Origin of the sequence: Aeromonas sp. 600724, assembly GCF_049175135.1 — a bacterium.
GTDB classification, from domain to species: Bacteria; Pseudomonadota; Gammaproteobacteria; order Enterobacterales; family Aeromonadaceae; genus Aeromonas; species Aeromonas veronii_A.
Genome location: NZ_JAAKUM010000005.1, coordinates 170,556 through 227,453, shown reverse-complemented (window position 1 = coordinate 227,453; position 56,898 = coordinate 170,556). Strand labels below are relative to the sequence as shown.

At 59.6% G+C, this 56,898-nt stretch carries 53 protein-coding genes (1 of these 53 cut by a window edge); 27 read left to right on the top strand and 26 right to left on the bottom strand.

Translation table 11 applies throughout. The features are described from left to right. Positions 1-460: 460 nt before the first annotated feature. Entirely contained in the window at positions 461-2,305 is a 1,845-nt protein-coding gene (gene sppA, locus G5168_RS07020) for a signal peptide peptidase SppA (RefSeq protein ID WP_421172930.1), read from the bottom strand. Between the two features lie 318 nt (positions 2,306-2,623). On the opposite strand from sppA, the gene G5168_RS07015 reads away from it, so the two are divergent. Together G5168_RS07015 and G5168_RS07010 are read left to right on the top strand one after the other, a co-directional pair. After that, complete coding sequence (locus G5168_RS07015; protein ID WP_421231523.1) at positions 2,624-4,663, top strand: FAD-dependent oxidoreductase; 2,040 nt, start codon at positions 2,624-2,626, stop codon at positions 4,661-4,663. A 115-nt stretch (positions 4,664-4,778) separates the two neighbouring features. Further along, on the top strand, positions 4,779-5,327 hold the full coding sequence (locus G5168_RS07010; protein ID WP_421172932.1) for an NAD(P)H nitroreductase: 549 nt from the start codon (positions 4,779-4,781) through the stop codon (positions 5,325-5,327). Positions 5,328-5,709: 382 nt separating this feature from the next. Here G5168_RS07010 and G5168_RS07005 read toward each other — a convergent pair whose 3' ends face one another. The 4 genes from G5168_RS07005 to G5168_RS06990 form a co-directional block, all read right to left on the bottom strand. Further along, positions 5,710-6,264: a sugar O-acetyltransferase gene (locus tag G5168_RS07005; protein WP_421172933.1), complete on the bottom strand. Its 555-nt coding sequence runs from the start codon at positions 6,262-6,264 to the stop codon at positions 5,710-5,712. Positions 6,265-6,330: 66 nt separating this feature from the next. Continuing rightward, a complete protein-coding gene (locus G5168_RS07000; RefSeq protein WP_421252031.1) occupies positions 6,331-7,308 on the bottom strand; it encodes a D-2-hydroxyacid dehydrogenase family protein in 978 nt (325 codons plus the stop codon). A 201-nt stretch (positions 7,309-7,509) separates the two neighbouring features. Then, positions 7,510-8,388: a 50S ribosomal protein L11 methyltransferase gene (gene prmA / locus G5168_RS06995; protein WP_042080614.1), complete on the bottom strand. Its 879-nt coding sequence runs from the start codon at positions 8,386-8,388 to the stop codon at positions 7,510-7,512. Between the two features lie 537 nt (positions 8,389-8,925). Beyond that, on the bottom strand, positions 8,926-9,942 hold the full coding sequence (locus tag G5168_RS06990) for a zinc-binding alcohol dehydrogenase family protein (RefSeq protein ID WP_421172935.1): 1,017 nt from the start codon (positions 9,940-9,942) through the stop codon (positions 8,926-8,928). A gap of 100 nt (positions 9,943-10,042) precedes the next feature. On the opposite strand from G5168_RS06990, the gene G5168_RS06985 reads away from it, so the two are divergent. After that, the gene (locus tag G5168_RS06985; RefSeq protein ID WP_421172936.1) at positions 10,043-10,915 is read left to right on the top strand and encodes a LysR family transcriptional regulator; all 873 of its coding nucleotides are present in this window, start codon (positions 10,043-10,045) and stop codon (positions 10,913-10,915) included. Position 10,916: 1 nt separating this feature from the next. On the opposite strand, the gene G5168_RS06980 is transcribed toward G5168_RS06985, so the two are convergent. From G5168_RS06980 to acs, 7 genes are all read right to left on the bottom strand, one after another. After that, a complete protein-coding gene (locus tag G5168_RS06980) occupies positions 10,917-12,344 on the bottom strand; it encodes a PTS transporter subunit EIIC (protein ID WP_042080616.1) in 1,428 nt (475 codons plus the stop codon). Positions 12,345-12,433: 89 nt separating this feature from the next. Then, entirely contained in the window at positions 12,434-13,891 is a 1,458-nt protein-coding gene (gene panF / locus G5168_RS06975) for a sodium/pantothenate symporter (RefSeq protein WP_421172937.1), read from the bottom strand. Further along, a complete protein-coding gene (locus G5168_RS06970; protein WP_254204220.1) occupies positions 13,881-14,144 on the bottom strand; it encodes a DUF997 family protein in 264 nt (87 codons plus the stop codon). The genes panF and G5168_RS06970 overlap by 11 nt, the downstream gene beginning before the upstream one ends. 207 nt (positions 14,145-14,351) lie before the next feature. Then, positions 14,352-15,692, bottom strand: a complete 1,341-nt coding sequence (gene accC, locus G5168_RS06965; protein ID WP_216951972.1) for an acetyl-CoA carboxylase biotin carboxylase subunit — start codon at positions 15,690-15,692, stop codon at positions 14,352-14,354. A 15-nt stretch (positions 15,693-15,707) separates the two neighbouring features. Continuing rightward, complete coding sequence (gene accB / locus G5168_RS06960) at positions 15,708-16,163, bottom strand: acetyl-CoA carboxylase biotin carboxyl carrier protein (RefSeq protein ID WP_216979391.1); 456 nt, start codon at positions 16,161-16,163, stop codon at positions 15,708-15,710. A 36-nt stretch (positions 16,164-16,199) separates the two neighbouring features. Continuing rightward, positions 16,200-16,649 carry a type II 3-dehydroquinate dehydratase gene (gene aroQ / locus G5168_RS06955; protein WP_139743401.1) on the bottom strand — a complete coding sequence of 150 codons (450 nt, stop codon included), beginning with the start codon at positions 16,647-16,649 and terminating at the stop codon, positions 16,200-16,202. Between the two features lie 288 nt (positions 16,650-16,937). Then, positions 16,938-18,884, bottom strand: a complete 1,947-nt coding sequence (acs, locus tag G5168_RS06950) for an acetate--CoA ligase (RefSeq protein ID WP_421172938.1) — start codon at positions 18,882-18,884, stop codon at positions 16,938-16,940. Between the two features lie 169 nt (positions 18,885-19,053). Between acs and G5168_RS06945 the strand changes: the two genes are divergently transcribed. After that, positions 19,054-19,332: a hypothetical protein gene (locus G5168_RS06945; RefSeq protein ID WP_266134183.1), complete on the top strand. Its 279-nt coding sequence runs from the start codon at positions 19,054-19,056 to the stop codon at positions 19,330-19,332. A 277-nt stretch (positions 19,333-19,609) separates the two neighbouring features. Then, positions 19,610-19,843 carry a hypothetical protein gene (locus G5168_RS06940; protein ID WP_216951968.1) on the top strand — a complete coding sequence of 78 codons (234 nt, stop codon included), beginning with the start codon at positions 19,610-19,612 and terminating at the stop codon, positions 19,841-19,843. On the opposite strand, the gene G5168_RS06935 is transcribed toward G5168_RS06940, so the two are convergent. The 6 genes from G5168_RS06935 to torC all read right to left on the bottom strand — a co-directional run bounded on the left by G5168_RS06935 (position 19,833) and on the right by torC (position 26,586). After that, positions 19,833-20,456: a hypothetical protein gene (locus G5168_RS06935; RefSeq protein WP_421172939.1), complete on the bottom strand. Its 624-nt coding sequence runs from the start codon at positions 20,454-20,456 to the stop codon at positions 19,833-19,835. The genes G5168_RS06940 and G5168_RS06935 overlap by 11 nt on opposite strands. After that, entirely contained in the window at positions 20,446-21,585 is a 1,140-nt protein-coding gene (locus tag G5168_RS06930; protein ID WP_421252030.1) for a hypothetical protein, read from the bottom strand. Before G5168_RS06930 ends, G5168_RS06935 begins: the two co-directional genes overlap by 11 nt. Before the next feature lie 170 nt (positions 21,586-21,755). After that, entirely contained in the window at positions 21,756-22,124 is a 369-nt protein-coding gene (locus G5168_RS06925) for a hypothetical protein (protein ID WP_227341296.1), read from the bottom strand. 7 nt (positions 22,125-22,131) lie between these two features. Next, entirely contained in the window at positions 22,132-22,800 is a 669-nt protein-coding gene (gene torD, locus G5168_RS06920; RefSeq protein ID WP_201905699.1) for a molecular chaperone TorD, read from the bottom strand. A 99-nt stretch (positions 22,801-22,899) separates the two neighbouring features. Then, positions 22,900-25,392, bottom strand: a complete 2,493-nt coding sequence (gene torA, locus G5168_RS06915) for a trimethylamine-N-oxide reductase TorA (protein WP_421252029.1) — start codon at positions 25,390-25,392, stop codon at positions 22,900-22,902. A gap of 27 nt (positions 25,393-25,419) precedes the next feature. Further along, positions 25,420-26,586, bottom strand: a complete 1,167-nt coding sequence (gene torC / locus G5168_RS06910) for a pentaheme c-type cytochrome TorC (protein WP_421252028.1) — start codon at positions 26,584-26,586, stop codon at positions 25,420-25,422. Between the two features lie 145 nt (positions 26,587-26,731). Between torC and torR the strand changes: the two genes are divergently transcribed. Beyond that, positions 26,732-27,445: a two-component system response regulator TorR gene (gene torR / locus G5168_RS06905; protein WP_042080622.1), complete on the top strand. Its 714-nt coding sequence runs from the start codon at positions 26,732-26,734 to the stop codon at positions 27,443-27,445. Between the two features lie 36 nt (positions 27,446-27,481). Here the strand turns inward: torR and G5168_RS06900 are convergent, their stop codons facing one another. Both G5168_RS06900 and torT read right to left on the bottom strand, forming a co-directional pair. Further along, on the bottom strand, positions 27,482-27,886 hold the full coding sequence (locus tag G5168_RS06900) for a GFA family protein (protein WP_421252027.1): 405 nt from the start codon (positions 27,884-27,886) through the stop codon (positions 27,482-27,484). A gap of 37 nt (positions 27,887-27,923) precedes the next feature. Next, positions 27,924-28,970: a TMAO reductase system periplasmic protein TorT gene (gene torT, locus G5168_RS06895; protein WP_421252026.1), complete on the bottom strand. Its 1,047-nt coding sequence runs from the start codon at positions 28,968-28,970 to the stop codon at positions 27,924-27,926. 70 nt (positions 28,971-29,040) lie between these two features. On the opposite strand from torT, the gene torS reads away from it, so the two are divergent. Continuing rightward, positions 29,041-31,866 (top strand): TMAO reductase system sensor histidine kinase/response regulator TorS, encoded by a 2,826-nt coding sequence (gene torS / locus G5168_RS06890; RefSeq protein WP_421252025.1) that lies wholly within the window; start codon positions 29,041-29,043, stop codon positions 31,864-31,866. 50 nt (positions 31,867-31,916) lie between these two features. On the opposite strand, the gene G5168_RS06885 is transcribed toward torS, so the two are convergent. Further along, positions 31,917-32,201 (bottom strand): hypothetical protein, encoded by a 285-nt coding sequence (locus tag G5168_RS06885; protein WP_100646668.1) that lies wholly within the window; start codon positions 32,199-32,201, stop codon positions 31,917-31,919. Between the two features lie 324 nt (positions 32,202-32,525). Here G5168_RS06885 and glyA point away from each other — a divergent pair, with 324 nt between their 5' ends. The 13 genes from glyA (at position 32,526) to G5168_RS06820 (ending at position 46,101) form a co-directional block, all read left to right on the top strand. Beyond that, a complete protein-coding gene (gene glyA / locus G5168_RS06880) occupies positions 32,526-33,779 on the top strand; it encodes a serine hydroxymethyltransferase (protein WP_421252024.1) in 1,254 nt (417 codons plus the stop codon). Between the two features lie 150 nt (positions 33,780-33,929). After that, the gene (gene nrdR, locus G5168_RS06875; RefSeq protein ID WP_005338880.1) at positions 33,930-34,379 is read left to right on the top strand and encodes a transcriptional regulator NrdR; all 450 of its coding nucleotides are present in this window, start codon (positions 33,930-33,932) and stop codon (positions 34,377-34,379) included. Between the two features lie 105 nt (positions 34,380-34,484). Beyond that, positions 34,485-35,594 carry a bifunctional diaminohydroxyphosphoribosylaminopyrimidine deaminase/5-amino-6-(5-phosphoribosylamino)uracil reductase RibD gene (ribD, locus tag G5168_RS06870; protein ID WP_421244661.1) on the top strand — a complete coding sequence of 370 codons (1,110 nt, stop codon included), beginning with the start codon at positions 34,485-34,487 and terminating at the stop codon, positions 35,592-35,594. 55 nt (positions 35,595-35,649) lie between these two features. Then, the gene (locus G5168_RS06865) at positions 35,650-36,303 is read left to right on the top strand and encodes a riboflavin synthase (RefSeq protein WP_043823065.1); all 654 of its coding nucleotides are present in this window, start codon (positions 35,650-35,652) and stop codon (positions 36,301-36,303) included. Positions 36,304-36,452: 149 nt separating this feature from the next. After that, the gene (ribBA, locus tag G5168_RS06860) at positions 36,453-37,562 is read left to right on the top strand and encodes a bifunctional 3,4-dihydroxy-2-butanone-4-phosphate synthase/GTP cyclohydrolase II (RefSeq protein ID WP_005343511.1); all 1,110 of its coding nucleotides are present in this window, start codon (positions 36,453-36,455) and stop codon (positions 37,560-37,562) included. 276 nt (positions 37,563-37,838) lie between these two features. Further along, positions 37,839-38,309 carry a 6,7-dimethyl-8-ribityllumazine synthase gene (gene ribE, locus G5168_RS06855; protein WP_005338866.1) on the top strand — a complete coding sequence of 157 codons (471 nt, stop codon included), beginning with the start codon at positions 37,839-37,841 and terminating at the stop codon, positions 38,307-38,309. A gap of 14 nt (positions 38,310-38,323) precedes the next feature. Next, positions 38,324-38,737: a transcription antitermination factor NusB gene (nusB, locus tag G5168_RS06850; RefSeq protein ID WP_005343514.1), complete on the top strand. Its 414-nt coding sequence runs from the start codon at positions 38,324-38,326 to the stop codon at positions 38,735-38,737. 57 nt (positions 38,738-38,794) lie between these two features. Beyond that, positions 38,795-39,754, top strand: coding sequence for a thiamine-phosphate kinase (thiL, locus tag G5168_RS06845; protein ID WP_026034998.1), 960 nt, complete (start codon positions 38,795-38,797; stop codon positions 39,752-39,754). Continuing rightward, entirely contained in the window at positions 39,751-40,245 is a 495-nt protein-coding gene (locus G5168_RS06840) for a phosphatidylglycerophosphatase A (RefSeq protein WP_005349509.1), read from the top strand. The genes thiL and G5168_RS06840 overlap by 4 nt, the downstream gene beginning before the upstream one ends. A gap of 487 nt (positions 40,246-40,732) precedes the next feature. Further along, a complete protein-coding gene (locus tag G5168_RS06835; protein ID WP_421252023.1) occupies positions 40,733-42,457 on the top strand; it encodes a dipeptide ABC transporter ATP-binding protein in 1,725 nt (574 codons plus the stop codon). Between the two features lie 69 nt (positions 42,458-42,526). Next, positions 42,527-44,083, top strand: a complete 1,557-nt coding sequence (locus G5168_RS06830) for an ABC transporter substrate-binding protein (RefSeq protein WP_021230378.1) — start codon at positions 42,527-42,529, stop codon at positions 44,081-44,083. A 99-nt stretch (positions 44,084-44,182) separates the two neighbouring features. After that, entirely contained in the window at positions 44,183-45,157 is a 975-nt protein-coding gene (locus tag G5168_RS06825; protein WP_005349514.1) for an ABC transporter permease, read from the top strand. Positions 45,158-45,159: 2 nt separating this feature from the next. Next, on the top strand, positions 45,160-46,101 hold the full coding sequence (locus tag G5168_RS06820) for an ABC transporter permease (RefSeq protein ID WP_040068611.1): 942 nt from the start codon (positions 45,160-45,162) through the stop codon (positions 46,099-46,101). 209 nt (positions 46,102-46,310) lie between these two features. Here the strand turns inward: G5168_RS06820 and dxs are convergent, their stop codons facing one another. From dxs to xseB, 3 genes are read right to left on the bottom strand one after another with little or no spacing between them, the layout of a single operon-like run. Then, positions 46,311-48,179 (bottom strand): 1-deoxy-D-xylulose-5-phosphate synthase, encoded by a 1,869-nt coding sequence (gene dxs / locus G5168_RS06815; protein WP_216951957.1) that lies wholly within the window; start codon positions 48,177-48,179, stop codon positions 46,311-46,313. A 21-nt stretch (positions 48,180-48,200) separates the two neighbouring features. Next, positions 48,201-49,091 carry a (2E,6E)-farnesyl diphosphate synthase gene (gene ispA / locus G5168_RS06810; RefSeq protein WP_421172947.1) on the bottom strand — a complete coding sequence of 297 codons (891 nt, stop codon included), beginning with the start codon at positions 49,089-49,091 and terminating at the stop codon, positions 48,201-48,203. Then, positions 49,092-49,343, bottom strand: coding sequence for an exodeoxyribonuclease VII small subunit (gene xseB, locus G5168_RS06805; RefSeq protein ID WP_005338838.1), 252 nt, complete (start codon positions 49,341-49,343; stop codon positions 49,092-49,094). It lies immediately after the preceding gene. Between the two features lie 211 nt (positions 49,344-49,554). On the opposite strand from xseB, the gene pomA reads away from it, so the two are divergent. The 3 genes from pomA (at position 49,555) to greA (ending at position 51,847) form a co-directional block, all read left to right on the top strand. Next, positions 49,555-50,313 carry a flagellar motor protein PomA gene (gene pomA / locus G5168_RS06800; protein WP_216951954.1) on the top strand — a complete coding sequence of 253 codons (759 nt, stop codon included), beginning with the start codon at positions 49,555-49,557 and terminating at the stop codon, positions 50,311-50,313. A gap of 8 nt (positions 50,314-50,321) precedes the next feature. Continuing rightward, positions 50,322-51,215 carry a flagellar motor protein MotB gene (locus G5168_RS06795; protein WP_216951953.1) on the top strand — a complete coding sequence of 298 codons (894 nt, stop codon included), beginning with the start codon at positions 50,322-50,324 and terminating at the stop codon, positions 51,213-51,215. A gap of 155 nt (positions 51,216-51,370) precedes the next feature. Next, positions 51,371-51,847 (top strand): transcription elongation factor GreA, encoded by a 477-nt coding sequence (gene greA, locus G5168_RS06790; RefSeq protein ID WP_216951952.1) that lies wholly within the window; start codon positions 51,371-51,373, stop codon positions 51,845-51,847. Positions 51,848-51,901: 54 nt separating this feature from the next. Here the strand turns inward: greA and G5168_RS06785 are convergent, their stop codons facing one another. Both G5168_RS06785 and yhbY read right to left on the bottom strand, forming a co-directional pair. After that, on the bottom strand, positions 51,902-52,486 hold the full coding sequence (locus G5168_RS06785) for a PilZ domain-containing protein (RefSeq protein WP_421172949.1): 585 nt from the start codon (positions 52,484-52,486) through the stop codon (positions 51,902-51,904). Between the two features lie 103 nt (positions 52,487-52,589). After that, positions 52,590-52,886: a ribosome assembly RNA-binding protein YhbY gene (gene yhbY / locus G5168_RS06780; protein ID WP_033114153.1), complete on the bottom strand. Its 297-nt coding sequence runs from the start codon at positions 52,884-52,886 to the stop codon at positions 52,590-52,592. Positions 52,887-52,983: 97 nt separating this feature from the next. Between yhbY and rlmE the strand changes: the two genes are divergently transcribed. The 4 genes in view from rlmE to glmM are tightly spaced (at most 59 nt apart) and all read left to right on the top strand, a layout consistent with a single transcriptional unit that may run on beyond the window. Beyond that, positions 52,984-53,613 (top strand): 23S rRNA (uridine(2552)-2'-O)-methyltransferase RlmE, encoded by a 630-nt coding sequence (rlmE, locus tag G5168_RS06775; protein ID WP_421252022.1) that lies wholly within the window; start codon positions 52,984-52,986, stop codon positions 53,611-53,613. A 45-nt stretch (positions 53,614-53,658) separates the two neighbouring features. Then, positions 53,659-55,605, top strand: coding sequence for an ATP-dependent zinc metalloprotease FtsH (gene ftsH / locus G5168_RS06770; RefSeq protein WP_216951949.1), 1,947 nt, complete (start codon positions 53,659-53,661; stop codon positions 55,603-55,605). Between the two features lie 59 nt (positions 55,606-55,664). Continuing rightward, positions 55,665-56,510: a dihydropteroate synthase gene (gene folP, locus G5168_RS06765; RefSeq protein ID WP_421172950.1), complete on the top strand. Its 846-nt coding sequence runs from the start codon at positions 55,665-55,667 to the stop codon at positions 56,508-56,510. Positions 56,511-56,525: 15 nt separating this feature from the next. Next, positions 56,526-56,898: the start of a phosphoglucosamine mutase gene (glmM, locus tag G5168_RS06760; RefSeq protein WP_139434790.1), read on the top strand. The gene runs 962 nt beyond the window's last position; 373 of the gene's 1,335 nt are visible here — the first part of the coding sequence; it begins with the start codon at positions 56,526-56,528; the stop codon falls past the right edge of the window.

Sequence of the window (56,898 nt, the reverse complement as noted above, 5' to 3'; positions counted from 1 at the left end):
TCGACCAGTGCCAGTTTAAAAGTCAGTGAGTAATCGCGCTGTGTCCGTTTCACACCTTGTCCCATCGGGTTCTCCATGTATTGGGGGGGAAAGGTGTAAACCATATTCAGGACGGGACACAGGAGAAAAAAGAGGGCCGCCCATGGGGTTAATGCCGATGAGTCAATGGCTGTTCGACCATTCTCGGGCTAACAGCAGGAGTGAACCTTGTCGCGGCTGAAGTAAAAAGAGAAGTAGTTATCGATGTTGAGCAGGCGGTGCTCTTGGGGGCTGAAAGAGTCAAGGGGGTCATCTCGACGTCAAGCGGCTGGAGGCTTTGCGCAAGGCGCAGTCCGTGCATTGACCATGTCGATATGAGGTCAACCCCTTGGCTTGGGCCCAGGGGCTCTCATCACGCTGAACGGCGACCATTATGGTCGCCGTTTTTCTGGGCTCGAGTCAGCGTTTTACCCAGGCAGAATCACTGCACACAGACCGGGCAGAAGGCGTAGGTGCCTTGCGGATCGTTGAAGCGGGTGAGCGGGTCGAGACTGCGGTTCACTTCCACCAATGCCTTGCCAAATCCTGCCGGCAGCCAGCTTTGCAACTGGGGGGCCAGCACTTGGGCACTGCTGTCAAACAGCTGGCGCAGGAACTTGTCCTTGGTGGACTCCTCCTGCTCGATGGGGGTCACCTGCCACTCTTTGAGGTTGGCCAGCTCGGCGGCGGCCTTGATGGCGTCATCCAGATTGCCGAACTCGTCCACCAGACCCAGGGCCTTGGCATCTTCGCCGGTCCAGACTCGGCCTTCGGCCGCTTTCTCGGCCTCTTCCGGGCTCAGACCGCGGCCCTTGCTCACCAGACCGATGAAGCGCTGGTAGGTATCTTCCACGCTCAGCTGGATGGCCTGACCGACGTGATCCGGCAGGGCGCGGGTCGGGCCTACGCCGACGTAATCTGTGGTGCCAACCCCGTCGGTATGCACGCCGAACTGGGCCAACGCCTTGTCGATGGTGGCAAACATGCCGAATACCCCGATGGAACCGGTGAGAGTAGTTGGGGAGGCGAAGATCTTGTCCGCATCGGCGGAGATCCAGTAGCCACCGGATGCGGCATAGCTGCCCATGGAGACCACTACCGGTTTGCCTGCCTGTTTCAGGGCCAGCAGCTCGGCGCGGATCTGCTCGGCGGCGAAGGCGCTGCCGCCGGGGCTGTCAACTCGCAGGACCACGGCTTTGATCTTGTCATCGCGGCGAGCATCGGCCAGCAGGTCGGAGAGGCTGTCGCCGCCGATGGTACCGGCAGGCTGGACGCCATCCATGATGGCGCCGCTGGCGACCACCAGACCCACCTCATCCTTGCCACTCTGGGGATACTGTTCGGGCACTGCGGCCAGATACTCTTTCAGGCCGACCCCTTTCCAGCCGTGATCGTCCGCTTCACCCACCTCTTTAATAACAGCCTGGGTCATCTCATCGCGGGTGGCCAGCTGATCCACCAGCCCGTTGTCGAGGGCGTAGTTGGCGGCATTGCCACCGGCCTTGCGCAGCAGCTCGAGGAAGCGATCCTTGCCCGGCGCGACCGCCTCGGGTTCGATCTCTCGCTGCTCGGCTACGTCAGCCACATAGGATTGCCACAGCTGATCCAGCCAGCGCTGGTTCGCCTCTTTGCTCTCGGGGGACATCTCGTCGCGGGTATAGGGTTCGACGAAGGATTTGTAGGTGCCGACCTTGAACACGTGCGGGGTGATGTTGAGCTTCTCCAGCGCCGACTTGAAGTAGGTCTGGTAGACCCCAAGCCCCTCGATCACCACGGCGCCGCTCTGGTTGAGCAGCACGTGATCGGCGTGGGCCGCTAGCAGGTACTGGCCTTGAGTGTAGAAGTCGGCCATGGCGATCACCGGTTTGCCGCTCTCCCGGAAGGAGTCGATGGCACTCGCCACCTCCTGCAGTTTGGTGAAGTTGGCTCCCTGCAGCCCTTGTGGCTTGATCACCAGTGCCTTGATGCGCTCGTCATCCTTGGCACTCTTGATGGCCCACAGCAGGTCGGAGAGAACGATCTCGCTCGGCTGCTCGTCGCTGCTGTCCATCTGGCGCAGCAGTTGTACGGTGGGATCTGTCTGGGAGCGTTGCTCCACCAGCACGCCGTTGAGATTGAGGGTCAGCGCCCCTTCGATGGGCGCCTTGGGCGCCTCTTTCTGGCTGACGCTGAAGACGATGACCAGCACTACGATGAGAAACAGCAGATTGACCAGCATCAGCCGGGTGAAATTGAGCAGGCGCCACAGGCTGCGGAACAACCAACCCAGACCTTTGAAAATAGACATAGTCGCGTTATCGCCCTGTTAATGGGTAGAGAAGAGCCATTATTAACCAGTTGCGGGCGAAATTGCCATTTCCGACTGGCGGATCCCGCCTATCTTCGTTCAGGGCACGGCTGTTCGCTGAAAAATTGTCCAAACATTTGTTTGAAAAAGAATTTTCGATTCTTTACTCTAGCCTCAGTTTGATAACAAAAAATTAACTGGAGGCATCGTGAGCCGCTATCCGACCCTGCTGATCCCGCTCGATCTTGGTTTTACCCAGCTGCGCAACCGGGTGTTGGGCGTTGTTCCATGCACCCTGGCCTTAAAGAGGAAGGCATCATGAGTCGCTATCCCCATCTGCTGACGCCCCTTGACCTCGGTTTTACCCAGCTGCGCAACCGTGTGTTGATGGGCTCCATGCACACCGGCCTCGAAGAGGAGAAGGGCGGTTTTGACAAGCTGGCCGCCTTTTACGCCGAGCGTGCCCGCGGTGGCGTCGGTCTTATCGTCACCGGCGGCATTGCCCCCAATCTGCGCGGTCGGCTGGTACCTCACGGCTCCCAGCTGAGCTTCCCCTGGCAGGTGAGCAAGCACAAGAAGGTGACCAGCGCCGTGCATCAGGAGGGGGGCAAGATAGCGCTGCAGATCCTCCATGCCGGTCGTTACGCCTATCATCCGTTCAGTCTGGCGCCGAGCGCCCTCAAGGCCCCCATCTCTCCGTTCAAACCGCGCGCCATGAGCGAGCGGCAGATCCGCGGCACTATTCGCGACTTCGCGGCTACAGCAGCGCTGGCCAAGGCGGCCGGTTATGACGGCGTCGAGGTGATGGGCTCGGAAGGTTATCTCATCAACCAGTTCATTTGCGAGCGCACCAACAAGCGCACCGATGGTTGGGGCGGCAGCAGTGAAAACCGGATGCGCTTCCCGGTGGAGATTGTCCGCGCCATCCGCGAGCGGGTCGGCACCGACTTCATCATTATCTTCCGCCTCTCCATGCTGGATCTGGTGGAACAGGGTTCGACCCTGGAAGAGGTGATTGCCCTTGGCAAAGCGCTGGAAGCGGTGGGGGTGACCCTGATCAACACTGGCATCGGTTGGCACGAGGCGCGCATTCCCACCATCGCCACCAGTGTGCCGCGCGGCGCCTTCAGCTGGGTGACCGCCGAGCTGAAAAAACACCTCAAGGTGCCCCTCATTACCACCAACCGTATCAACACCCCCGAGGTGGCCGAACGCATTCTGGCGGGTGGCGAGGCGGATATGGTCTCCATGGCGCGCCCCTTCCTGGCGGATCCCGAATTTGTCATCAAGGCTGCCGAGAACCGGGCGGACGAGATCAACACCTGCATCGCCTGCAATCAAGCTTGCCTTGACCATGTGTTCAAGCAGAAGCGCGCCTCCTGTCTGGTGAATCCCCGCGCCTGCTTCGAGACCGAGCTGACCTTTGGCCGCGTGCCCCAGCCCAAGAAGCTGGCGGTCGTGGGGGCGGGCCCGGCCGGGCTGGCGTTTGCCTGCTACGCTGCCGAGCGCGGTCATCAGGTGAGCCTGTTCGATCAGGCCAGCGAAATCGGCGGCCAGTTCAACTTCGCCAAGCAGATCCCGGGCAAGGAGGAGTTTCACGAGACTCTGCGCTATTTCGCCAAACGGCTGGAGAAGTGCGGCGTAGAGCTCTATCTGGGCCAGCGCCAGAGTGCCGAGAGCCTGCTCGGCGGCGGTTTTGACGAGGTGATCCTCGCTACCGGTATTCGTCCGCGCACCCCCAATATTCCGGGCATCGAACATCCCAAGGTGATGAGTTATCTCGACGTATTGCGGGATCACAAACCGGTCGGCCAGAAGGTGGCGGTGATCGGTGCAGGCGGCATCGGCTTCGATGTGGCCGAATTCCTTGTGGAGAAAAGGGTAGAGAAGAAGGTGGAGACGGATGCCGATGGGAACCGTGATCACTGGCTCAAGGAGTGGGGCATCGACAAACAGCTTGGCGAGCGCGGTGGCCTCACGGCTCCTGAAATCGACGCCCCCGAGCGCCAGATCTGGCTGCTCCAGCGCAAGGAGAGCAAGGTGGGTGACGGACTTGGCAAGACAACCGGCTGGATCCACCGTACCGTGCTCAAGAACCGCAAGGTGCAGATGCTCTCCGGGGTGCAATATCTGGGGATCGATGACGAGGGCTTGCACATTCAGGTGGGCGAGACCAAGCAGTGTCTGCCGGTGGATCAGGTTATCGTCTGCGCCGGGCAGGAGCCCCTTAAAGAACTGCAGGCCGGGTTGCAGGCGGCAGGCAAGCCGGTGCATATCATCGGCGGAGCCGACGTGGCTACCGAACTGGATGCCAAGCGTGCTATCCGGCAAGGGGCCGAGCTGGCTGCGATCATCTAGCCAACTGTGCCCTCTTGTCCCTTTTTAGTGCGATAAACCCCTGAGCCTCAGGGGTTTTCTTCATTCGGTGCTGTGCTAAGGTAGCGCCATCATTGCCCCAGAGAAGGAATTGCCCATGGATGCCCTCACCCTGTTGCTCAATCGCCACTCCTGTGGCCGTCTCGCCGATCCCGCCCCGAGCGGTGAGGTGCTCGACAATATCCTCAAGGCGGGCCTGCGCGCGCCGGATCACGGTACCCTGACCCCTTGGCAGTTCATTCTGTTCGAAGGGGAGGGGCGCGAGCGGCTGGGCAAGCTGTTGGCGGACGCGGCCCGTGCTCGCGGTGAAGATGAAGAGAGCATCAAGAAGTGCAGCGAAGCGCCGCTGCGGGCGCCCTTGGTCGTCGCCGTGGCAACCCGTTATCAGGCTCACCCCAAGGTGCCAAAACTGGAGCAGGAGCTCTCCGCAGGTTGCGCCCTGATGGCGATGCAGATGGCGGCGCAGGCGCAGGGTTTCAACGGTATCTGGCGCTCCGGCTGGTTTATCTTCGATGAGCAGATCAACAAGGGATTGGGACTGGCGGCAGAGGATCAGCTGGTGGGTTTCCTCTATCTCGGTACCCCCATGCTGGAAGCACGCAAACTGCGCGAACTGCCGCTCGATGAGTTTGTCCGCCGTTTCTGACTTTTCGGCCACGTTGCGGTTGAGAGATGCAAAGCCTCGAGAAATCGGGGCTTTTCTGTTTAACCGTGAATAGTAACCAGAGAAATTGGGGAAAATAAATGGGTCAAAGAGGCTGCGCGCGCCATAGCAGGTAATTATTTAAATAGTGCGATGTACCTCGCAATCCTGTGGTATTTCACTATGTAAAACGTTTGCGCATTCGCTAATATCTCCCTGCCAGTTTAGAAGGGCACTCCTTCTAATTTTTCTGCGATGAGAGTCGCAATTCCGTAGCACCTTTTAACAGCCCAACGTCTTCGTGACATTGGGCTTTATTTTTTTATGGGGTGTCGGGGCTGTTGTGAACTGATGGCGGCATCAAGATGCAGCCCGGTTGGCAGCCTTATGCCCTGTTTTTGGCTGGCAGGATCCGGGCCGGGTTGCCGACTACCCGAGCACCGGCCGGTACATCTTTGGTGACTACGGCACCCGCGCCGACGATCGCCTCCCGCCCTATGGTGACGCCGGGCAGCAAGATGGCGCCGCCCCCAATCCAGACCTTGTCTTCAATGGTGACCGGCAGCGCCGTCTCTGTGCCCTGAATCCGTTCGTCGGCCTCCAGCGCATGGGCTGCGGTATAGATCTGCACGTTTGGCCCAATCATCACATGGGCGCCGATGCGAATGGGGGCATTGTCCAGCAGGGTCGCTCCCATATTGATGTAGGAGTCCTTGCCCAGGTGGATGTGGCGGCCATAGGTGCAGTAGAGGGGCGGGCAGATGAAGGCATTCTCTGCCAGTTCGCCAATCAGCTCCGCCAGTAGTGTCCGCTGCTCTGTCTCCTCTTCCGCCAGATTGAAACGGCGATAGCGCCGTGCCGCCTCCCGGCGCAACTGGGCCAGCTCGGGTGTCATGCAGTTGTACGGTTGGCTGCTAATCATCTTCTGGTATTCGCTCATGAAGGTTGCTTTCCTTTATCTGCCAGGGATTTGGATATTGGCGCCAATACGACAGAAGTAACGTGATCACCCACCCGATACGGGCAGAACCAGGTTGGCAGGTTTGCCTTCGGCAAAGGCCAGCACATTCTCGAACGCCACGCGAAAGTAGAGTTCGTAGCTGTTTTGCTCCACATAGCCGAGATGAGGCGTTGCCAATACATTGGGCAGGCGCAGCAGGGGCTCGCTTTCCTGTGTCGCCGGCTCGATGTCAAATACATCGAGCGCGGCCCGTTTTCCAGGATGGGTACTTAGCTCTGCATAGAGGGCGCCCGGCTCGATAAGTTCGGCACGGCTGGTATTGACCAGCAGAGAGTCAACTTTCATGCGGGCCAGATCTGCGCGGGTAACAGCGCCGCGGGTTGTCTCGCTCAGGCGCAGATGCAGCGTGAGGATATCGGCTTGACTGAAGAGAGCCTCCTTGCTGGAGGCGCAGGCATAGCCATCCTGCTCGGCATGCCTGCGCGAAGCCTCACTGCCCCATATCAGTACCGACATGCCAAATGCCTTGCCATAGCGGGCGATCCGCTGGCCTATCTTGCCGTAGCCCCAGATGCCGAGCGTCAGCCCATGCAGTGTGCGTCCCAAACCGAGGTCACCAGATTGCTGCCATTGGCCTTGGCTTAACGCCTGGCTGTAAGCAGGTATATGGCGGGAAGCTGCCATGATGAGCGCCCAGCAGAGCTCGGCGGGAGCAATAGGGCTGCCGACTCCTTCTGCCACGGCAACGTCGTACTGTTGGCATAGTGCCGGGTCGATATGCTGGCTGATTTTGCCGGTCTGGCTGATGAGTTTAAGGGTGGGAAGCTGTATCAGCAGCTGTTCGTCGATGCGGGTACGCTCGCGGGTCAGCACCAGTGCTTCCATTCCTTCCAGCAGGGCGGCAAGGCGCGTTGTATCGGGTTCGCTCTGGTTGAGGATGGTGACGTCATGACCCGCCAGCAGGGCAAAGCAGGGGAGGTGGCGCACCTGATCCTGATAGTCATCCAGAATGGCAATCCGCATAAGAAATCCTTCTCGGTTGCGTTGGCTCGGACCGCTATCTTACCGGAATAAAGGTGTCTGTTGTTTTCAAACGAACACAATCAGAAGGGAGGGCGATCAAGCCCATGCTCACGGACCTGGATGAGCTCGGTAGGCCAAAACAATCAGAGCCCCCGAACGGGAGCCCTGATGGCATGAGGTTGGCGTCTATGTTGCCCGCGCTTAGCCGTGCTTGCGGCCGGAGAGGCGGCACCACTCCTCCTTGACGGCGGTCGGGTCCATTTCGAACCACTGACCGTAGATGGTTTCCAGCTCCGGAGCCTGGCTCTCCAGCACGCCGGAGAGGGCCATCAGGCTGCCCGCTTTGCCGTGACCGGCGATCAGCGGTGCCAGTTCGCGCAGCGGGCCGGCCAGGATATTGGCGACCACCACATCCGCTTCGACATCTTGTGGCTGGTCGGCCGGCAGATAGAGCTCAATCTGGTCGGCGACACCGTTGCGCGTGGCGTTGTCGCGGCTGGCCTGAATGGCCTGCGGGTCGATGTCGATGCCGATAACGCGGGCAGCACCCAGTTTCAGGGCGGCGATGCCGAGAATGCCGGAGCCACAGCCAAAATCGACCACGGTTTTACCGCTCAGATCCAGCCCGTCCAGCCACTGCAGGCAGAGGGCGGTGGTGGGGTGGGTACCGGTACCGAAGGCCAGGCCCGGATCCAGCATCACGTTAACTGCATCGGGGTTCGGCACATCGCGCCAGCTCGGGCAGATCCAGAGGCGCTCGCCAAACTGCATGGGGTGGAAGTGATCCATCCACTCGCGCACCCAATCCTTGTCTTCCAGCTGCTCGACCTTGTAGCCGACATTTTCGCCGAAGATCTGCTGGAAGAAGGCGATGGTGGGGGCCGGATCGGTTTCGGCGTCAAACAGCCCCATCACTTCGGTCTCGCCCCACAGCGGGGTTTCGCCCGGCATGGGTTCATAGACGGGCACATCCTTGGCATCCATAAAGGTCACCGCCTGGGCACCACGCCCCAGCAGCATGTTGCTCACCTTGTCTGCGGTCTTGGCAGTGGCGTTGATTCGAATTTGTATCCAGGGCATGGCGTCGACTCTTCATAAATGTGAAACCGCGAGATTCTACCATCATGGGGCAGTGCTGTCGTGGTTTGCCCATGACGTGGAGGGATACGGGGGCTTTTGCCGGATTGGCACGGTTCCTGTATTGCTCTATGCAGGCGAAGACGACCGGTTTTCGCTGAACGCTTTGCTCAAGTTCCGTCATCTTTCACTGCCACCCTCGGGTGGCATTTTTTTATCTGCACTCCTTTGCCTGGTAAACAGTCTGCCAGACAAAAAAAGAGCAAGGTCGGCACCTTGCTCAAGGATGGACTGACGCCGTTTTGGCGCATTCATGCTGCAGTTGGCACGCCAGATGCAAAGACTAATATGTCCTGCATAAGGATATGTGTGTGATTGTTACCCCAATGTTCAGGTATTCAGGCCATTTCTCGCGAAATGGCCTCTTTTTTGGCTGATTGTTGGATGTTGGCCTGCCGCTGGCTGGCATTAGCGCTGCTGGTTGTGCCCGTTTGGGGCATCTCCTTGGTGAACTTATCCCATCATGGTGCGTTTGAGGGCTTAGTTGGCAAAGTCGCTCATGTCGATCACCAGCTTGCCAACCATGCGGCCCGCTTCCACCTCGGCATGGGCCTGAGCCAGCGTGATCGGGGTCAGCGACGGGATGGTTCTGGTCAGGGTGGTCTGCAATACCCCTTCATCGACCAGTGCCGCCACCCGGCCGAGCAGGCGGTGCTGTTCGATCATGTCCGGCGTCTGGAACAGGGAGCGGGTGAACATGAACTCCTGGCTGAAGGTGACGCTCTTGCTCTTGAGCAGGGAGAGATCCCACGGTTCGCTCGATTCGGCGATGGTGCAGATATGGCCAAACGGGCGGATCAGCCCGGCCATGGTGGCCCAGTGCTCGGCGGTGGCGTTGGTGCAGAAGATGGCATCGACCTGGGTGATGCCAAGGGCGGTCAGCTCCTCCTGCAACTTGTGGTGGTTTACGACCTGATGGGCGCCCATCTCGAGGCACCACTCGCGGCTCTCGGGGCGGGAGGCGGTAGCAATCACCTCCATACCGGTGAGCTGACGGGCCAGCTGGATGGCGATGGAGCCCACGCCACCGGCGCCGCCGATGATCAGCAGTTTGCCACGGCTCTCGCGGGTGAGAGCGAAGCGCTCGAACAGGGTCTCCCAGGCGGTGATGGCGGTGAGCGGCAGGGCGGCGGCCTCCACATCGCTCAAGCTGGTGGGGGCGATTGCGGAGATACGCTCATCCACCAGTTGCAGAGCGCTGTTGCTGCCCGGACGGCTGATGTCGCCGGCATACCAGACCCGGTCGCCCGCCTTGAACAGGGTCACTTCGCTGCCGGTGGCGATCACTTCCCCCACCGCATCCCAGCCCAGTACCCTGGGCGAGCTTTCAATTTTGGCCTTGGGGGAGCGCACCTTGGTATCCACCGGATTGACGGAGGTGGCGGTGACCCGCACCAGCAGATCCCGCGGGCCCGGAACCGGATCGGGCAGGTTGGCGGCGATGAAGCAGTCGGGGTGGTCGCTTGGCAGATAGTGAGTCAGGGCAATGGCTTTCATGGTTTTTCCTTTCAAATCGCTGTGTTCGGGATTGCCACTCACTCTAGTCTGGTTGATTATCAAGATTAAGATGGGTAATCGGTAAAGACTGTTTGAATATATGAACAATGTCGATCTGGAGTTGATGGGACTGTTCGCCACCGTGGTGGAGCAGGGAAGCTTTACCCGAGCCGCCGAGCTGCTTGGTATGCCCAAGTCATCGGTGAGCCAGAAGATCTCGCGGCTCGAATCCCAGCTCGGGGTGCGGCTGTTGCAGCGCACCACCCGCAGGTTGAGCCTGACCCCGCAGGGGGAGCTCTATGTGGAGCACTGTCAGGGGCTGCTGGCAATGGCCCGCAGTGCCAATCTGGCGATGGCACGGCTGCGCTCGGCCCCGGCGGGGCGGGTGCGGATCACCGCCCCTGAGGCAACCGGCACTCTGCTGCTTGGCCGGATCCTCGCCGAGTTTCGCGCCCTCTATCCCGAAGTGGTGCTGGAACTGACCCTGAGTGACGATCAGCTCGATCTGGTGGGGGAAGGTTATGATTTGGCGCTGCGGGCGGCGCCGCTGAAAGACTCCAGCCTCATCTGTCGGCGTATCGGTCAGGTGGCGCGTCATCTGGTGGCAGCGCCCGCCTATCTGGCGGCCCACGGCATGCCGCAACAGCTGAGCGAGCTGGGTCGTTATGCCTGTCTGGTGCACTCGGCCATGCCGGTGTGGCCATTGCAGGAGGGGGGCTGGCGGCCACAGGGGGCCTGTGTCAGCAATAGCTTGCTGGCGCTGCGGGAGATGGCGCTTCATGACGGGGGAATTGCCCTGTTGCCCCACCATGTCTGTGAAGGGGATTTGGCGGCGGGGCGGCTGCAGAAGGTGTTGCCGGATCAGCCCATTCCGGCCAACCCGTTCTACCTAATCTATCCGAGTCGGGAGCATCTGGCCCCCGCCCTGCGCACCCTGATGGATTTCGTGGCCGAGCGGTTGCCGTTTGCCTGAGTTACCAGCTGCTCTGGCTGGCCGACTCCTGATTGGGTTTGAGGCCGAGCGGGACCGACTGGCGCTCCGCCAGCATGCGGATCTGCCCTTCAATCAGGCTGGCGCTGGGGCCCAGCACCAGCACCAGCTGGTGGTCGTTGAGCTGGATCCAGGAGAGGCAGCCCAGGCCCAGCAGGCGAGATTCATCCACCAGTGAAATATCGCGCACCCGCAGGCTGAGGCGGGTGATACAGACACTCATCGCCACCAGATTGTCCATCCCGCCCAGTACCTTGAGATACTGGATCGCCAGCATCTGCGGGTCTGAGGGGGCAACACTGGCAAGGCGCGGATGTTCCACCGCGATGGGCTTGCTCGGCATGCTGAGGGGGGCACGCTCCAGCAGTTGGTAAAAGAGCAGGGTGTAGGCGACGAAAAACAGGATACCGACCGGAATGAGCCAGAAGCTGTGCTCCCCAGCCTGATAGCTCAGCACCAGATCCAGCAGACCGGCGGAGAAGTAACTGCCCACCTTGATCCCCAGCCCGCTACAGACCGCCAGTGACAGTCCGGTCAGTAGGGCGTGGGCGAGAAACAGCCAGGGGGCGGTAAAGGCGAACAGAAATTCGATAGGCTCTGTGATACCCACCAGTGCCGAGGTGAGCGCCAGGGTGAGCAGCAGCCCGCCCTGCGGCAGCCGCTGCATCCGCTGGCGGTGCAGCCAGATGGCAAAACAGGCGCCCGGCAGGCCGAACATGATGATGGGGTAGAGACCGGCCACATACCCTTCATGAAGGGGTTGGGCGGTGGCCAGCGCCTGCAGGTTGCTCTCGCCAAGGCCGATGACGCTGCCCAGCACCTGATGGAGCCCAAGCGGGATCAGCAAGCGGTTGAGGGTGCCGTAGCAGAAGGCGCCAAACGGCGTGGTAAGCAGCTCTGAGGTGAGCAGGGTCAGCCCGCGCTCCAGTGGCGGCCACAGCAGCGAGAGGGGGATGGCGATCAGCAGGCAGGCCAAGGCCGACACCAGCAGGCTGGGAAACTCCCCCCTGGCGATCTGCAGCCAGCGGGGCAGGGTTTGCTGGTGAACCCAGGGATAGATGATGGCAGTGGTGAGCCCCGCCAGCAGACCGCAGATCATGTCGGCGTGCAGGTTGGGGGCAAGCGTATTGAAGGCGGTGCTGAGCAGCAGGAAGTTGACCGCACCCGCCAGTGTCTGTCCGCCCAGCTCCTGCCGACTCAGGCCAAAGGCGATCGCCACCGCATAGATGAGCGGCATCTGGCTGAAGATCGCCTGACCGGTGAGGGAGAGCACCGCCAAATCGAGCACGTCGGGTTGCCCAAGCCGGTAGATCAGCGCCGCCATCGGCAGGATGGAGACGGGCAGCAGCAGGGCATAACCGAGCCGCTGCAGGGCTTGAGTAACGACTTGTCGAGTGGCTTTAACGGGCATACAGCGGCTACGTTCTGTGACTTGGCGCACAGTTTAACCGGAAAACACCTATTTGGGGATAGTTTTGGAACCCCTAATTTATATTTTTATTATTTCTGCCCGAAAAGCTCGCGCACTTCCCGCGAGGGCGGTGCCGTCAGCAGGCTGACCGTGATAAAGACCACTAGCGCCAGCGTGAGGCTTGGCACGATGGCGTGCAGACCAGCCAGCTTGATCCCCCACTGACTGAGTACCCCATAGCTTACGATGCCGCTGACCATGCTGGCCAGTGCGCCCGGGCCGTTGGCCCGCGACCAGTAGAGGCCGAGCACCAGTGGCCAGAGGAACACCGCTTGCAATCCGCCAAAGGCGAGCAGGTTGAGCCAGATGATCATCTCGGGCGGTTGCAACGCCGCCAGCAGCACCAGAGTGCCGAGGATCAGGGTACAGAGCAGGGAGAGGCGGGGGATGCGCACTTCCAGCTTCTCCTGCTTTGGACTCAGATAGTTGAGGTAGAGATCCTTCACCAGAGTGGCGGAAGCCTGGATCAGCTGGGAGTCGATGGTGGACATGATGGCCGCCATCGGCGCCGCCAGAAAGACTCCGGCCAGCCAGGGGGGTAGCACTTCCATCATCAGGGAGGGCATGATCTTGTCCGGGCTGTCCATGCCGGGCAGGATGGCGCGGCCAAGGGCGCCCGCCAGATGCATGCCGAACATCAGCAGGGCGCTGACAACGGTGCCGATCAGAATGCCGCGATGGAGCGCCTTGCTGTCGCGATAGCCAAAACAGCGCAATGCCGAGTGGGGCAGCCCCACCACCCCGACACAGACCAGGATCCAGAAGCTCAGCATAAAGGGCTGGGTCAGCATGTCGCCGGCCCCTTGCGGGCTTACCAGCTTGGGGTCGATCTCCCTGAGCTGGTGGATGAGGTTCGGCAGGCCGTCACCGGCAATCAGAATTCCTGCCAGCAGGGCGCCGGTGCCGATCAGCATGATGATCCCCTGCAGGGCATCAGTCATCACCACGGCGCGGAAGCCGCCGATGATGGTGTAGAGCAGCACACAGCTGGCAAACAGCATCAACCCCTGCTGGTAGGAGAGCCCGGTGGCGGTCTCCAGCAGGCGGGCACCGCCGATAAACTGCACCACCATGGTCGCGATAAAGGCGAGGATGATAGTAACGGAGCCGAGGATCACCACTGCCTTGCTCTGATAGCGGGCCCACAGCATGTCGTTGATGGTCACCGCATTGACCCGGCGGGCGATGATGGCGAACTTCTTGCCCAGTACTCCCAGAGTGAGCCAGACGGTGGGCAGCTGGATCATCGCCAGCAACACCCAGCCCAGACCGATCTTGTAGGCCGCGCCCGGCCCACCGATAAAGGAGGAGGCCGAGGTGTAGGTGGCCACTAGCGTCATCGCCAGCACCAGCCCGCCCATGCTGCGGTTGCCGATGAAGTACTCCTGCACGAAGTTGCCTTCAGCTCTATGACGGCTGGCCCAGAAACCCACCCCCAGCACCAGCACCAGATAGATGAAGAGCGGCAGCATCAGCTCAAGATTCATGGGATGACTCCTTGCCGGAAGGGGCTGGGGTATCGAGGGGGATATCCACAAACAGTCGATCCACCATCAGGGCACATAGTGCGATGAACAGCAGTGGCATCGCCACGCAACTGAGCAGGAACCAAAGGGGAATGTCCCAGCATTCGATCTCTTCCGGGATCAGATAAGCCGTGCCATACCAGGCAAGAAAATAGAGTAGGGTCAGCAGCAGGCAGAAAGCTGCTTCCCGGCGGGCGAGAGCAAAACGGTTCACCTTGGCCTCCGACAATTTTGAGGGGCGCAAGGATAACAAAAAAGGGCCATGTCGCCATGGCCCTTTTTCAGCAGAGGCTCCTTGCGGAGCAGACTTCCACCGGAAGTCCGGTCTCTATCAGAGATCCTTACAGACCCAACTTCTTGTGCAGATAGTGGGCGTTGGTACTGCCACCGTGCAATGTCATCGGGTCTCTATCAGCGATCCTTACAGACCTAACTTCTTGTGCAGGTAGTGGATATTGGTGCCACCGTGCTGGAAGTTTTCGTCTTTCATGATCTCTTTTTGCAGCGGTACGTTGGTCTTGATCCCTTCCACTACCAGCTCGTCCAGCGCATGGCGCATGCGGGCGATGGCAATGTCACGATTCTCGCCGTAGCAGATCAGCTTGCCGATCATCGAATCATAGTGGGGCGGTACCTTGTAACCGGCATAGATGTGGGAGTCCCAACGCACGCCCAGACCACCCGGCGCGTGGAAGCGCTGCACCAGACCCGGAGAGGGCATGAAGGTGGCCGGATCTTCCGCGTTGATCCGGCACTCGATGGCATGACCACGGATGCGGATATCCTGCTGGGTGATCGACAGGGGTTGACCGGCGGCGATGCGCAGCTGCTCCTTGATCAGATCGATACCGGTGACCATCTCGGTGACCGGATGCTCAACCTGGATACGGGTGTTCATTTCGATGAAATAGAACTCGCCGTTCTCGTACAGGAACTCGAAAGTACCCGCACCGCGGTAGCCGATCTCGATACAGGCGCGCACACAGCGCTCGCCGATGAACTTGCGCATTTCGGCGGTGATGCCGGGTGCCGGCGCCTCTTCCACCACCTTCTGGTGGCGACGCTGCATGGAGCAGTCGCGCTCGCCCAGATAGAGGGCGTTGCCCTGGCCGTCTGCCAACACCTGAATTTCGATGTGGCGCGGGTTTTCCAGGTACTTCTCCATGTAGACCATGTCGTTCTTGAAGAACTGGCCTGCTTCGGATTTGGTTAGGGCAATGGCGGAGGCTAGCTCGGCCTCGCTGCGTACCACGCGCATGCCACGACCACCGCCGCCACCGGCAGCCTTGATGATCACCGGATAGCCGATGCGCTTGGCAATAGCGGCATTGCGCTTGGTGTCGTTGTCCACCGGACCGTCAGAGCCCGGTACACACGGTACGCCTGCCTTCTTCATCGCTTCGATGGCGGAGACTTTGTCACCCATCAGGCGGATGGTCTCGGCGCGCGGGCCGATGAAGATGAAGCCGGATTTTTCGACCACTTCGGCAAAATCGGCGTTCTCGGAGAGGAAGCCGTAACCCGGGTGGATGGCCACGGCACCGGTCACCTCGGCGGCGGCGATGATAGCCGGAACGTTGAGGTAGGAGTCGGTACTGGCTGGTTTGCCGATACAGATGGATTCGTCGGCCAGCAGCACATGTTTGAGCTCCCGGTCGGCGGTGGAGTGAACGGCCACTGTCTTGATCCCGAGCTCTTTGCAGGCGCGCAGGATCCGCAGGGCAATTTCACCGCGGTTGGCGATGACTACTTTGTCCAACATGGGTGGCGATTTCCCTTATTCGATGATGAACAGCGGCTCGTCAAATTCGACGGCCTGACCATTTTCAACCAGGATCGCTTTGATCACACCGGCCTTGTCAGACTCGATTTGGTTCATCATTTTCATGGCTTCGACGATGCACAGGGTATCGCCGACATTGACTTGCTGACCCACTTCCACGAACGGCTTGGCTTCCGGGCTGGAGGAGCGGTAGAAGGAGCCAACCATGGGAGAGCGCATCAGGTGACCGCTCGGTGCGGCATCTGCGGCCGGCGCAGCGGAAACCGGGGCGGCGGCTGGAGCGGCAACCGGAGCGGCTGCTTGCTGCATGATCATCTGCGGTGCGGCAGTGACCTGGCCTGCGAAGTTGCGGCTGATGCGAACGGACTCTTCACCTTCGGAGATCTCCAGTTCGGCGATGCCGGACTCTTCAACCAGTTCAATCAGCTTCTTGATTTTGCGGATATCCATTAGCATTCTCTTTCTTCTTTATCTGATCAGTGATTATCAAGCCGCGTGCAGATGGCGCACGGCCGCGGTTAAAGCGAATTGATAGCCATCGGCCCCCAGACCACAAATGACCCCTTTGGCGACATCAGACAGATAGGAGTGATGACGAAACGGCTCCCTGGCATGAACGTTTGACAGGTGAACCTCGATAAAGGGTATGGCGACACCCAGCAGCGCATCGCGGATGGCGACGCTGGTGTGGGTGAAGGCGGCCGGATTGATGATGATGAAATCCACCTGACCCATGGCCTGATGGATGCGGCTGACCAACTCATGTTCGGCGTTGGATTGCAGATGTTCCAGAGTGACACCGAGTTCGCTGGCGTTGAGCTTCAGATCGGCGACGATCTCATCGAGCGTCTTGCTGCCGTAGATACCCGGTTCCCGTTTGCCCAGCAGATTCAGGTTTGGACCGTTGAGCAGGAGAATTCGGCGATGTTGCGACATATTGAGTGCATCCTCGATGATCATGCTGCTATCTGTCAGCTATCTTGTGGACTACCTGAAATCTAGCCATTTTCTGCGCAAATCGGTGTGCCCTGGCACACAGATTTCGCAATTATATTGATTTCGTGAAAATTAGCAGCATTTTACTGGTCTAATCTCTACATCTGGCTATTTATTGAGCGTCACCTCCCTGTGCACCCAGTTTCAGCCGCTCAGGCCGTTTGTACCGCTGTAGAAACAGCAAAGCCGGCACAGGGCCGGCTTTGTCGAGCAACAAACGAAGCGGGATCAGGCTGCTTCCGACTTCTCGCGGATGAGTTTGTCTACTACGCCCGGATCCGCCAAGGTGGAGATATCCCCCAGGCTGTCGGTCTCGCCGGTGGCGATCTTGCGCAGAATTCGCCGCATGATCTTGCCGGAACGGGTCTTCGGCAGCCCCTCCGCCCAGTGAATGACATCTGGCGTGGCGATGGCACCGATCTCCTTGCGCACCCACTCCTTCACCTCTTTGTGCAGCTCACGGCTCGGCTCTTCCCCGGCGATCAGGGTGACATAGGCATAGATGCCCTGACCCTTGATCTCGTGAGGAACCCCCACCACCGCGGCTTCGGCGATCTTGGGATGGGCCACCAGCGCCGATTCAATTTCGGCGGTACCCATGCGGTGGCCGGAGACGTTCAGTACATCATCCACCCGTCCGGTGATCCAGTAGTAGCCATCGGCATCGCGACGGGCACCGTCGCCAGTGAAGTAGCGGCCGGGGAAGGTGGAGAAGTAGGTCTGCTCGAACCGCTCGTGATCGCCGAATACGGTGCGCATCTGACCCGGCCAGGAGTCGGTGATCACCAGATTGCCCTCGGTGGCCCCCTCCAGCGGTTCGCCCATGTTGTCGACCAGCGCAGGTTGCACCCCGAAGAAGGGTTTGGTGGCTGAGCCCGGTTTCAGGTCGGTGACGCCGGGCAGCGGCGTAATCAGGATGCCGCCGGTTTCGGTCTGCCACCAGGTATCGACAATGGGGCAGCGCTCATCGCCAATGGTGCGGTAGTACCACTCCCAGGCTTCCGGGTTGATCGGTTCACCCACCGAGCCCATGATGCGCAGGCTCTGGCGCGAGGTGCCGGTGACAGCTTCGTTGCCCTTGGCCATCAGGGCGCGGATGGCAGTGGGGGCGGTATAGAGGATGGTGACCTGGTGCTTGTCCACCACCTGACTCATGCGGTTGGTGGCCGGGTAGTTGGGCACCCCTTCGAACATGATGGTGGTGGCGCCGTTGGCGAGCGGCCCGTAGACCAGATAGGAGTGACCAGTGACCCAGCCCACATCGGCGGTACACCAGTAGATGTCCTCTTCGTGGTAGTCGAACACATATTTGAAGGTGAGGGTGGCATAGACCAGATAGCCGCCGGTGGTGTGCAGCACCCCCTTGGGTTTGCCGGTGGAGCCGGAGGTATAGAGGATAAAGAGCGGATCTTCGGCGTTCATCGCCTCGGGCGGGCAGTCGCTGCTGACGGTGGCGGTCGCTTCATGCCACCAGATGTCGCGGTGGTTGTGCCAGGCGACATTGCCGCCGGTGCGCTTGAGCACGATCACCTTGTTAACCTGGGTATCCGGGTTGGTGAGCGCTTCATCCACGTTTTTCTTGAGTGGCACCGGACGGCCACCGCGCAGTCCCTCGTCGGCGGTGATCACGATGCGCGAGCCCGAGTCGATGATGCGACCGGCCAGTGCTTCCGGCGAGAAGCCGCCAAAGACGATGCTGTGCACCGCGCCGATGCGGGTACAGGCCAGCATGGCGATGGCGGCTTCGGGCACCATGGGCATATAGAGGCAGACCACGTCGCCGCGATGAACCCCCTGAGCTTTCAAGACGTTGGCAAACTTGCACACTTCGCTGTGCAGCTCGCGGTAGGTGAGTTTGCGATCTTCGGCGGGGTTGTCCCCTTCCCAGATGATGGCGACCTTGTCACCCCGTTCGGCGAGATGGCGATCGAGGCAGTTGGCGGAGACGTTGAGCTGGCCATCTTCAAACCACTTGATGTAGACATGGCCCGGATCGTAGGAGGTGTTTTTTACCTTGGTGTAGGGCTTTATCCAGTCGAGGATTTTGCCCTGTTCACCCCAGAAGGTATCGGGATCCTCGACGGAGGCCTGGTACATGGCGGCGTAGTCGCCCTTGTCGAGCAGGGCGCTGTTGCTGATATGGGGTTTGACCGGATAGACCTTGCTCTCGCTCATCACTCACTCCTTTGAATACATACTTTTAATAATTAAGTAACAACTTATACCTTTGGCTGATGGGGGCAATTAGACTTTTGGATAGACAGCAACATTTGGTTACAGGGTAATGGGTGACACTCAGGTGGTGAGTGGGTAAAAAGGAGGACTTTGATGGATGGAGGTAGTTATGTTCTCTCTATTGCTCTGTGCATCCCTCTGGCAGTTTGATGTGCCTGTTCTGGCAGACAAGCCCCCCAAAGAGTTTGTGATTACGCATCAGGAGCCGTCACAGACAGTGCGGGATCGGGTTGCCGATGAGCTTGGCAACGCATGGCAGGCAAAAAAACCGGGGGCCAAATTTTCCCTCAGTGAGCCTGGATCCCGTTATTCGGGCGACTCCCCGCTCACACGCATGCTCAATGAGCGGGATGATGGTGGTGTTCCCACCCTGACGTTTGGCAGATAGTCATATCTATCGCCAGGGGATTTTCCCCTGCGGCACCAATGACATCATCATCCTTTGATGAACGCAGTCGACCTGACGTTGCGTACCAATAGATAATCCCTTCTTCCCCTGTTAAGGGCTTGTGGGCACAGATGTTCAGCCTGAGTTGCAAGCCCTTGCTACCGTGGTCCTTTTGACATCCCGAGAGAGCGTTATGTCGCTAACAGAGGATGTTTATCATGCGCGATCAGAGCGTTAGTGCTTGAGCTGTGCGGCTTGCTGGCAAAGAGGGCTGACGATGATTGACTCTGTTGTAATGGAATTTGGCAACATGGTTGGCATGTTGCCATTTGGTCAGGAAACCTGGAGTGCGCAGCAACAGGATATCCCCCTGATTGCAGGAAGCAGTTGCATTGTAGAGCCTAATGATGCGATGGGTTTGACTGTCTGTGCGTTTTCATTTGGCTGGACCCAAGATAGGTGGGCGCTGGTAAACGTGGAAGTTGCCTGTGGTGTGAGTGTTACCAGCTGAAGCGATAGCTCAGGGTCAGGTTCACGACTGGTTGCCAATCGCAACCCTGGATGAGCCACTGCTTGGCACCCGCTTCTGCGTCGAGTTGCCACTTTTGCCAAGCCCAGCTGTGCTCCAGGGTTAGCCCCCAGTCTCGCCAACCTTCATGAGCATCATAAGCAGCCATGTGGGCCTGACTGCCCCGGGTCAGCCAGAGGTTGAGGGAGAGCCCGGCCGGCAGCGGCAGGCTGTGCTCCATGTACCAGAGCTGGCCATAACGGCCAGTGAGGTCGACGAGCTGGGACAACGTCAATTGATGGTCATCATCCAGCTGCCATCCCAGGCGCCACATAGCACTGAAACGGGTACTATCAACCACTGGCATGGATCCAACTCCCAAGGCGATAAAACTCTTTTCATAGAGAGGTAGTGCCAGCCCGGCACTGCTTCCGTTAGTGAAAAGGAGCCCAACCTGGGTCTCCCGTTCATAACCCCACCAGAGTTGGCTGTGCTGGGTTGCGTTACTACTGGCCTGGTTACTATCCAGTTGCCAGCTGCTGCCCAGTAACAACTCCTTTGCTTGCAATGGTAGCGTCACCAGTATTAGCAGCGACAGCCAATACTTATTTGCCATATAGCCGCGCCCAGTCCCGATCCTGATGCATTCCCATCAGATGACAGATGATGCCGGAGCGCTGGAAAGCATAAATAAGCAGTATGCTGGCGGTGCAGAGCAACATGATAAGGCCAAAACTGTTGGGCAGTATGGTGCCCTGACGGGCGGTCCACCACAGTAGCAAGGGGCCCCATAGGTGCACGAAGATGCTCTTGTGGAAGATGAAGACGGTCAGCGAGTACATGCCGATCCAGTTGAGTGGTCGCCAGCAGAGACGGATATTGTGTTGGTGTAGCCAGAGCACGGTACCGATCACCAGAAACTCCATACCCCAGATCCCGGCTCGGCCGATCATGTCCAGCGCCAGTTCGTGTTCGTTGGCGTAGATGTCGTTGAGCTCGACCGTGCTTGTCTCGCCGAACATGAGATAGATGGCCAGCGCCACCAGCGACAGCGTCAGTACCAGACGGTTGAGGCGATCTCGCCATTGTGGGCGCTGATGCCAGCACCAGCCATAGAGAAAGCCGAAACAGCCACTGGCCATGAAGAGGTCGAGACGGGCATCCAGCTCATAGTCGGGGTGAACGTGCAGCTTCATCCAGCTGTCGATATGGCCGAGCAGATCCTGTACGCCGAATTGATCCAGTAGCAGGCTTAGAAGGGTCAGCAGGAGCATGCCGCGGATGCCGAACCTGGCATACACCATGGAGAAGAGCGCCAGCAGGCACATCCAGAGCATGACCGGGTAGAACGAGATGGCCTCGCCGAAGTTGGGGGCGATGACCAACCCTTCGACATAGAGCATCAGTATGATGCTGGCAAACAGGGCCAGCTTGCTGCCCAGCTGCGGCTTGAAGCTGGCCTGATCGCGGCGGCTCAGGTTGAATGCGGCCAAGGCCAGGTAGATCTGGCTGACCCAGGGGATTAACCAGGCTGATGCGTGTGCTGTCAGCTGATCCATGGGGAGCAGGTGTCCCGCCATTGCCTTGTGTGATACATAGAAGCTGTCCCACAAGGCATGTTCCCGATTGAAGAAATCGATGTACCAGTAGTTGAGGTAACCGGTGTAGTGCTCGAAGACGGCCATGAAGATGACAAGCCCGCGCAACAGATCGAGGCCTGTGATGCGCGCATCCTGTGGAGGCATATGATTGCTCCTGTGTAGTGTGGCGAAAGGAGCGGCACTATATCGGCTTTTGTAAAACTGAACGGGAGCTGAATGTAAGCAAATATTACGGGGAGCTGTACCGATGTGCTTGTAATGACTGGGAAGTGCCTGACCTGGCTGTCATGATTTGCAATATTGTTGGCTATTTTTTAGCCTTTCTCTCGGCCAAATGCCTGAATACCGCGCACAAATACCAGCCAGCCGAGCAGGTGGAACGGGAGGGCGAGTAGGTAGAGCAGCAGGAAGTGCGACTCGCTGCCGCTGCTGTTGATGAAGTCGATCCAGGCGGCCAGCAGCGCCAGCATGCCGGCAATCTGGAAGCGGCGGCGCAACACCACCTCGACGCCGAGATTGGCAAGGTAGAGGGTGAGCAGGATGCCAGCAAAGCCGGTGAGCTGAGCGGTGCCGTAGAGCTCGCGATCCGGGTTGAACAGCAGCGCGATCAGCGGAGTAATGCCCTGATCCAGCGGGATCAGGGCCAGCAGCCAGCATGCAATCAGAAGCAGGGCTGTCTTCATCGCGGCCTCAGTCGGCGGACGGTGCCGGTTTGACCAGAGAGAGGTAGTTGGCATCCATCTTGAGGAAGACCCCCAGCAGACGGGCACTGGCGCCGTAGAAGCCAAACCGGTCGGCGGCGCGACAGGCGCTTTCGAACTTGTCAAACCAGCCCAGCAGATGACCGTGCAGCAGCGCTTCCTGCTCGTCGAGCCAGCGTTCCCGCTCGGCCGCGCTCTTGGCTTCCGCCCCACGGATGATGAGATTGCCCATCAGATCCAGCTCGATTGCCAGATGGTCGGCAGGCTCTTTGTATTTATCGCTGACATTGATACCGAGGCGATCGAGGCGGGCCTGCATCTCGGCCATCGGGGCCTGCATCAGCAGCTTGGCCTCGCCGCGGTAGAGCGATTCGTAGGGCAGGGCGCCCTGTTTGGGATCCACCAGAAACAGGCCGGCGAAGTCGGCGGCCAGTTCCAGCTGGCGATCCGGGCGCACCAGCAGGCGGGCGATGGCATCGTTGAGCTCGGCCACGGCTTCGCGCATCGGATCCAGGGTGGAGAGGCTTTTCAGGAAGCTTCGCACGTCATAGGTGTCATATTCGGCGATCTGCTCATCACTGAGTTCGGCGGCGAACAGGGTGGAGAACCACCAGTAGAGTTCGGCCCGGCGTTCGCTGGTAGCCATAAATTCCTGCATTTTTCCTCCGTGGATGGCAATCGGGAGCCTTGATGGCTCCCGATTCTAACGACTTTAAAAATAAAGGAAACTCAAGGGGGCGCTTTCGTCCCCCCGGGGTCAGAGTGCCGGGAACATGGGGTCGATGCCCTTGGCCGATTCCGGCGCGCCGAAGGCAGTGACGGCAGGTGCCTGCCCGCGGAACTTCTCGATCTCCACCAGCGCGGTATGGGCCGTGGTGGCCTGCGCCAGGCTGGAGGAGCCGATGTCGGCGGTCAGCACGTTGGGATCGCCGTAGGTACAGATCGTACCCACCTTGCCGCCCTCTTGCGGGCCATACCAGGCACCTTCCTGTATCCGGACTACGCCAGGGGCGTAATCATCGCTCACCACCAGACCAGCCAATACCTGACCGCGACCGTTGAACACCCGCACCAGATCGCCGTCCTTGAGGCCGCGGGATTTGGCATCCTGCGGATTCATATAGACAGGTTCGCGACCCTGCACCGTGTAGGTGGCTCGGTAGTTGTCGGACGAGCAGAGCTGGCTGTGCAGCCGCTTGTCCGGGTGGCAGGATTGCAGGTGCAGCGGGTACTGTTTGCTGCCCGGTCCGCCGTGGGAGCGCTCGTAGGGCTCGATCCAGACCGGATGGCCCGGGCAATCCCCATAGCCGTAGTCGGCGATGGTCTTGGAGTAGATCTCGATAAGGCCAGACGGGGTACCGAGGGGTTCCAGATCCGGCTCCTGACGGAACGACTCGTGGCGCACCCAGGGCTGGCCCGCCGGGAAGGTGACGAAGCCCTCGCCGTGCCAGAACTGGCTGAAACGGGGCAGACGAATGCCGATGCCGCGGCCCTGCAGGCGGGCGTCGTCATAGATGCTCTGGATCCACTCCAGCTTGCTCTTGCCGCCGGTGAACTCGGCCTCGCGACCGAAGCGACGGCAGAGATCGGCGAAGATGTCGTAGTCATCGCGCGCCTCGAACAGCGGCTCTACCACCTTGTACATGGCCAGAATGCCCGCGTTGGAGTGGGAGCCCCACTGCTCGATGTCATCGCGCTCATAGGTGGTGGTGGCGGGCAGCACGATATCGGCGAAGCGGCAGCTGGCGGTCCACTGGTGATCGATGCTGACCACGGTTTCCAGCTTGCGCCAGGCCGCGACCATCTTGTTGCGATCCTGCTGGTGGTGGAACGGGTTGTTGCCGCAGAACACCGCCATCTTCATGTGGGGGTAGGTGATGGTCTGGCCGTTGAAGGCGATCTGCTTGCCCGGATTGAGGATGCAGTCGACGAAACGGGCTACCGGAATGTACTTGGAGTAGCCCTTCCAGTCGCCGTCATGGAGCGGCTTGACCCCGGGAATTACCGAGCTGAAACCGGACATGATGGGGCCGCTGGAGGTGATGGTGCCCGCTCCGTTGTAGTGCCAGCCAAAGCCGTAACCGCCCCCCGGCAGGCCGATCTGGCCAATCATCGAGGCCAGTACCACCAGCATCCAGGCGTACTGCTCGCCGTGGTGCATGCGTTGCACACACCAGCCGCCGATAAGCTGGGTACGACCACTGCTCATGGCGCGGGCCAGCTCGCGGATGGTCTCGGCTGGTACGCCACAGATGGCGGCGGCCCACTCGGCATCCTTCACCTGACCATCGCTGGTGCCCAGCAGGTAGGGCAGGAACTTGTCAAAGCCGGTGGTGTAGTTCTTCAGGAACGCCTCGTCGTGGCGCTTCTCGCTGTAGAGGGTGTGGGCGATGCCCAGCATCAGCGGTACGTCGGTCTGCGGATTCAGGGTCACCTGATCGCAATTGAGGTACTTCTGGGTCTTGGATTTGACCGGATCGACACTGATCACCCGGATCTCGCCTTTGGCCACCTTCTCTTTCAACTGCGCCCAGTAGTCGTAGACGCTGTGATCCGGCACCAGCCAGCCCACCTGCAGGTTCTTGATGGGATCGGAGCCCCAGATAACGATGGTCTTGCTGTGTTCCAGCACCAGCGGCCAGGAGGTCTGCTGCTCGTATACCTCCATGGCGCCCGCCACGTGGGGCAGGATCACCTGGGCGGCACCGGTGGAGTAGTCACCAGCCTTGGCCAGATAGGTGCCGTGCAGGTTCATGGCGCGCCCCAGCATGGCACCAGCGGAATGCAGTTTGCCCACCGACTGCCAGCCGGAGTGGCCGGCATAGAGGGCGCTCGGGCCATAGATCTTCTGCACCCGCTCCAGCTCGTGATAGAAGAAGTCCAGCGCCTGGGACCAGGTCACCCGCACGAAGCGGTTCTGGCCACGTTCGCTGGTGTCGGACTGGTGCCCCTTGCGCAGCCAGTCCAGCCGCACCATGGGGTAGCGGATGCGGGAGGGGTTGTAGACCACCTCACTCAAGGCCTTGAGCATGTCGGTGGGGTGCTTGTCATGCTCGAACGGCTGGGTCTCGACCCAGCGCCCATCGACCACCCGGGCACGGAAGGCGCCCCAGTGGGAGCCGGACTGCACCAGCTTGTCGCCAGACTCGGCGGCCATCACGGCGCGACCGAGCAGGGAGGGGCCGATCAGGGCAGAGGCACCGCTGGCCAGCAAGCCACCCAGAAAACCACGACGGGAAATATTGATCATCTTGTTATTCCTCTTTCGAATCCGGACTTAGTGGCTGCCCTGACCACCGGTATCGGCGGCATGGTTTTGCAGGTATTTGAGCAGGGTGCGCTCCTCTTCCTTGCTCAGGCGATAGTAGGCAGACATCGCCTTGAGCCCCGAGATCCAGCCGTTGGCAGTGAAGTGAGCGGGATCCGGCGCGCCGTGGCAGGAGTTGCAGGTGGATTTGTACATCTCGCCGGCGTAATCCCAGATCGGCTTGAGCGAGGACTCAAAGCCCTTGCCATCGACCCAGGCCTGCACCTGAACCTGCTCCCACTTGATATGAGTGGCGCTGTCGGTCTCCTGTTTGAGCACTTTCTCGCTCGCTTTCAGTTCGTCACGGATGGTGGCGACGAAGACCCGCTTGCCCATGTATTCGCTCAGCACCCGGCCCTTGCCGTCGCTCTCGCGCCACCCTTCGATGGTCACCTTGAGGCGATCGCCGCTGCGGTCTACGACATCGATGCGGGAGGCAGGCAGCAGTTTGCCGACCGGGTCGGTGCTCTGTTCGCTGGCGTAGAGATCTTTTTCACCCAGGTTGTAGAGGGTCTCGGCGGCTGGCGCCTCTTGCGCGTCGTTGACCAGGGTGGCGTAAGTGGCCCGGAAGCCCCCCGCCATGTTGGGCAGTTCGTGGGCGATGCCCTTGTGGCACTCGATGCAGTTCATGTTCTTCGCCGCCGCATCTTTCATCGCCTGCGCTGCCGCCGGGGACTGCTTGGCGTGATCCATGTTGTCGTAGCTGTGGCAGGACTTGCAGGTCTTGGAGTTCTGGCTGCTCATCCGTGCCCACACCTTCTCGGCCAGATGCAGGCGCCGGTCCTCGAACTTCTCCTGGGTGTCGATGCTGTGGCCTATGTACTCCTGATAGAGGTCGTTGGCCGCCTCCATCTTGCGGGCCACCTTGCCGACAAAGTCCTTCGGCTGGTGACAGTCGGTACAGACCGCCTGTACCCCGGAGGCATTCTTGAAGTGGATGGACTCCTTGTACTCCGGATAGACGGTGTCTTTCATGGAGTGGCAGGAGATACAGAATTCGAGGCTGCTGGTTTTCTCAAAGCCGTAGTGCAGGCCGACGGTGCCCGCGAGGGTGACGCCGACGCCCACCAGAAGCAGCGCCAGTACCGACCAGCGACGGCTGGGGGTGCGCAGGAAGTGCCACAGTTTTTTCATCATGCTCTCTCACATCACTTTTTTGATGGGAGCCATGATAGGGATGCGTTGTGAACAGGGCTGCCGCCACAAATTAATGAAATAGGGGTATTTATGACAAAATGTGAATAGAATAATCCTCCCTTGTCGACCATCGTGAACCCTGCCCATGAGCTACCACATTCTGGTTGTTGAAGATGATGCGGTTACCCGCGAGAAGCTGACCGGCTATTTCGAGCGGGAGGGCTATCGGGTGACGGCGGTCGAAAACGGCCAGGAGATGCGCGCCGTGCTGGCGGAACAAACAGTCGATCTGGTGATGCTGGATATCAACCTGCCGGGGGAAGATGGTCTGCTGCTGACCCGTGAACTGCGGGCGCGCAGCACGGTGGGGATCATTCTGGTCACCGGCCGCAGCGATGCGGTGGACCGGATTGTCGGCCTCGAGATGGGGGCCGACGACTATGTCACCAAGCCGTTCGAGCTCAGGGAACTGCTGGTGCGGGTCAAGAATCTGCTGTGGCGGATCTCGCTGGCGGCCGCCGCGCCGAGCGAGCCTGCGGTGGCTGACGATGCGGTGCGCTTTGGCCCCTGGCGTTTTGACATCCCCCGTCGCCAGCTCAGCAAGGACGGAGTGCCGGTGCGCCTGACCAAGGCCGAATATGAAGTGCTGGTGGCCTTTGTCGCCCATGCCGGGCGGGTGCTCAGTCGGGAGCGGATCCTGACCCTTATCAGCCATCGCGGCGATGGCCCGAGCGATCGCACCATAGATGTGTTGATCCGGCGGCTGCGTGGCAAGATGGAAGCGGATCCGCGGGATCCCCAGCTGTTTGTCACCGTCCATGGTGAAGGCTATCTGTTTGCCGGCGAGATAGCCTCCTGACTCCGTTGCGGTGGCCCTGGCCTGTTTGACCGGGTATCAGACCGGCGGGCGGGTATCAAATTGCGGGCAGTCGTCGCCAATCTGGTGCCAGGGCGCCTTGGAGCCGACGAAGATGTGAAATGCGGGTCGCTGGCTCGGCACATCGTCCAGTACCCGCAACCGCAGATTGATCTTGCCGCTGCTGCTCTTCTGGCTGAACAGGCTGGAGCCGCAGTGACGACAGAATGCCAGGGTGGTCTCTGCCGATTTCCGGTAGCGGCCGATGGCCTCTTCCCCCTTCACTATGGTGACCTTGTTGCCATCCAGTCCGCCGACCGAGGCGTAATCTCCCCCTGAAAACTTGCGGCATTCGCTGCAGTGGCAGTTACCCATGTAGTCGAACTGATCCGGCAGGGTCAGGGCGACGGCGCCGCACAGGCAGCTGGCATGTAACTCTTTCATCTCTTCTCCTTGAGTGTGCTGATCGGATTTGGAACGGCTATTCGACCCGATAGACGGGACGAAAAGCGCCATCCGAGAGGGAATCGGCGGGGTCGGCCAGCGGCGCAGACAGCGTCAGAATGGGTGGCCCCATCACCCGAGGGCACTGCTCGGCATTGGCATCAGGGTGTTGCAGCAGGCAGACCGCCTGAGCGACCGCAAGGCGCCCCTGCAGCCGCATCTGATCGCTGTTGGCGGCCAGGATCTTGCCCCGGCGCAGGCCCCGCTGTACCCCGTGGCTGAAGTAGGTGCTCAGCACCTGAGGCCTGTCGAGATGGCGCTGTGACAGTTCGTTGACGGCCACTTCAGCTGCGATGGCGCCCCCCACCAGATAGTCGAGGCCGGGATAGCGGGCCAGCGTCTGCTGCACCAGCGTGCGCTGGATTTCCCGGCTGTTGTCGCCGCGCTCGGTGGTGACCAGCTTGATGGCGCTCCCCTTGATGGCATCGGCAAAGCCCGGCTCTACGAAGTTGTTGCCGCCGCTCGCCTGCGGGCCGGGGAAGAGGGCAACCGAGACCGGTTTGCTACCGGCGGGGTGGCGCTGCGCCAGCCAGTGGCCGATTTGCCAGCCCATCTGGTACCAGGAGACCCCCACCTTGGCCTGCACCAGACCGCTGGGCAGATCGTTGACCAACCCAAAGAGCGGCAGCGGTGTGACCTTGATGGCCTCGCGCAAGCCCTGATAGCTCACCGCGCCGAGCAAGATGGCGTCGCTCCCTTCCTGCACGCAGCGCAGCAACTGCTGGCGCTGCTCGGCGAGGGCGCCATAGCCCCCCGCTTCGTGGATCTGCAACTTGACTCCCAGCCGCTTCGCTTCGTCTACCATGCCCTGATTGACCGAAAGCCAGTAGGCGTCGCGCAGATGGGGGTAGAGGGCACAGAGGGTCAGCGATTTGGTTGCCGCAGCGGGTTCCGGCCACTGCTGGCGCAGCGGCTGGCCGCTGAATTCGCCGCCGGGCCAGATATCGACCGTAAAGGCGAGGGCGGCGCGGGGAAGCATTAGCAACCAGATCAGCAACAACGGGGAGAGATAGACGCTTCGCATGGTCAGGGGTTTTGTTAAAGTGTTGGGCCATATTATCCGGTCAAAGCCGACCACAACCAAGGGACTTCCCGTGAGAATCTTTTCCGGCCTGGGTGGCAAGTTGCTGCTGGCCTTCTCCTTGATGGCATTACTCACACTGAGTGCTTCCCTGCTGGGTTGGGTGGGGCTTAGCCATCTGCGCCAGCTGGAGCAAGGGGTGCAGCAGACTCTGGCCGATCAGGAGCTGGCGCGCACGCTCTCTCGCCTCAGCGGCGAGATCCAGAGCGCGTCACGGCTGCTGGCCACCGCAACCAGCGAGCAGGAGCGGGAGCATCAGGGACGCTTGCTCACCCTGCAGGGGCAACAACTGCAACAGGTGCTGGCGCAACTTGGCCGTGGGCAGGGTTCAACAAGCCTCGATCAGCTCAGTCAGAGCATCATCGGCAATCTGGGCCAGCAGGGCTGGCTGGTGGGGGAGCGGTTGACCCTGATGGCGCAGGGTGAAGCGCAGCGGGCCCGTCTGGTGGCGGCAGCCGGGCAGATCGCCGAGCTGGCGAGAAGCCAGATGGAGAATGCCGAAACCGTGATGGTGGCGGGGTTGGGTTCCCTCTACCAACAGCAAGGTGCGCAGGCGGCCCGGACGCTGGACCGCCTGCTGGAGCAGGATCTCGACTGGCTGGAGCAGATGACCGAGCTGCGTCATCGCACCCTGATGCAGCAGCAGCGTATCGAGGAGATGTGGCGCAGCGAACGGCAGGAACAGTTGCAAACGCTATTGCAAGAGGGGCAGCGGGAGCTGGCCATCTTGCAACTGCGGGCCGGGGCAGTGACCGATCCGGCCCGCAGGCAGGCGGTGGAGCAGGCGCTGACCGTGCTGGCGCAGAGCGACAAGCTGGTGCAACTGCGCAGCGACTGGCTCGGCAAGGGGGAGGCGCTGCGGGTGCTGGCCAATGCCAACGAAGCCCTGATGAGCAGCCTCAACCAGCAGGTCGGAGAGCTGGTTAGCCTTGCCCGCGATTCGTTGGGGCAGAGCCAGCAGGCGCTAAGCCAGCGCCTCAGGCTGCTGGAGCAGGCGTTGATGGCCATTGGCCTGCTCACCCTGCTACTGCTGATGCTGTTGATGTGGCGCATGGTCTATGGCCGGATCGTCTGGCCGCTGCAACGGGCGGTGGCGGGGATGAGCCGGTTGGCGCGCGGGGATCTGGCTCCCCTTGAGCCGATCGCCAGCACCGGGCGCGATGAGCTGGCGGAGCTGGGGCGGGCCCTGCAGGTGTTTCGTGACAATGCGGTTGAGCTGGGCCGTTATCAGCGCGAGCTGGAGTCGCGGGTCGAGGAGCGCACCGGCCAGCTCAGCCACGCCAACGAGCGGCTCAATGAGGAGGTGGAGAAGCAGCGGCAGGCCCGCGCCGAGGCAGAACAGGCCAACCGCGCCAAGTCGGTGTTTCTCGCCACCATGAGCCACGAGATCCGCACCCCCATGAACGGCATTCTCGGGGGCCTGACGCTGCTGGAAGATACCCATCTCAGCGAGACCCAGCAGCGCTATCTGGCCGCCATCGAGCACAGTGGCGAATCCCTGCTGGAGATCCTCAACGACATTCTCGACTACTCCAAGATAGAAGCGGGCCATGTGGAGGCGCGCCGCGAGCCCTTCCCCCTGTTCCAGCTGGTGGATGAGCTCAGCGCGTTGTTTCGGCCAAAGGCAGCGGCCAAGGGGGTCACCCTGGCGCTGGAATATGCGCCCGGGCTGGCGCCTGTGGTCGAGGGGGATCTGGGCAAGCTGCGCCAGGTGCTCGGCAACTTGCTCGGCAATGCGGTCAAGTTTACCGCCCGTGGCCAGATTACCCTGACGGTGGCGCCTCTTGCCTGCCAAGGCCCTTGCGCCGAGCCCTGCATCCGGTTTGTGGTGCGCGATACCGGCCCCGGCATTCCGGCCGATGAGCAGGCGGCGGTGTTCGAGGCGTTTCGCCAGCGCAAGCGCGATATAGGCCATCAGGGCGGCACCGGGCTGGGGTTGGCGATCAGTCGCAAGCTGGTGGCCGCCATGGGGGGCGAGCTTATCCTTGCCAGCGAACCGGGCAAGGGGTGTGAATTCAGCTTCAGTCTGCCGTTGCAACGCTCGAGTGCCCAGCTGCCTGCCGAGGCGCAACCGCTGCACCTTGGCCAGTCCCGTGACATCCTGCTGGTGGAGGATAACGAGATCAACCGGTTGGTGGCGCACGGCATGCTGACCCGCCTCGGCCATCGCGTCACCCTGGCGGAGGATGGTCGCAGCGCGCTGGCGCTGGTGACCGAGCGCCCCTTCGAGCTGGCGCTGCTCGATATCAATCTGCCCGATATGGACGGTATGACCCTGCGCGAGGATCTGGCAGCCATCAGCGAGGAGATGCATGAGCGGCCGCTGCCCGCCATCGCCATCTCGGCCCAGATGTATCCGGAGGATATCCGCCACTGCCTTGCCGCCGGGTTTGTCGATTTTGTCGGCAAGCCGGTGCGGCTGGCGGTGCTGGCGAACGCCATCGATCAGCTGTTTCGGCAAGAGGGCGCCGCTATTGAGCCGCGGGTGCAATTATCAGCAGCCGCGCCCCCAACTAACCAGCCTGAGTGGGCCAATCCGGTGCTGGACGCCGATCTGCCCCTGCTCGGCATGGCGCGGATCCGCCAGCTGGTCGCGCTGTTTGAGTCGCAAGGGCGGGTGTTGGTGGATAAGTTGGCTCAGGGTGAGGGGAAAGAGCAACGTCAGCTGGCGCACAAGCTCAAGGGGAGTGCGCTGGCGCTGGGGTTGACCGAATTTGCCAGCCACTGTGCGGCTCTTGAGGTGGGAGGCGGGGAGCCTGCGACAATCGGGGCGCAATTTGACGCGGCGGTGAGCGGGTTGCAGCAGTGGCTGACGGCCAACAGGGATGCGCAGTTCTGATCCCTGCTGGCGATGCACAACGTTTAGGGAGGGGGCCAGCCCCTGCGCTGTTATTCGATCTCCCGAAACAGCACCTGCTTGCACTTGGCACAGACCCATTCCCGGCGAAAATCGGTCAGGTGCACCATTCCTACCTCCAGCAACTCGTGGTGGCCGCAGTGATAACAGAAGATGATATCGCCATCGACTGATTCAGGGTGGGCCGCCAGATATTCGGCTTTGGTGGGGAGTTGCTCCCACGAGGTGGTGGGGAGATGTTTGCGTTGGCTGGTGTAGTAGACCCAGTAGAACAGAAAAAAGACAGCCAGGATCACGAATGTCAGCAGATGGTCCATCTTGAACTCCTCCGGTTAGGTGCAGCCCCTCGGATGCATGGCTGCAATCAGCTCCATCATCATTAAATTTGTTTCGAATGAATATGTTACAGGATGGATAAAGAGGGCGTTGTGATCCCCTTCGGGTTTTGCCCGCCCGCAGCGGGATGAAAAATGAGTCGTTTGGCGGAGCGGCCAGGGTATTGAACGGGGAGGGAATCTTGCTTTTTACAACATAAATTCAACATTTTTTTAGGTGGTTGGACTGTCTCTTTGATCCAGCTCACGTTACAATGCCCGCGCCCACTTCACCTAACGCGCAAACGATTTTCAGGAGAGAAACGGATGTTGAAACGTGACATGACCATCGCCAATTATGATCCGCAATTGTGGCAGGCCATCACAGACGAAACCCGTCGTCAGGAAGAGCATATCGAGCTGATTGCGTCTGAGAACTACACCAGCCCCCGTGTCATGGAAGCCCAGGGCTCCCAGCTGACCAACAAGTACGCCGAAGGTTACCCCTCCAAGCGTTACTACGGTGGTTGCGAGTATGTGGATGTGGTCGAAACCCTGGCTATCGAGCGCGCCAAAGAGCTGTTCGGTGCCACTTACGCCAACGTGCAGCCGCACTCCGGCTCTCAGGCCAACAGCGCCGTTTACATGGCTCTGCTGCAGCCGGGCGACACCGTACTGGGCATGAACCTGGCCCACGGCGGTCACCTGACCCACGGCTCTCCGGTCAACTTCTCCGGCAAGCTTTACAACATCGTGCCTTACGGTATCGATGAGTCCGGCAAGATCGACTACGACGACATGGAACGTCAGGCTGTCGAGCACAAGCCGAAGATGATGATCGGTGGCTTCTCTGCCTACTCCGGCATCGTTGACTGGGCCCGCATGCGCGAAATCGCCGACAAGGTCGGTGCCTACCTGTTCGTCGACATGGCTCACGTGGCTGGTCTGATTGCCGCTGGCGTCTACCCGAACCCGGTTCCCCACGCTCACGTGGTCACCTCTACCACTCACAAGACCCTGGCAGGTCCGCGCGGTGGTCTGATCCTCTCCGCCGCTGACGACGAAGAGCTCTACAAGAAGCTCAACTCTGCCGTCTTCCCGGGTGGTCAGGGCGGCCCGCTGATGCACGTCATCGCCGGTAAAGCTGTTGCCTTCAAAGAGGCGCTGGAGCCGGAGTTCAAGACCTATCAGGCTCAGGTCGTGAAAAACGCCAAGGCGATGGCTGCCACCTTTATCGAGCGCGGTTACAAGATCGTCTCCGGCGGTACCGACAACCACCTGATGCTGGTTGATCTGATCGGCCGCGAGCTGACCGGTAAGGATGCTGACGCTGCGCTGGGCAAAGCCAACATCACCGTCAACAAGAACTCCGTGCCCAACGACCCGCGTTCCCCGTTCGTCACCTCCGGTGTGCGGATCGGTACCCCGGCCATCACCCGCCGTGGTTTCAAGGAAGCCGAGTCCATCGAGCTGACCCACTGGATCTGCGACGTACTGGACAACCACGACAACGATGCCGTGCTGGCCATCGTGCGCGAGAAGGTGCTGGATATCTGCCGCCGCTTCCCGGTTTATGGCTGATAAGCCAGACCGTTCGGTTTGAGACCAATGCCACCTGCGGGTGGCATTGTTTTTTCTGGCTTTTACCGGTTTTGGATGGCCGTGCTACACTGGCCGACCTAGATCCTGGCCCGCCGGGCCGGTCCCTGTTCCATTAACGCCGGAGGTCCGATGCATTGCCCATTCTGTAGTGCGGTTGATACCAAGGTGATCGATTCCCGCTTGGTGGCAGAAGGCCATCAGGTGCGCCGCCGTCGTGAGTGTCTGCTCTGTCACGAGCGTTTTACCACCTTCGAGATGGCCGAACTGGTGATGCCCCGCGTCATCAAGTCCAACGGTTCCCGCGAGCCGTTCAACGAAGACAAGCTGCGCGCCGGCATCCTGCGGGCGCTGGAGAAGCGGCCGGTGAGCATGGAGGCCATCGAAAAGGCGGTCAACCATATCAAATCCCGCCTGCGTGCCACCGGCGAGCGTGAAGTCGCCTCCGAGCTGGTAGGCAATCTGGTGATGGATGAGCTCAAGAGTCTGGACAAGGTGGCCTATATCCGCTTTGCCTCCGTCTATCGCAGCTTCGAAGATATTCGCGAGTTCGGCGAAGAGATTGCCAAGCTGGAAAAATAAATCGTCCCTGAAGCAGGCTCGATTCACGAAGTGTCATCGGATGCGGTAACGAAGCCAGTTACCTGATGCGATACGGCTTGGATGTTGTTGAAAACAGGAGCCCGAATGTTTAGTCAAGATGATTACCAATGGATGAGTCGGGCCCTCGAACTGGCCCGCCGCGGCCGCTACACCACGGCCCCCAACCCCTGCGTCGGTGCCGTGCTGGTCAAAGATGGTGTGGTGGTTGGCGAAGGGTGGCATCAGAAGGCGGGCGAGCCCCATGCCGAGGTTTACGCCCTGCGCGCCGCCGGTGACAACGCCCGTGGCGCTACCGCCTATGTAACCCTCGAACCCTGCTCCCATCACGGTCGTACTCCCCCCTGCGCCGAGGCGCTGATCAATGCTGGCGTAGCCCGGGTGGTGGCGGCCATGGTCGATCCCAATCCCCAGGTGGGTGGGCGTGGCCTGCGTATGCTCTCCGAAGCGGGCATCAAGACCGATTTCGGCCTGCTGGCGAGTGAAGCGGAAGCACTCAACCCGGGCTTTTTCAAGCGGATGCGTACCGCCTTCCCGCGAGTGACCGTCAAGTTGGGAGCCAGCCTCGATGGCCGCACCGCCATGGCGAGCGGTGAGAGCCAGTGGATCACCTCCCCGGATGCGCGCCGCGATGTGCAACGACTGCGGGCCCGTCACGATGCGGTGCTCTCCAGCGCTGAAACCGTGCTGGCCGATGGTGCCTCCCTGACCGTGCGCTGGGACGAGCTGCCCCCCTCGGTGAAGGCGAGCTATCCCAAGGAGACCCTGCGCCAGCCGCTGCGGGTCATCGTCGATTCGCAAAACCGGCTTACCCCAGATCTGCCGTTATTCCAGAGCGAGAGCCCGGTGCTGCTGGCCCGCCACAAGGCAGCTGGCGAGTGGCCTTCGTGGGTGCAGCAGCTGGAGCTGCCGCTGCTGGATGGCAAGCTGGATCTGGTCAGCCTGTTCATGCTGCTGGCCAAGCAGAACGTCAACTCGGTTCTGGTCGAGGCGGGCCCGCGGCTCTGCGGCGCTCTGCTGGAAAAAGGGCTGGTGGATGAGCTGGTGCTCTATCAGGCGCCCAAACTGATGGGCGACGAGGGGCGCGGCCTGTTCCATCTGCCCGGCCTGACCCGGCTGTTCCAGGCGCCCAAGCTCGCCATCAAGGATGTGCGCATGGTGGGGCCGGATATTCGCATTACCGCCAAAATAGCCTGATCTTTCAATGTTCAAGGGGGCATCTGTTGCCCCCGTCATCAGCAAGGTGATCTGCATGTTTACCGGAATTATCGAAGCGGTGGGTACCCTGGCCGAACTGCGTCGTCAGGGGGAGGACATGGCCCTCACCGTGCACGCCCCGGGTCTGGATTTTAGCGACGTCAAACTGGGCGACTCCATCGCTACCAACGGCGTCTGCCTCACCGTGGTGGCGCTGGGCGACAAGAGCTATACCGCCGATGTGTCGCTGGAAACTCTCTCCCGTACCGGCTTTGCCGCCGCCAGAGTGGGCGATCGGGTCAACCTCGAGAAGGCGCTGATGCCCACCTCCCGTCTCGGCGGCCATCTGGTCTCCGGCCATGTGGACGGGGTAGGGGAAGTGAAAAGCGTCTCCAGCAGCGGCCGCGCCATCGAGTACTGGATCAAGGCGCCGGGGGAACTCTCCCGCTATATCGCCGAGAAGGGCTCCATTGCGGTGGATGGCATCAGCCTCACGGTCAACGCGGTGCAGGGCGACCTGTTTCGCCTGACGATCGTGCCCCACACTGCGCAGGAGACCACCATCGCCAGCTGGAAGCCGGGTCACAAGGTCAACCTCGAGGTCGATCAGATCGCCCGCTATCTGGAGCGACTGATGATGGGGAAAAGTCAGGAGAGCAGCGCCTCGACCCTGACTATGGAGACCCTGGCCAAGGCCGGTTTTCTCTGACGGTGTGCGCTGAATCTGGCCACCAAAACGATTTTCTGTGATCCCGCTCTGATTGAAATGGGGCCGCTAGCCCCAATCTAGAGCAACATACACTCGCATTTGCGTTGAGCCTGCGGGCTCAACCCCCAAGCACACTGATGGAGTAGCCCATGGCGCTGAGCACAACCCAGGAAATCATTGCCGATATCAAGGCTGGCAAGATGGTGATCCTGATGGATGACGAAGACAGGGAGAACGAAGGGGACCTCATCATGGCCGCTTCCTGCGTCCGTCCGGAGGATATCAACTTCATGGCCCGCTACGGCCGTGGCCTCATCTGCCTGACCCTGACCCGGGATCGCTGCAAGCAATTGGCGCTGCCGCTGATGGTGGATCGCAACAATGCCCAGTTCTCCACCGCCTTCACCGTCTCCATCGAGGCGGCCGAAGGGGTGACCACAGGTATCTCAGCCGCCGATCGCGCGGTGACCGTGCAGGCGGCTGTGGCGGCCAATGCCAAGGCGGCTGATCTGGTGCAGCCGGGCCACATCTTCCCGCTGATGGCGCAGGATGGCGGCGTGCTGACCCGTGCCGGTCACACCGAAGCGGGCTGCGATCTGGCTCGTCTAGCCGGTTTCGAGCCTGCCGCCGTCATCGTCGAGATCCTCAACGAAGATGGCACCATGGCGCGCCGTCCTGACCTGGAGATCTTTGCCGAGGAGCACGGCATCAAGCTCGGCACCATCGCCGACCTTATCGAGTACCGCAACCAGCACGAGACCACGGTCGAGAAGGTGGCCGAGTGCAAGCTGCCCACCGAGTTTGGCGAGTTCGACCTCATCACCTTCCGTGACACCATCGACAATCAGGTTCACTTCGCCCTGAAAAAGGGTGAGGTACAGGCTGACCAGCCGACTCTGGTGCGCGTCCATCTGCACGATGTGCTGAGCGATCTGCTGCTGACCGACCGCCATGCTGCCCGCAGCTGGCCGCTGCCCAAATCCATGGCCCGCATTGCTGACGAGGGCGGCGTGCTGGTGATTTTGGGGGCGGAATCCCATGGCGCCGAGCTGCTGGCTAGGGTCAAGGGTTTTGAAGCCGCCGACAAGGGGTTGGCACCGGAAGGAGCCAAGTGGCAGGGCACCTCGCGCCGGGTGGGTGTCGGTTCCCAGATCCTCAAGGCGCTCGGCGTGAGCAAGATGCGCCTGTTGAGCTCGCCGAAGAAGTACCATGCCCTCGGTGGTTTCGGTCTGGAAGTGGTTGAGTACGTCGGCGAGTAAAGCTCCACCAGAGAAGTACCATCCCCTTCCGGGTGGTTTCGGTTTGGAAGTGGTTGAGTACGTTGGCGAGTAACGTTCTACCAGAGAAGTACCATCCCCTTCCGGGCGGTTTCGGTCTGGAAGTCGTGGAATTTACCGGCGAGTAAGCGCGCCGGACTGGTTAAATCGCGATCATGGCCGTCTATTGCGGCCATGGTTTTTGTCGTGGGTCTGTTGTGCTAGAATGTGCGCACTTTTGACTCCGGCCCTTTTGATTGCACAGATACAGGATTTCCAATGAAGGTTATCGAAGGAAATATCGCCGCTCCTGAGGCGCGCGTTGCTATTGTTGTTGCCCGTTTCAACAGCTTCATCAACGACAGTCTGGTGAACGGCGCGGTGGACGTACTGAAGCGTCAAGGTCAAGTGCAGGACAGCAACCTGACACTGGTAAAAGTGCCGGGCGCGGTTGAAATGCCATTGGTCATCAAGAAGCTGGCCAAGAGTGGTCAATACGATGCCATCGTGGCGGTCGGTACTGTCATCCGTGGCGGCACCTACCACTTCGACCTGGTGGCAAACGAGAACAGCAAGGGCATGGCCCAGGTAATGATGGAATATGAAATTCCCGTTGCCTTCGGTGTGCTGACCACTGAAAACATTGAACAAGCCATCGAGCGTGCAGGTACCAAGGCGGGTAACAAGGGTGCAGAGGCTGCACTGGCAGCGCTCGAAATGATCAACGTCCTGAAAGAACTGGACGTGTAACGAGGAGAAGTACATTGAAACCGTCTGAGCGCCGTAAAGCCCGCCATTGCGCCACCCAGGCCATCTACCAGTGGCAGATGACCAAGGCTAACGTGGGTGACATCGAAGAGCAGTTCAAGATCGATCAGGACACCAAGGGTGTAGACCTGAACTATTTCCGCGATCTGCTGTTCGGGGTAGCCCTCCACTGCAGCGAGCTGGACAAGGTGTTTGCACCTTTCCTCTCCCGTCCGCTGGAAGAAGTGGACATGGTGGACAAGGCGATCCTGCGTCTGGCGACCTACGAGCTGACCCGTCGTGATGATGTACCGCCGCGCGTGGTCATCAACGAAGCGATCGAGCTGGCCAAAGCTTTTGCTGCCGATGACAGCCACAAGTTTGTCAACGGTGTACTGGACAAGGTGATCAAGTCGCTGAACAAGCGTTGATCCTGCTGTCCGTCAGCATCTAAGAGAGGAGCCAGCTTATTGCTGGCTTTTTACTGTATGGGTGAATTTGAGCTGATTGATAAGTACTTCAAGGTCCCCCACGCCCGCAAGGACGTGGTGATGGGCCCTGGAGATGACTGTGCCCTGCTGACCCTGCCCCCCGATACCCAGCTGGCGGTGAGCACCGACACGCTGGTGAGCGGCGTACACTTCTTTCCCGACATGGATCCGGTGGATCTCGGCTACAAGGCGCTGGCGGTCAATCTCTCCGATCTCGCCGCCATGGGGGCCGAGCCGCGCTGGGTATCGCTGGCGCTGACCTTGCCTGCCATCAACGAAGGTTGGGTCGCCGGTTTTGCCGAAGGGTTTCTGGAGCTGGCCGAGTACTACAATGTGGCGCTGGTGGGCGGAGACATGACCCGCGGGCCGCTCTCCATCACCATCTCGGTGAAGGGGTCGGTGCCTGCCGGGCGCGCCCTGATGCGCAGCGGTGCCAAAGCCGGTGACGGCATCTATGTGACCGGCACTCTGGGTGATGCCGCGCTGGCGCTCTCCCACCTGCTGGGCAAACGCACCCTCAACGAGAACCAGCTGGCTGCGGTGCTGCCACGGCTCGACCATCCCCATCCCCGCATTCTGGCCGGTCAGGCGCTGCGCGGGCTGGCGGGCAGTGCGCTGGATCTCTCCGACGGGCTGGCATCGGATCTCGGCCATATCCTCAAGGCCTCCGGCGTGCGGGCCCAGATCGATCTCGATCTGCTGCCGCTCTCGCCGGTGCTGCAGGATGCGGTGAGCGAGCAGGAGGCGTGGCAACTGGCGCTGGCCGGTGGCGATGACTACGAGCTCTGCTTCACCGTACCGGAGGAGCACCGCGGCGCGCTCGATACGGCGCTGGCCCACAGCGGGGTCAAGTTCAGCCGTATCGGCCGCATCGTGGCGGGCGAGCCGGGCATCGACTACCTGCGTGGCGACCAAGCGGTCGAGCTGCAACTGAAAGGGTGGGATCACTTCGCATGAGTTTGTTCAGGATAAAGCCCGAGCTGACACGACTGGATCTGAAAAATCCGCTTCACTTTTTGGCGGTGGGGTTTGGTTCCGGTCTCAGCCCCAAAGCGCCGGGCACCATGGGCACCCTGGCGGCCATTCCGCTCTACCTGCTGGTGAGCGGGCTGCCGACCCACTGGTTTATCGCCTTGCTGGCGGTGGGTTTTGTTGTGGGGATCCGTATCTGCCAGAGCGCCACCGATGCCATCGGTATGCCGGATCACGGCGCCATCGTCTGGGACGAGGTGATCGGTTTTGGCGTCACCATGATCGCCGCGCCTGCCGGCTGGGAGTGGGTGGTGGCGGGCTTCGCGCTGTTCCGGTTGTTTGATGTGCTCAAGCCCTGGCCCATCTCCTGGTTTGATCGCCGGATCCACGGTGGCCTGGGCATCATGCTGGACGATCTGATCGCCGGCCTGTTCGCCCTGTTTTGTATGCAATTACTGGCATTCTGGCTCGGTTGAGAGCCATCTTCCGGGGGATGACCGTTCTGGCATCCCCCGATTTATATCTGCTTAATTTTCATTCATCGGCATATGCTGCCGTTTATCATCCATTTCACATAAATATTCACTACTCATTCGGGGCTTGTGATTGTTTTGGAAATAGTGATAAATGCTGCTTGTTGCGTTGTTGTTGAAATTAAAGTAATGATACCAATAGATGTACGGACGCACCGGCCATTTGTGTGATGAAAATCATCATTTATCTCTGCCGAATTGGTGGTTATCTGCACAAAACATTGCGGAATTGTATAACTCAATCATTTACACCCGTGGTCAAACCGTCTAAGTTACTCGCGGGTTATTCCAAAAAAATGCAAAAAACCCGCCCGGATCGCTGGTTTCGCTGCCTCATGGATTGAGCAAATATTGCCCAAGGTAACAACCGGCATCTGCGGCTGATTTACGGACGAATTATTTGGGACGGATGTCCCCCGCAGAGGTAAACATGTCCTTGCTCGAAGTAAAGAACTTGCGGATCGAGTACCCCTCCCGCTACGGGGTGCTGGCCGCGGTGAAGGATCTCTCTTTCTCTATCGAAAAGGGTGAGATTGTCGGGGTGGTCGGTGAATCCGGCGCCGGCAAGTCCACCATCGGCAACGCCGTTATCGATCTCCTGAGCCCGCCGGGCCGTATCGCTCGTGGCGATATCTATCTCAATGGCGAGCTTATCTCCGGCAAGAGCCAGAACGAGATGCGGGCCATCCGTGGCTCCCGTATCGGGTTCATCTTCCAGGACCCCATGACCTCCCTCAACCCGCTGTTCACCGTTGAGCATCAGCTGGTGGAGACCATTCTGGCCAATACCGACCTCTCTCGCGAAGCTGCTTTTGCCAAGGCATTGGAGCTGATGGGGGCAGTGGGGATTCCGCAGCCGGAGCTGCGCATCAAGCAGTATCCACACCAGTTCTCCGGTGGCATGCGTCAGCGGGTGGTTATCGCCATCGCGCTCTCCTGCGATCCGGAGCTGATCATCGCCGACGAGCCGACCACGGCGCTCGACGTCTCCATTCAGGATCAGATCCTCCAGCTTATCCGCGCCCTCTGCAAAGAGCGTCAGGTGGGCTGCATGCTGGTGACCCACGACATGGGGGTGGTCTCCAACGTTACCGACAAGGTGGCGGTGATGTATCGCGGCGATCTGGTGGAGTTCGGCCTGACCGAACAGGTGCTGGGCAGCCCCAATCACCCCTATACCCGCAGCCTCATCTCGGCGGTACCCCGCTCCGATGTGAAGCTGGTGCGTTTCCCGCTGGTCTCCTATATCGAGGATGCCAGCGCGCCGGATACCAATATCGACCTCAAGACCCACTGGCTCGGTCAGAGTCAGGACGAGCGTGCCTATGAAGGGGCGCTGCTGCGGGTGGAGAATGTCGATCTGAAGTTTGTCACCAAGGACTCCATCTTCCCGAGCCGCCGCCAGTATGTGCGTGCCTGCAACAACATCAGCTTCGAGATCTTCGAAGGGGAGACCTTCGGTCTGGTGGGGGAGTCGGGCTCCGGCAAATCGACCATTGCCCGCGCCATCACCGGTCTCTATCCGCCTGATACCGGCAAAATCGTCTTTGAGGGGATCGATCTGACCGCTCTCAAGAGCGAGCGCGAGCGCCGCCCGTTGCGTCGCCAGATGCAGATGGTATTCCAGAACCCGTACTCTTCGATGAACCCGCGGATGAAGGTACGTGACATCATTGCCGAGCCGATCCGCTTTCACCAGCTGGCGAGCAGCGAGAGCCAGATCGAGGGGATTGTCGGGGATCTGCTGGATCATGTCGGTCTTGGCCGCGGTGCCGGGGTCAAGTATCCCCACGAGTTCTCCGGCGGTCAGCGCCAGCGCATCTCCATTGCCCGCGCCCTGGCCACTCGCCCGCGCTTCCTTATCTGCGACGAGCCCACCTCGGCGCTGGATGTCTCGGTGCAGGCCCAGATCCTCAACCTGCTCAAGGATCTGCAGCAGGAGCTCAAGCTCACCATGCTGTTTATCAGCCACGATCTGCCGGTGATCCGCCAGATGTGCGACCGCATCGGGGTGATGCAGCACGGTCATCTGGTGGAAGTGGCCGAGACCGAGAAACTCTTTACCAATGCCGAGCATGACTACAGCCGCAAGCTGATCTCCCTCATGCCGGAGTTCAAGGGAATGTCCCGCGAGGGGCTGGAAATCGCAAGCTAGGAGAGCGCCGATGCGCCGGTCTGCTTGTCAAAAAAGTGTCATAAGAAAGCCAAAAGCATGGAGAACAAGATGAAGAAAGGATTGTCCAAGATTGCCCTGGCGCTGTTTGCCGCCGGTTTCGCCTTCAGTGTCTCAGCCGCTGATATCAAGGTGGGTGTCGCTTCTGACGCCACTTCGCTGGATCCGCAGGAGCAGCTCTCCGGTCAGACCCTGGAGATGTCGCACCTGGTATTCGATCCCCTGATGCGTTACACCCAGGACCTGCAGTTCGAGCCCCGTCTGGCCGAGAAGTTCGAGCGTGTCGATGACAAGACCGTCCGCTTTCACCTGCGCAAAGGGGTCAAGTTCCACTCCGGTAACGACTTCACCGCAGACGACGTGGTGTGGACCGTCAACCGCCTGAAATCCTCCGTCGACTTCAAGGCGATCTTCGATCCCATCAGCGAAGTGAAGAAGGTCGATGACTACACTGTGGATCTTGTCACCGCCAAGCCGTTCCCGCTGGTGCTGCAGACCGTCACCTACATCTTCCCGATGGACTCCAAGTTCTACACCGGCAAGACCGAAGCGGGCAAAGACAAGGCCGAGATCGTCAAAAACGGCGACTCCTATGCCTCTACCCACGTCTCCGGTACTGGCCCGTTCACCGTCAAGTTCCGCGAGCAGGGTGTGAAGCTGGATTATGCCCGCAACGCCAACTACTGGGATAAAGCCTCCAAGGGTAACGTCGAGAACCTGACCGTAGTGCCGATCAAGGAAGATGCGACCCGTGTTGCAGCCCTGCTGGGTGGCGACGTGGACATGATCTATCCGGTTGCGCCGAACGATCTGGAGCGGGTGAAGAATGGCAAGGACTCCCAGCTGGTTACCCTGTCCGGTACCCGTGCCATCATCATCGAGCTGAACCAGAACACCAATCCGGCGCTGAAAGACAAGCGCGTGCGTCAGGCGATCAACTACGCCATCAACCAGGTGGGCATCGTCGAGAAGATCAACAAGGGCTTCGGTACCCCTGCTGGTCAGCTGAGCCCGAAAGGCTATGCCGGTCACAACGAGGCGCTGGTACCCCAGTATGATCTGGCCAAGGCCAAGGAGCTGATGAAAGAGGCCGGTTACGAGAAAGGCTTCAAGATGACCTTCATCTCCCCGGCAGCCCGCTACGTCAACGACGTCAAGATTGCCCAGGCTGTCTCCGCCATGCTGGCCAAGATCAACATCAAGGTGGATCTGAAGACCATGCCGGTGGCCCAGTACTGGCCCGAGTTTGACAAGTGCGCCGCGGACATGCAGCTGATCGGCTGGCACTCCGACACCGAAGATACCGCGAACTTCTTCGAGTTCCTGACCTTCACCAAGGACGCCAAGACCGGTATGGGTCAGTACAACTGCGCCGGTTATGCCAACGCCGAAGCTGACAAGCTGGTGATGGATGCCAACGCCGAGACCGATCCGGCCAAGCGTGCCGAGATGCTGAAGAAGGTCGAAGCCATGCTGATCGAAGATGCTGCCTACGTGCCGTTGCACTGGGAAGATCTGGCCTATGGCGCCAAGAAGAACGTCGACATCAAGCCGGTGGTCAACGTGATGAACTTCCCTTACCTGGGTGACCTGGTGGTCAGCAAGTAAGAGAACGTCGCAAGGAAGGACGGGGCGGGGTGGTCAGCTGGTCACTCCGCCCACTAACAGAAGCCTGTGCCACGACACAGGCCACGTAGAAGGACAAGCATGTTTACATTCCTGCTGAAACGGTTCTATCAGGCCGTGATAGTGATGTTCGTCATCAGCCTGGTCGCCTTCTCCATCCAGGATAACCTGGGTGACCCGTTGCGCGAGCTGGTGGGACAATCCGTCTCCGAAGCCCAGCGTCACGAGTTGCGCGAGAAGATGGGCCTTAACGATCCCTTCCTCATCAAATACAGCCGCTTTTTGAAAAATGCGGTGCATGGTGATTTGGGCACCTCCTATTTCTTCAAGCGACCCGCTCTCGAGGTGATCCTCGACAAGCTGGTGGCTACCCTTGAACTGGTGTTTGCTGCCGCGCTCATCATCGTGGTGGTCTCCATTCCACTCGGTGTCTATTCGGCGATCCGCCCGCGCAGCATTCCCACCAAGATCATCATGGCGGGGAGCAGTATCGGTATCTCGATCCCGGTATTTTTGACCGCCATCATGCTGATGTACCTCTTCTCCATCCAGCTGGGCTGGCTGCCTGCCTATGGCCGCGGCGAGACCCGTAACCTGCTGGGCTGGGAGTCGGGCTTCTTCACCTGGGATGGTATCCTGCACCTGATCCTGCCCGCGGTGTCGCTCTCTTCCATCATGCTGCCGCTGTTTATCCGGTTGGTGCGTTCCGAGATGCTGGAGCAGCTCTCTTCCGAGTACGTCAAATTCGCCCGCGCCAAAGGGCTGGATAACAACAAGGTCTACTATCAGCACGCTCTCAAAAACACCATGCTGCCGGTCATTACCGTCGGCGGGGTGCAGATCGGCACCATGGTGGCCTACACCATTCTGACCGAGAGCGTGTTCCAGTGGCCGGGCACCGGCTTCCTGTTCCTTGAGGCGATCCACCGGGTCGATACGCCCCTCATCACCGCCTACGTCATCTTCGTGGGACTGATCTTCGTGGTGACCAATACCCTGGTCGACCTGCTCTACGGGTTGATTAACCCGACCGTTAACCTGACTGCCAAGGGGTAAGCATGAGTAACGCTGTAACTGCAAGCCCAAGCCGTTGGGCACGATTCAAGAACTCTGACATCGTCTACTACTTCCTGCGGGACAAGGTAGCCATGTTCAGCTTTGCGGTGTTCGTGGTATTTGTGCTGGCGGCGCTGCTGGCGCCCTGGCTCGCCCCGCACAACGTCTATGACCAGACCAGTTTTGATCTGATGGATGCCGAGTTGCCCCCCTCCTGGCTCGAAGGCGGCGAGGAGCGTTTCTGGCTTGGTACCGACAACCAAGGGCGGGATATCTGGAGCACCATCCTCTATGGCGCCCGTATCTCCCTCACCATCGGCCTGTTTGCGGTGGCGCTGCAGTTGGTGCTCGGTATCGTCATCGGTCTGATTGCCGGTTATTTCGGTGGTCGCATTGACAACCTGTTGATGCGCTTTGCCGATGTGCAGCTGTCGTTCTCCACCATGATGGTGGCGATCATCATCTCCGCCATCTTTCAGGCAACCTTTGGCTCCGAGTTCTACTCGAAGTTTGCCATTATGATGCTGGTGGTGATCATCGGTATCGCCGAGTGGCCGCAGTATGCCCGTACTGTGCGCGCCTCTGTGTTGGCGGAGAAGAAGAAGGAGTATGTGGAAGCAGCCAAGGTGATGGGGTTCCGCGCCCCGCGCATCATGTTCCGCCACATTCTGCCCAACTGTTTGTCGCCCATTCTGGTTATCTCCACCGTGCAGGTGGCCAACGCCATCATGAGCGAGGCGGCGCTCTCCTTCCTCGGTCTGGGGATGCCGGTTGATCAGCCCTCGCTCGGTTCGCTTATCAGCGTCGGCTTCAACTACATCTTCTCCGGCTCCTGGTGGATCACCGCCTTCCCGGGAATCTGTCTGGTGGTGCTGGTGCTGGTCATCAACCTGCTGGGCGACTGGCTGCGGGATGTGTTTAACCCCAAGATCTACAAAGGTTGATAACCTGCGCAAGAACTTACTGCGAGGCCGTGATCAAGGCTCATGTGCTGCTCGGAATCCTCATGTATTCACATATACTCCGGTTCCTGCGCTGCTCTTTACCTTGTTGACGGACTTCTCGCAACAGTTCTTGAACAGGTTCTAGATTATGAAGAACAAGAAGGGCGCCAATGAGGCGCCCTTCTTTTGTTTGATAGCTTCAAGCGTTATCAGGCTTGCAGCCAGCTTTCGATGCTGCGCTGGATGCCTGCATCGTCCAGACCGAGCAGGGCATAGATCTCCTGCTGGGTGCCCTGTTCGACGAAGCGATCCGGCAGGCCGAGGTTGAGCACCGGCTTGCACTGTTTATTGCGCATCAGCAACTCGTTCACCGCCGAACCGGCGCCACCCATGATGGCATTATCTTCGATGGTGACGAAGTGATCGTGGCTGGCCGCCAGCGACAGCACCAGCGCCTCATCCATCGGTTTGACGAAGCGCATGTCCACCAAGGTGGCATCGAGCGCTTCGGCCGCCGCTTTCGCGTGGTGCAGCAAGGTGCCAAACGCCAGAATGGCAGTGCCCTTGCCCTCTCGCAGGATTCGTCCCTTGCCGAGCTCCAGTGCCTGCATTTCTGACGAGATGGGGGCGTCGCTCAGGCTGCTGCCGCGCGGATAGCGCACTGCGGCAGGGCCCTGATGGAGATAGCCGGTATAGAGCATCTGGCGGCACTCGTTCTCGTCAGATGGCGTCATCACCACCATGTTGGGCACGGTGCGCAGGAAGCTGATGTCGAACGCCCCCTGATGGGTCGGACCATCGGCCCCCACCAGACCGGCCCGGTCGATGGCGAACAGCACCGGCAGATCTTGCAGCGCCACATCGTGGATCACCTGATCGTAGGCACGCTGCAGGAAGCTCGAATAGATGGCGACCACCGGCTTCTTGTCGGCGATGGCGAGACCTGCGGCGAACGTGACCGCATGTTGCTCGGCAATCGCCACGTCGAAGTAACGATCAGGATATTGCTGGCTGAATTTCACCAGCCCCGAGCCTTCACGCATGGCGGGGGTGATACCGACCAGCTTCTCGTCTTTGGCGGCCATGTCGCACAGCCATTGGCCAAAGATGGCGGAGAAGGTTGGTTTGGCGGCGCTCGCTTTCGGCAGGGAACACTCGTCAGGATTGAACTTGGGCACAGCGTGATAACCGATGGGGTCTTTCTCCGCCGGCTCGTAACCCTTGCCCTTCTTGGTCTTGACATGCAGCAGCTGTGGGCCCTTGAGATTGCGCATGTTGCGCAGGGTCTCGACCAGCGCCTCGATATCGTGACCGTCGATGGGGCCGATATAGTTGAAGCCGAACTCCTCGAACAGGGTGCCGGGCACCACCATCCCCTTGAGGTGCTCTTCGGCCCGCTTGGCCAGCTCCTTGACCGGTGGCAGACCGGCCAGCACCTTCTTGCCACCTTCGCGGATGGTGGTGTAGAGCTTGCCGGACATGACCCGGGCCAGATGGTTGTTGAGCGCCCCGACATTCTCGGAGATGGACATCTCGTTGTCGTTGAGGATCACCAGCATGTCTTTATGGACATCGCCGGCGTGGTTGAGCGCTTCAAAGGCCATCCCTGCGGTAATGGCACCATCACCAATTACCGCTACCACCTTGCGACCCAGCCCTTCACTCTCGGCGGCGACCGCCATACCGAGCGCCGCACCAATGGAGGTGCTGGAGTGGCCGACGGAGAGCACGTCGTACTCGCTCTCGCCGCGCCAGGGGAAGGGGTGCAGGCCATCTTTCTGCCGGATGGTGTGGATCTGGTCACGGCGCCCGGTCAGGATCTTGTGGGGATAGGCCTGATGGCCCACATCCCAGATCAGCCGATCGAACGGGGTGTTGTAGACGTAGTGCAGGGCCACGGTCAGTTCGACCGTGCCGAGACCGGAGGCAAAGTGTCCGCTGGAGCGGCTGACAGAGCGCAGCAGATATTCGCGCAGCTCGTTGCACAGCACCGGCAGCCGATCTTTGGGCAAGGAACGCAGCTCGACCGGAGTGTCCGCGAGGGCCAGGTTGGGGAAATTGCTAATATCAACGCTCATATTGTTACTGTTATCCAGCGTTTAGTGGGTTCGCTCGATGATGTAATCGGCAAACGCTTCCAGAATGTCGGTATTGTAGGGCAAGGATTGCAGGGCTGTTAAGGCTTTCCCATGCAGTTCGCGAGCCAGCTCACGGGCATTTTCGAGTCCGAGCAGGGCCGGATAGGTACTCTTCTCCAGCGCCAGGTCAGAACCTTGTGGCTTGCCCAAGGTGGCGGTATCACCTGTGATGTCAAGGATGTCATCCTGCACCTGAAAGGCGAGGCCAATTGCGGCGGCATAGGTTTGCAGGGCAGCCAGCGTGGCGTCATCGACATCGGCTTTGCACAGGGCGCCGAGCGCCACGGCACATTCAATCAGTGCACCGGTCTTGTGGCGGTGTACCTGTTCCAGCTCGGCCAGTGAGATCTGGCGACCTTCGGCCTGCAGATCCAGCGCTTGACCGCCACACATACCAAGATAGCCGGAGGCGCGGGCGAGGGTACTCAGCATCCGCACCCGGTTGGCCATCAAAGTATCGGGCATGGGGTGATCGGCCAGAATGGAGAACGCCAGGGTCTGCAGCGCATCACCGGCCAGAATGGCGGTGCCCTCATCAAACGCCTTGTGGACGGTTGGTTGGCCGCGACGCAGATCGTCGTCATCCATGGCTGGCAGGTCATCGTGCAGCAGGGAGTAGGCGTGGATGCACTCCACCGCTGCGGCTGGGCCATCCAGCAGCTCGCTCTTTACGCCCAGCATCTCGCCGACGGCGTAGACCAGGAAGGGGCGCACCCGCTTGCCGCCCAGCAGCAGGCCGTAACTCATGGCATCGCGCAGGCGTGGCGCCATGGCGGGCAAGGATTCAAGTTGTGCTGACAGACAGTCGTCAATTCGCTGACGATGCAGACGGGAAAAATGGTCCAGCGCCACTCACTCCTCTCCTTGTTCTGGCTGGAAGGGGGCGAGCTGGTCGCTGCCATCGGCTTGACTGAGCAGGATCTGGATCTTCTGTTCGGCCAGTTCCAGCTTCTGCTGACCGGCCCGTACCAGATGAACGCCTTGCTCGAACTGTTTGAGCGCCTCTTCCAGGGGTAGGGAACCTTGTTCCAGCTGATGAACGATGGTTTCCAGCTCTTCGAGAGTGGCATCAAAACTCAGGCGGTCGATTTTTTTACTGGCCATGTCCATCCTCGGGGATTGAAAAAAACGGCTTATATTAACATCGACCGTCCACAGGGGGGAGGCAGAAAAACGCTGCCTCCTCAAACTCTCGATAAACTGGCCGATAATGAACCATGATTCTCAGTGGATGCATGCTTGCCGCTTGGGTCGCAATAGCAGAAAATTCAACAAACTATAATTGGGAATAAGAACCGGTGACAGGAGTAGGGACGTGGATCTAGGCAGTCTGATAGGGATAGTGCTGGGTTTCGGGGTGGTGGTGTACGGCATGCTGCTGGGGGGCCCCATGAGCATGTACGTCGACATGCCATCGGTCTACATCACCGTATTGGGCTCCATCTTCATCGCCATGATGAAGTTCAACCTAGGCCAGTTTCTGATGGCATTTAAGGTCGCTGGAAAAGCTTTTATGTACAAGGGCGACAAGCTGGAAGACCTCATAGTTAAAGCCGTTGAGCTTGCCGATGCCGCCCGTAAAGGCGGATTTCTGGCGCTTGAAGCGGCCGAGATTCCCAATCCCTTCATGAAAAAAGGGATCGATATGCTGGTGGATGGCCATGATGCCGATGTAGTGCGCGCAGTTATGGAAAAGGATATCGAGTTGACTGCCGAACGTCACGTCATTGCGATCAAGGTGTTCCGTACCCTTGGGGATCTTGGCCCGGCGATGGGGATGATCGGTACGCTGGTGGGTCTGGTGGCCATGTTGGCCAATATGAGTGATCCCAAATCTATCGGTCCTGCCATGGCTGTAGCCCTCTTGACCACTCTGTATGGTGCGATCGAAGCCAACATGCTGGCCATCCCGATAGCCGACAAGCTGGAACTGCGCAGCGGCGAAGAGCGCCTTAGCCGTTCGCTGATCCTCGATGCCATCATGGGGATCCAGGATGGCCAAAACCCGCGGGTGATCCAGTCCATGCTGCAGAACTATCTGAACCAGTCCAAACGCAACAACGGCAGTGAGTAGGGAGCCCTATGTCTGATTGCAAATGCCCGCCTCCCGGCCTGCCCGGTTATATGGGGACCTTCGCCGACCTCATGTCTCTGCTGATGTGCTTTTTCGTGTTGTTGCTCTCCTTTGCCGAGATGGATGTGCAGAAGTTCAAGCAGATTGCGGGGTCCATGGAGAAGGCATTCGGGGTCCAGAATATCCTTGAGGTGAAAGATATTCCGAAGGGAACTTCTGTCATTGCCCAGGAGTTCCGTCCTGGCCGCCCAGAGCCAACCCCGATTGATACCGTGATGCAGCAGACCATGGACATGACCCAGACCGAGCTGGATTTTTTGCCCGGTGAGGCCGAGCAGGCAGGTGGTCAGGACAAGAGTGATGGCAAGCAGACGGGGGGGGACACAGCTCAGGATGCTCAGAAGGCGCAGCAGCAGTCCAATACCCTGGCAAAGGCGCTGGCCGAGCAGATGAAAGATCAGATCCAGGATGGTGCCATCGAAATCGAGGCGTTGGGACAGCAGATCATCATCCGGATCAGGGAAAAAGCCTCCTTCCCGGCTGGCTCGGCGTTTCTGCAACCCCAGTTCTGGCCGGTTATTCGCAAGGTCGCGACCCTGCTCAAGGATGTACCGGGTGAAATCACCATATCCGGTCACACCGACAACGTGGCGACCGAAGATGAACTGTTCCAGTCCAACTGGGAGTTGTCGTCGCAACGGGCGGTGGCGGTGGCACACCAGATGATCAAGGTCCCAGGATTTGATCAGGGACGCTTGATCGTGCAGGGGATGGCCGATTCCCAACCATTGGTGCCCAACAATACTCCCGAGAATCGCCGGATGAACCGACGGGTAGAGATCGCTATCATGCAGGGCAAACCGACCATTTCCTCTCCTATTTCGGTACCGGAAGGAAAGTAATATTTCTTGGAGCAACAGATAAAGCGGGATCTGCATCAGGGGGCCGACATGGATTTTGTGTTGGCTTCATATTAAGATGCGCCATCCGAACCGAGTGCTGCGGCGTCCTGACAGATAGCCGCAGCTTCTATTTTCAAGCAACCCAGGTTTCGACTATGAATCATACTCCGATGACTGTTCGCGGCGCTGAGAAGCTGCGCGAAGAGCTCGAATATCTCAAGACCGAGCTTCGTCCCCAGATTATCGAAGCGATTGCTGAAGCCCGTGAGCACGGCGATCTGAAGGAAAACGCCGAATACCATGCCGCCCGTGAGCAGCAGGGGTTCTGTGAAGGCCGCATTCAGGAAATTGAAGCCAAGCTCTCCAATGCCCAGGTGATCGATGTCACCAAGATGACCAACAATGGTCGCATCATCTTTGGTGCCACCGTGACCCTGCTCAAGAGCGAAACAGAGGAAGAGGTTATCTACCGCATCGTGGGTGACGATGAGGCTGACATCAAGCAGAACCTTATCTCTGTCAACTCTCCGATTGCCCGCGCTCTGATTGGCAAGGAAGTGGACGATGTGGCGCTCGTCAAGACGCCCGCAGGTGATGTGGAGTACGAAATCTTGGACGTTGCCTACATCTGATGTAGTTAATGCGGGATGAGACGGGGGAGCACTTGCTCCCCTGTTTGTTGCGCTTCAGGCTGGTTGGTAAGCGTCGTTGAAGGTGTCCTGATGGCGCTGAAACAGCCAGTGACGAAGTCGCTCTATGTTTGCCTCGCTCATCTGGAAACTGAGTGCCCAGGTTGCACGGTCTGCATTAGATTTGACCCGTCTCACCAGCCTGGCCTGCAAGGGAAATGGCGCCTCTGGGGCGATCTGCAGAGTTCCCTGCAAGGTAGTATCCGCCATCATATCTGTGGGCAGATCTTCCACGATGAGGCCATTGAGCGAAAGGCTCAGCACTTGGAGTACTCCATGAGCTGTTTGCAGTGTCGCTTTCTGGGCAAGTCTCCAAGCTCTTGGCTGGGCAAACCCCAGCTCCCGGATCACTGGCGCAGCGAGCCGAGGCTCGACAAAGCCATCTTCTCTCTGGATAAAGGTGAGGGGGAATCGCAACTGATGGCCTGCATAGCGGGCTTCCAATACCAGCTGTTCGGCTTTTTGCAGCAAGCCAAGCATGGGGTTGTCGAGATGTCCGCTCAGAAGGTGGGTCGCCTCCGAGCATCCCAGCTCCCGCAACATGGTCAGTTCATCGTCGGTCAGAATAGGATGGTGAGCCATGGCGCGTGTCCGAAACTATTCATCGCAGGTTAAGGGCTTGGCGACTACTGTGGCAAGCGACTTGGGAAGAAGTGAAATAAGGAAAGAGCAATGCTCTTTCCTTTTACTTGCGAGGCAGCTGGATTTTGGGTTCGTTGGCCTGACGATAGATGGTCAGCACATGACCCATGCTCTGTACTTTTACAGAGCCTGTTTCACGGACGATGGCATCCATAACCAGTTGTTTCATCTCGCGATCTTCAGAGGCAACCTTAACCTTGATCAGCTCGTGATGGTTCAGCGCCAGATCGATCTCCGCCAGTACACCTTCGGTCAGACCGTGCTGACCCAGCAGGACGACAGGCTTGAGGCTGTGGGCAAGGCCCTTGAGGTACTGTTTCTGTTTATTGTTGAGAATCATCGCAATTTCTTCATAAGTCAGGGTTGAAAGGGGCGTATTCTACCCCCACTTAGCCCTTAATACTAATAACCCTTGTGGTTTTTTAAAGCCGATTATCATGACCCAGAAAAAACGTTCCGCCAGCTCCACCCGCTGGTTAAAAGAACATTTCGACGATCAATACGTCAAAAAAGCCCAGAAATTGGGGCTGCGTTCCCGTGCTGTTTTCAAGATCGACGAGATCCAGGGCAAAGACCGCCTGTTGAAAAATGGTATGACGGTAGTGGATTTGGGGGCTGCCCCCGGCGGCTGGTCCCAATTCGCGGTCGAGCAGGTTGGCGAATCGGGTCGGGTCATCGCCTGCGATATTCTGCCTATGGATCCCATTGCCGGTGTCGATTTCCTGCAGGGGGACTTTCGGGAGGAAACTGTACTCGGTACCTTGCTGGAGCGAGTCGGACCCGACAAGGTCGATGTCGTGATGTCCGACATGGCCCCCAACATGAGCGGCACCCAGCAGGTGGATCAGGCTCGTGCCATGTATCTGGTCGAGTTGGCTCTGGACATGTGTCATCAGGTATTGCGCAGTGACGGCAGTTTTGTGGTGAAGGTGTTTCAGGGGGAGGGCTTTGATGCCTATCTGAATGAAATTCGGAAACTTTTCTCCGCCGTTAAAATTCGTAAACCAGACTCATCCCGCGCCAGATCACGGGAAGTCTACATTGTGGCTACCGGTTTTAAACTGTAGTACCCTAACCTTCATCGTTAACTGTCAGTCTGCGAGGTTACTGATTTGAGTGACATGGCGAAAAACTTAATCCTGTGGCTGGTCATCGCCGTCGTATTGATGTCGGTGTTCAATAGCTTCAGCCCCAGCGATACCACCAGTCGCCAGCTGGACTATTCCAGCTTCGTTAAAGAGGTGACCCAAGATCAGATCCGTGAAGTGCGGATGGACGGTAAGGTCATTAATGGCGTCAAGCGTACTGGTGAACGATTCACCACCATCATCCCGGCGCCGGATCCCCAGCTGCTCAACGATATGCTCAATCACAACGTCAAGGTGATGGGCGAGAAGCCGGAAGAGCCGTCTTTGCTGACCTCTATCTTCATCTCCTGGTTCCCGATGTTGCTGCTGATCGGTGTCTGGGTCTTCTTCATGCGTCAGATGCAGGGCGGCGGTGGCAAAGGCGCCATGTCGTTTGGCAAGAGCAAGGCTCGCCTGATGAGTGAAGATCAGATCAAGACTACCTTTGCCGATGTAGCTGGTTGCGATGAAGCCAAGGAAGAGGTGAAGGAGCTGGTCGACTATCTGCGCGACCCGAGCAAATTCCAGAAACTGGGTGGCAAGATCCCGACTGGCGTACTGCTGGTAGGTCCTCCCGGTACCGGTAAAACCCTGCTGGCCAAGGCCATTGCGGGTGAGGCCAAGGTGCCCTTCTTCACCATCTCAGGTTCTGATTTCGTGGAGATGTTCGTGGGTGTCGGTGCCTCCCGGGTACGTGACATGTTCGAGCAGGCCAAGAAATCCTCCCCCTGCATCATCTTCATCGATGAAATTGATGCGGTCGGTCGCCAGCGTGGCGCCGGTCTGGGCGGTGGTCACGATGAGCGTGAGCAGACCCTTAACCAGATGCTGGTCGAGATGGATGGCTTTGAAGGCAATGAAGGGATCATCGTCATCGCTGCCACCAACCGTCCTGATGTACTGGATCCGGCACTACTGCGTCCGGGCCGTTTCGACCGTCAGGTTGTGGTCGGTCTGCCGGATGTCCGTGGTCGCGAGCAGATCCTGAAAGTGCACATGCGCAAAGTTCCGTTGGCGGATGACGTCAATCCGGCGCTGATTGCCCGTGGTACACCCGGTTTCTCCGGTGCGGATTTGGCCAACCTGGTCAACGAAGCTGCCCTCTTCTCTGCTCGCGAAAGCCGCCGAGTGGTCTCCATGGCTGAGTTCGAAAAGGCCAAGGACAAGATCATGATGGGGGCGGAACGTCGCTCCATGGTGATGAAAGAGTCTGAAAAAGAGATGACTGCGTATCATGAAGCCGGTCACGCCATTATTGGTCGCGTGGTTCCGGATCATGATCCCGTTTACAAGGTCTCCATTATTCCGCGTGGCCGTGCGCTGGGTGTGACCATGTACCTGCCTGAGCAGGATCGCTGGAGCCACTCCAAGCAGCATCTGGAGTCGATGATCTCCAGCCTGTATGGCGGTCGTCTGGCGGAAGAGTTGATCTACGGTGCCGAGAAGGTCTCGACCGGCGCGTCCAACGACATCGAGCGAGCTACCGATATCGCACGCAAGATGGTGACCCAGTGGGGTATGTCCGAGCGTCTCGGCCCGATGCTTTATGCGGAAGAAGATGGTGAAGTGTTCCTCGGCCGCAGCATGGCCAAGGCCAAGCACATGTCCGACGACACTGCGCGCATCATCGATGCCGAGGTGAAGCAGGTCATTGATCGCAACTACGACCGCGCCAAGCAGATCCTGCTGGATAACATGGATGTACTGCACAGCATGAAAGATGCGTTGATGAAGTATGAAACCATCGACGCCAAACAGATCGATGATCTGATGGCGCGTCGCGAGGTTCGTGCTCCGAGCAACTGGCATGACGAGCACGGTGATACCCCGCAAGGCGGTTCCACCGTGGCTGCCGAGGCCAAGCCGGCCGATGAGGCTGCACCGGTGGCGGATGTCACTATCGACAAAGCCAACGACGCGCCGGCCAAATAATCGTGACTCTCCAAACCCCGGGCTTGCCCGGGGTTTTTCTTTATCAGATGGACATGAAAATGCAGTTAACCAGCAAGGGGCTCAGCCTCTCCCTCGATCGTCCCCATGTGATGGGGATCCTCAATGTGACGCCCGACTCCTTCTCCGATGGCGGTAATTTCAACCAGTTTGAACGGGCAATGGCCCATGCGCGCCAGATGGTCTCTGACGGTGCGACCCTCATCGACATCGGTGGCGAGTCAACCCGCCCTGGTGCGCCCGATGTGAGCGAGCAGGAGGAGCTGGACAGGGTCATTCCTGTCGTGGAGCAGATGGCCCGTGAGCTGGATGTGATGATCTCCCTCGATACCTCCAAAGCGGCTGTGATGCGGGAGGGTTGCAAGGTGGGTGCCCATCTGATCAACGATGTGCGGGCACTGCAAGAACCTGGAGCACTGCAAGCCGCGGCCGAAGCTCGGGTTCCGGTCTGTCTGATGCATATGCAGGGGCAGCCGAGAACCATGCAGGTCGAGCCGCACTATGAGGACCTGATCGGGGAGGTTCGCGCCTTCTTTGATGAGCGTATTGCGGCTTGTCTGGCGGTCGGGATCCGTCGTGAAGAGCTGTTGCTGGATCCTGGATATGGCTTTGGCAAGACCCTTGCACACAACTATCAGCTGTTGGCGGCTCAAAAGGAACTGCTTGATTATGGCTTGCCGCTATTGGTGGGGATGTCGCGAAAGTCTATGATAGGCAACCTGCTGGGCCGTCCGGTGGATGAGCGTCTGGCGGGCAGTCTGGCATGCGCCCTTATCGGCATGCAGCATGGGGCCCGCATCATCAGGGTACACGATGTACGGGAGACCATGGACGCATTGCGCGTCGGTTGGCTGGCAATGACGGGACAAGATTTTATTTCCAAATAATAAAGAGAACAGACAATGGCAAGAAAGTATTTCGGTACCGATGGTGTGCGCGGCAAGGTTGGCGAATACCCGATCACCCCTGATTTTGTAATGAAATTGGGTTGGGCTGCCGGCAAAGTGCTCTCCAAGAAGGGCACCAAAAAGGTGCTGATTGGCAAAGATACCCGCATCTCCGGTTACATGCTGGAATCCGCGCTGGAAGCGGGGCTCTCCGCGGCAGGCCTTAAAGCCATTCTGATGGGGCCCATGCCCACGCCGGCGGTTGCCTACCTGACTCGCACTTTCCGTGCCGAGGCCGGCATCGTCATCAGCGCTTCCCACAACCCCTTCTACGACAACGGCATCAAGTTCTTCTCCGCCGATGGCACCAAGCTGCCCGATGATGTCG

Coding starts and splice junctions, on each gene's coding strand:
- G5168_RS06840 (WP_005349509.1), top strand. CDS start 39,751: ATGAGTTTGTTCAGGATAAAGCCCGAGCTGACACGACTGGATCTGAAA.
- G5168_RS06820 (WP_040068611.1), top strand. CDS start 45,160: ATGAGTAACGCTGTAACTGCAAGCCCAAGCCGTTGGGCACGATTCAAG.
- sppA (WP_421172930.1), bottom strand. CDS start 2,305: ATGTCTATTTTCAAAGGTCTGGGTTGGTTGTTCCGCAGCCTGTGGCGC.
- xseB (WP_005338838.1), bottom strand. CDS start 49,343: ATGGCCAGTAAAAAAATCGACCGCCTGAGTTTTGATGCCACTCTCGAA.
- G5168_RS06885 (WP_100646668.1), bottom strand. CDS start 32,201: ATGGACCATCTGCTGACATTCGTGATCCTGGCTGTCTTTTTTCTGTTC.
- G5168_RS06795 (WP_216951953.1), top strand. CDS start 50,322: ATGTCTGATTGCAAATGCCCGCCTCCCGGCCTGCCCGGTTATATGGGG.
- acs (WP_421172938.1), bottom strand. CDS start 18,884: ATGAGCGAGAGCAAGGTCTATCCGGTCAAACCCCATATCAGCAACAGC.
- G5168_RS07010 (WP_421172932.1), top strand. CDS start 4,779: ATGGATGCCCTCACCCTGTTGCTCAATCGCCACTCCTGTGGCCGTCTC.
- G5168_RS06925 (WP_227341296.1), bottom strand. CDS start 22,124: ATGAAGACAGCCCTGCTTCTGATTGCATGCTGGCTGCTGGCCCTGATC.
- G5168_RS06865 (WP_043823065.1), top strand. CDS start 35,650: ATGTTTACCGGAATTATCGAAGCGGTGGGTACCCTGGCCGAACTGCGT.
- folP (WP_421172950.1), top strand. CDS start 55,665: ATGCAGTTAACCAGCAAGGGGCTCAGCCTCTCCCTCGATCGTCCCCAT.
- thiL (WP_026034998.1), top strand. CDS start 38,795: ATGGGTGAATTTGAGCTGATTGATAAGTACTTCAAGGTCCCCCACGCC.
- G5168_RS06785 (WP_421172949.1), bottom strand. CDS start 52,486: ATGGCTCACCATCCTATTCTGACCGACGATGAACTGACCATGTTGCGG.
- G5168_RS06990 (WP_421172935.1), bottom strand. CDS start 9,942: ATGAAAGCCATTGCCCTGACTCACTATCTGCCAAGCGACCACCCCGAC.
- nrdR (WP_005338880.1), top strand. CDS start 33,930: ATGCATTGCCCATTCTGTAGTGCGGTTGATACCAAGGTGATCGATTCC.
- yhbY (WP_033114153.1), bottom strand. CDS start 52,886: ATGATTCTCAACAATAAACAGAAACAGTACCTCAAGGGCCTTGCCCAC.
- torR (WP_042080622.1), top strand. CDS start 26,732: ATGAGCTACCACATTCTGGTTGTTGAAGATGATGCGGTTACCCGCGAG.
- G5168_RS06825 (WP_005349514.1), top strand. CDS start 44,183: ATGTTTACATTCCTGCTGAAACGGTTCTATCAGGCCGTGATAGTGATG.
- torC (WP_421252028.1), bottom strand. CDS start 26,586: ATGATGAAAAAACTGTGGCACTTCCTGCGCACCCCCAGCCGTCGCTGG.
- rlmE (WP_421252022.1), top strand. CDS start 52,984: ATGACCCAGAAAAAACGTTCCGCCAGCTCCACCCGCTGGTTAAAAGAA.
- panF (WP_421172937.1), bottom strand. CDS start 13,891: ATGAATCTTGAGCTGATGCTGCCGCTCTTCATCTATCTGGTGCTGGTG.
- G5168_RS07000 (WP_421252031.1), bottom strand. CDS start 7,308: ATGCGGATTGCCATTCTGGATGACTATCAGGATCAGGTGCGCCACCTC.
- G5168_RS06830 (WP_021230378.1), top strand. CDS start 42,527: ATGAAGAAAGGATTGTCCAAGATTGCCCTGGCGCTGTTTGCCGCCGGT.
- G5168_RS07005 (WP_421172933.1), bottom strand. CDS start 6,264: ATGAGCGAATACCAGAAGATGATTAGCAGCCAACCGTACAACTGCATG.
- G5168_RS06985 (WP_421172936.1), top strand. CDS start 10,043: ATGAACAATGTCGATCTGGAGTTGATGGGACTGTTCGCCACCGTGGTG.
- G5168_RS06980 (WP_042080616.1), bottom strand. CDS start 12,344: ATGCCCGTTAAAGCCACTCGACAAGTCGTTACTCAAGCCCTGCAGCGG.
- accC (WP_216951972.1), bottom strand. CDS start 15,692: ATGTTGGACAAAGTAGTCATCGCCAACCGCGGTGAAATTGCCCTGCGG.
- ribE (WP_005338866.1), top strand. CDS start 37,839: ATGAAGGTTATCGAAGGAAATATCGCCGCTCCTGAGGCGCGCGTTGCT.
- dxs (WP_216951957.1), bottom strand. CDS start 48,179: ATGAGCGTTGATATTAGCAATTTCCCCAACCTGGCCCTCGCGGACACT.
- G5168_RS06945 (WP_266134183.1), top strand. CDS start 19,054: ATGTTCTCTCTATTGCTCTGTGCATCCCTCTGGCAGTTTGATGTGCCT.
- G5168_RS06935 (WP_421172939.1), bottom strand. CDS start 20,456: ATGGCAAATAAGTATTGGCTGTCGCTGCTAATACTGGTGACGCTACCA.
- torT (WP_421252026.1), bottom strand. CDS start 28,970: ATGCGAAGCGTCTATCTCTCCCCGTTGTTGCTGATCTGGTTGCTAATG.
- ribBA (WP_005343511.1), top strand. CDS start 36,453: ATGGCGCTGAGCACAACCCAGGAAATCATTGCCGATATCAAGGCTGGC.
- aroQ (WP_139743401.1), bottom strand. CDS start 16,649: ATGTCGCAACATCGCCGAATTCTCCTGCTCAACGGTCCAAACCTGAAT.
- ribD (WP_421244661.1), top strand. CDS start 34,485: ATGTTTAGTCAAGATGATTACCAATGGATGAGTCGGGCCCTCGAACTG.
- accB (WP_216979391.1), bottom strand. CDS start 16,163: ATGGATATCCGCAAAATCAAGAAGCTGATTGAACTGGTTGAAGAGTCC.
- G5168_RS07015 (WP_421231523.1), top strand. CDS start 2,624: ATGAGTCGCTATCCCCATCTGCTGACGCCCCTTGACCTCGGTTTTACC.
- prmA (WP_042080614.1), bottom strand. CDS start 8,388: ATGCCCTGGATACAAATTCGAATCAACGCCACTGCCAAGACCGCAGAC.
- G5168_RS06835 (WP_421252023.1), top strand. CDS start 40,733: ATGTCCTTGCTCGAAGTAAAGAACTTGCGGATCGAGTACCCCTCCCGC.
- torA (WP_421252029.1), bottom strand. CDS start 25,392: ATGATCAATATTTCCCGTCGTGGTTTTCTGGGTGGCTTGCTGGCCAGC.
- G5168_RS06940 (WP_216951968.1), top strand. CDS start 19,610: ATGATTGACTCTGTTGTAATGGAATTTGGCAACATGGTTGGCATGTTG.
- greA (WP_216951952.1), top strand. CDS start 51,371: ATGAATCATACTCCGATGACTGTTCGCGGCGCTGAGAAGCTGCGCGAA.
- glyA (WP_421252024.1), top strand. CDS start 32,526: ATGTTGAAACGTGACATGACCATCGCCAATTATGATCCGCAATTGTGG.
- G5168_RS06930 (WP_421252030.1), bottom strand. CDS start 21,585: ATGCCTCCACAGGATGCGCGCATCACAGGCCTCGATCTGTTGCGCGGG.
- torD (WP_201905699.1), bottom strand. CDS start 22,800: ATGCAGGAATTTATGGCTACCAGCGAACGCCGGGCCGAACTCTACTGG.
- G5168_RS06900 (WP_421252027.1), bottom strand. CDS start 27,886: ATGAAAGAGTTACATGCCAGCTGCCTGTGCGGCGCCGTCGCCCTGACC.